The organism is uncultured Sulfitobacter sp. (genome assembly GCF_947502895.1).
Lineage (GTDB): Bacteria > Pseudomonadota > Alphaproteobacteria > Rhodobacterales > Rhodobacteraceae > Sulfitobacter.
Genome location: NZ_CANNBM010000011.1, coordinates 1 through 52,579, shown reverse-complemented (window position 1 = coordinate 52,579; position 52,579 = coordinate 1). Strand labels below are relative to the sequence as shown.

The 52,579-nt window shown below is 55.3% G+C and carries 51 protein-coding genes; 18 read left to right on the top strand and 33 right to left on the bottom strand.

Annotated features, from left to right (window positions below):
- A partial coding sequence (locus tag Q0903_RS19625; protein ID WP_299418030.1) for a hypothetical protein occupies nt 1-582 on the bottom strand: 582 nt, incomplete at its 3' end.
- Between the two features lie 444 nt (nt 583-1,026).
- On the opposite strand from Q0903_RS19625, the gene Q0903_RS19620 reads away from it, so the two are divergent.
- Together Q0903_RS19620 and Q0903_RS19615 are read left to right on the top strand one after the other, a co-directional pair.
- Complete coding sequence (locus Q0903_RS19620; RefSeq protein ID WP_299418028.1) at nt 1,027-2,325, top strand: AAA family ATPase; 1,299 nt, start codon at nt 1,027-1,029, stop codon at nt 2,323-2,325.
- A complete protein-coding gene (locus Q0903_RS19615) occupies nt 2,326-3,432 on the top strand; it encodes a ParB N-terminal domain-containing protein (RefSeq protein WP_299418026.1) in 1,107 nt (368 codons plus the stop codon).
- On the opposite strand, the gene Q0903_RS19610 is transcribed toward Q0903_RS19615, so the two are convergent.
- Genes Q0903_RS19610 through Q0903_RS19585 form a run of 6 tightly spaced genes read right to left on the bottom strand, consistent with a single transcriptional unit; the run spans nt 3,429 to nt 10,553 of the window.
- On the bottom strand, nt 3,429-4,796 hold the full coding sequence (locus tag Q0903_RS19610; RefSeq protein ID WP_299418024.1) for an FAD-dependent oxidoreductase: 1,368 nt from the start codon (nt 4,794-4,796) through the stop codon (nt 3,429-3,431). The genes Q0903_RS19615 and Q0903_RS19610 overlap by 4 nt on opposite strands.
- Complete coding sequence (locus Q0903_RS19605) at nt 4,783-5,643, bottom strand: isocitrate lyase/phosphoenolpyruvate mutase family protein (protein ID WP_299418022.1); 861 nt, start codon at nt 5,641-5,643, stop codon at nt 4,783-4,785. The genes Q0903_RS19610 and Q0903_RS19605 overlap by 14 nt, the downstream gene beginning before the upstream one ends.
- Nucleotides 5,640-6,242, bottom strand: a complete 603-nt coding sequence (locus Q0903_RS19600; RefSeq protein WP_299418020.1) for an isochorismatase family cysteine hydrolase — start codon at nt 6,240-6,242, stop codon at nt 5,640-5,642. The genes Q0903_RS19605 and Q0903_RS19600 overlap by 4 nt, the downstream gene beginning before the upstream one ends.
- Complete coding sequence (locus tag Q0903_RS19595; RefSeq protein WP_299032053.1) at nt 6,239-8,296, bottom strand: hydantoinase/oxoprolinase family protein; 2,058 nt, start codon at nt 8,294-8,296, stop codon at nt 6,239-6,241. The genes Q0903_RS19600 and Q0903_RS19595 overlap by 4 nt, the downstream gene beginning before the upstream one ends.
- The gene (locus Q0903_RS19590; RefSeq protein ID WP_299032056.1) at nt 8,293-9,990 is read right to left on the bottom strand and encodes a hydantoinase B/oxoprolinase family protein; all 1,698 of its coding nucleotides are present in this window, start codon (nt 9,988-9,990) and stop codon (nt 8,293-8,295) included. Before Q0903_RS19590 ends, Q0903_RS19595 begins: the two co-directional genes overlap by 4 nt.
- Nucleotides 9,987-10,553: a tautomerase family protein gene (locus Q0903_RS19585; protein ID WP_299032059.1), complete on the bottom strand. Its 567-nt coding sequence runs from the start codon at nt 10,551-10,553 to the stop codon at nt 9,987-9,989. The genes Q0903_RS19590 and Q0903_RS19585 overlap by 4 nt, the downstream gene beginning before the upstream one ends.
- A gap of 145 nt (nt 10,554-10,698) precedes the next feature.
- Here Q0903_RS19585 and Q0903_RS19580 point away from each other — a divergent pair, with 145 nt between their 5' ends.
- The 5 genes from Q0903_RS19580 (at nt 10,699) to Q0903_RS19560 (ending at nt 15,146) form a co-directional block, all read left to right on the top strand.
- Nucleotides 10,699-11,514 carry a GntR family transcriptional regulator gene (locus Q0903_RS19580; RefSeq protein ID WP_299418018.1) on the top strand — a complete coding sequence of 272 codons (816 nt, stop codon included), beginning with the start codon at nt 10,699-10,701 and terminating at the stop codon, nt 11,512-11,514.
- Nucleotides 11,511-12,905, top strand: a complete 1,395-nt coding sequence (leuC, locus tag Q0903_RS19575) for a 3-isopropylmalate dehydratase large subunit (RefSeq protein WP_299418016.1) — start codon at nt 11,511-11,513, stop codon at nt 12,903-12,905. The genes Q0903_RS19580 and leuC overlap by 4 nt, the downstream gene beginning before the upstream one ends.
- Nucleotides 12,902-13,492, top strand: coding sequence for a 3-isopropylmalate dehydratase small subunit (gene leuD, locus Q0903_RS19570; protein ID WP_299418014.1), 591 nt, complete (start codon nt 12,902-12,904; stop codon nt 13,490-13,492). The genes leuC and leuD overlap by 4 nt, the downstream gene beginning before the upstream one ends.
- Before the next feature lie 199 nt (nt 13,493-13,691).
- Nucleotides 13,692-14,453, top strand: coding sequence for a MipA/OmpV family protein (locus Q0903_RS19565; RefSeq protein ID WP_299418012.1), 762 nt, complete (start codon nt 13,692-13,694; stop codon nt 14,451-14,453).
- A 15-nt stretch (nt 14,454-14,468) separates the two neighbouring features.
- Nucleotides 14,469-15,146, top strand: coding sequence for a nitroreductase (locus Q0903_RS19560; protein ID WP_299032073.1), 678 nt, complete (start codon nt 14,469-14,471; stop codon nt 15,144-15,146).
- Between the two features lie 6 nt (nt 15,147-15,152).
- Here Q0903_RS19560 and Q0903_RS19555 read toward each other — a convergent pair whose 3' ends face one another.
- Nucleotides 15,153-16,163 carry an SDR family NAD(P)-dependent oxidoreductase gene (locus Q0903_RS19555; protein ID WP_299418010.1) on the bottom strand — a complete coding sequence of 337 codons (1,011 nt, stop codon included), beginning with the start codon at nt 16,161-16,163 and terminating at the stop codon, nt 15,153-15,155.
- Between the two features lie 397 nt (nt 16,164-16,560).
- On the opposite strand from Q0903_RS19555, the gene Q0903_RS19550 reads away from it, so the two are divergent.
- The 7 genes from Q0903_RS19550 to Q0903_RS19520 all read left to right on the top strand — a co-directional run bounded on the left by Q0903_RS19550 (nt 16,561) and on the right by Q0903_RS19520 (nt 23,635).
- Nucleotides 16,561-18,252, top strand: a complete 1,692-nt coding sequence (locus Q0903_RS19550) for an AMP-binding protein (protein WP_299418008.1) — start codon at nt 16,561-16,563, stop codon at nt 18,250-18,252.
- Nucleotides 18,253-18,287: 35 nt separating this feature from the next.
- Nucleotides 18,288-19,577, top strand: a complete 1,290-nt coding sequence (locus Q0903_RS19545; protein WP_299418006.1) for a 3-hydroxyacyl-CoA dehydrogenase — start codon at nt 18,288-18,290, stop codon at nt 19,575-19,577.
- Entirely contained in the window at nt 19,574-20,353 is a 780-nt protein-coding gene (locus Q0903_RS19540; RefSeq protein ID WP_299418004.1) for an enoyl-CoA hydratase-related protein, read from the top strand. The genes Q0903_RS19545 and Q0903_RS19540 overlap by 4 nt, the downstream gene beginning before the upstream one ends.
- A 70-nt stretch (nt 20,354-20,423) precedes the next feature.
- The gene (locus tag Q0903_RS19535; RefSeq protein WP_299032149.1) at nt 20,424-21,710 is read left to right on the top strand and encodes an acyl-CoA dehydrogenase family protein; all 1,287 of its coding nucleotides are present in this window, start codon (nt 20,424-20,426) and stop codon (nt 21,708-21,710) included.
- Entirely contained in the window at nt 21,707-22,477 is a 771-nt protein-coding gene (locus tag Q0903_RS19530) for an SDR family oxidoreductase (protein WP_299418002.1), read from the top strand. The genes Q0903_RS19535 and Q0903_RS19530 overlap by 4 nt, the downstream gene beginning before the upstream one ends.
- 3 nt (nt 22,478-22,480) lie before the next feature.
- Nucleotides 22,481-23,254: an SDR family oxidoreductase gene (locus Q0903_RS19525; protein WP_299418000.1), complete on the top strand. Its 774-nt coding sequence runs from the start codon at nt 22,481-22,483 to the stop codon at nt 23,252-23,254.
- A 9-nt stretch (nt 23,255-23,263) separates the two neighbouring features.
- Nucleotides 23,264-23,635 carry a VOC family protein gene (locus Q0903_RS19520; protein ID WP_299032093.1) on the top strand — a complete coding sequence of 124 codons (372 nt, stop codon included), beginning with the start codon at nt 23,264-23,266 and terminating at the stop codon, nt 23,633-23,635.
- Nucleotides 23,636-23,716: 81 nt separating this feature from the next.
- On the opposite strand, the gene Q0903_RS19515 is transcribed toward Q0903_RS19520, so the two are convergent.
- The 17 genes from Q0903_RS19515 to Q0903_RS19435 form a co-directional block, all read right to left on the bottom strand.
- Nucleotides 23,717-24,583, bottom strand: a complete 867-nt coding sequence (locus tag Q0903_RS19515) for an acyl-CoA thioesterase II (RefSeq protein ID WP_299417998.1) — start codon at nt 24,581-24,583, stop codon at nt 23,717-23,719.
- Between the two features lie 10 nt (nt 24,584-24,593).
- Nucleotides 24,594-26,546, bottom strand: a complete 1,953-nt coding sequence (locus tag Q0903_RS19510) for an acetoacetate--CoA ligase (protein ID WP_299417996.1) — start codon at nt 26,544-26,546, stop codon at nt 24,594-24,596.
- Nucleotides 26,543-27,748 (bottom strand): serine hydrolase domain-containing protein, encoded by a 1,206-nt coding sequence (locus Q0903_RS19505; protein WP_299417994.1) that lies wholly within the window; start codon nt 27,746-27,748, stop codon nt 26,543-26,545. Before Q0903_RS19505 ends, Q0903_RS19510 begins: the two co-directional genes overlap by 4 nt.
- The gene (locus Q0903_RS19500; RefSeq protein WP_366141521.1) at nt 27,748-28,431 is read right to left on the bottom strand and encodes an ABC transporter ATP-binding protein; all 684 of its coding nucleotides are present in this window, start codon (nt 28,429-28,431) and stop codon (nt 27,748-27,750) included. Before Q0903_RS19500 ends, Q0903_RS19505 begins: the two co-directional genes overlap by 1 nt.
- A gap of 14 nt (nt 28,432-28,445) precedes the next feature.
- Nucleotides 28,446-29,207 (bottom strand): ABC transporter ATP-binding protein, encoded by a 762-nt coding sequence (locus tag Q0903_RS19495; RefSeq protein ID WP_299032109.1) that lies wholly within the window; start codon nt 29,205-29,207, stop codon nt 28,446-28,448.
- Nucleotides 29,204-30,499 (bottom strand): branched-chain amino acid ABC transporter permease, encoded by a 1,296-nt coding sequence (locus tag Q0903_RS19490; protein ID WP_299417990.1) that lies wholly within the window; start codon nt 30,497-30,499, stop codon nt 29,204-29,206. Before Q0903_RS19490 ends, Q0903_RS19495 begins: the two co-directional genes overlap by 4 nt.
- Entirely contained in the window at nt 30,496-31,452 is a 957-nt protein-coding gene (locus Q0903_RS19485; protein ID WP_299032115.1) for a branched-chain amino acid ABC transporter permease, read from the bottom strand. Before Q0903_RS19485 ends, Q0903_RS19490 begins: the two co-directional genes overlap by 4 nt.
- A 79-nt stretch (nt 31,453-31,531) precedes the next feature.
- On the bottom strand, nt 31,532-32,779 hold the full coding sequence (locus Q0903_RS19480; RefSeq protein ID WP_299032118.1) for a branched-chain amino acid ABC transporter substrate-binding protein: 1,248 nt from the start codon (nt 32,777-32,779) through the stop codon (nt 31,532-31,534).
- Nucleotides 32,780-33,185: 406 nt separating this feature from the next.
- A complete protein-coding gene (locus Q0903_RS19475; protein ID WP_299417988.1) occupies nt 33,186-33,977 on the bottom strand; it encodes an IclR family transcriptional regulator in 792 nt (263 codons plus the stop codon).
- A gap of 2 nt (nt 33,978-33,979) precedes the next feature.
- Complete coding sequence (locus Q0903_RS19470) at nt 33,980-35,008, bottom strand: phosphotransferase family protein (protein ID WP_299417986.1); 1,029 nt, start codon at nt 35,006-35,008, stop codon at nt 33,980-33,982.
- An 11-nt stretch (nt 35,009-35,019) separates the two neighbouring features.
- The gene (locus Q0903_RS19465) at nt 35,020-35,670 is read right to left on the bottom strand and encodes a histidine phosphatase family protein (protein WP_299417984.1); all 651 of its coding nucleotides are present in this window, start codon (nt 35,668-35,670) and stop codon (nt 35,020-35,022) included.
- A 96-nt stretch (nt 35,671-35,766) separates the two neighbouring features.
- On the bottom strand, nt 35,767-36,759 hold the full coding sequence (locus tag Q0903_RS19460) for a nitronate monooxygenase family protein (protein WP_299417982.1): 993 nt from the start codon (nt 36,757-36,759) through the stop codon (nt 35,767-35,769).
- 117 nt (nt 36,760-36,876) lie between these two features.
- Nucleotides 36,877-38,073: an acetyl-CoA C-acyltransferase gene (locus Q0903_RS19455; RefSeq protein WP_299032133.1), complete on the bottom strand. Its 1,197-nt coding sequence runs from the start codon at nt 38,071-38,073 to the stop codon at nt 36,877-36,879.
- 16 nt (nt 38,074-38,089) lie between these two features.
- The gene (locus tag Q0903_RS19450) at nt 38,090-39,016 is read right to left on the bottom strand and encodes an SDR family NAD(P)-dependent oxidoreductase (protein WP_299417980.1); all 927 of its coding nucleotides are present in this window, start codon (nt 39,014-39,016) and stop codon (nt 38,090-38,092) included.
- Nucleotides 39,016-39,837 carry an SDR family NAD(P)-dependent oxidoreductase gene (locus tag Q0903_RS19445; RefSeq protein ID WP_299417978.1) on the bottom strand — a complete coding sequence of 274 codons (822 nt, stop codon included), beginning with the start codon at nt 39,835-39,837 and terminating at the stop codon, nt 39,016-39,018. The genes Q0903_RS19450 and Q0903_RS19445 overlap by 1 nt, the downstream gene beginning before the upstream one ends.
- Nucleotides 39,838-39,839: 2 nt before the next feature.
- Nucleotides 39,840-40,955, bottom strand: a complete 1,116-nt coding sequence (locus Q0903_RS19440; RefSeq protein ID WP_299417976.1) for an acyl-CoA dehydrogenase — start codon at nt 40,953-40,955, stop codon at nt 39,840-39,842.
- Entirely contained in the window at nt 40,952-42,118 is a 1,167-nt protein-coding gene (locus tag Q0903_RS19435; RefSeq protein ID WP_299417974.1) for an acyl-CoA dehydrogenase family protein, read from the bottom strand. The genes Q0903_RS19440 and Q0903_RS19435 overlap by 4 nt, the downstream gene beginning before the upstream one ends.
- 138 nt (nt 42,119-42,256) lie before the next feature.
- Between Q0903_RS19435 and Q0903_RS19430 the strand changes: the two genes are divergently transcribed.
- Nucleotides 42,257-43,255 carry an NADPH:quinone oxidoreductase family protein gene (locus Q0903_RS19430; protein WP_299032005.1) on the top strand — a complete coding sequence of 333 codons (999 nt, stop codon included), beginning with the start codon at nt 42,257-42,259 and terminating at the stop codon, nt 43,253-43,255.
- 41 nt (nt 43,256-43,296) lie between these two features.
- Here the strand turns inward: Q0903_RS19430 and Q0903_RS19425 are convergent, their stop codons facing one another.
- Nucleotides 43,297-43,950, bottom strand: coding sequence for a histidine phosphatase family protein (locus tag Q0903_RS19425; RefSeq protein ID WP_299417972.1), 654 nt, complete (start codon nt 43,948-43,950; stop codon nt 43,297-43,299).
- A gap of 43 nt (nt 43,951-43,993) precedes the next feature.
- On the opposite strand from Q0903_RS19425, the gene Q0903_RS19420 reads away from it, so the two are divergent.
- On the top strand, nt 43,994-44,998 hold the full coding sequence (locus tag Q0903_RS19420; protein WP_299417970.1) for an NADP-dependent oxidoreductase: 1,005 nt from the start codon (nt 43,994-43,996) through the stop codon (nt 44,996-44,998).
- A gap of 21 nt (nt 44,999-45,019) precedes the next feature.
- The gene (locus tag Q0903_RS19415) at nt 45,020-45,490 is read left to right on the top strand and encodes a MaoC family dehydratase (RefSeq protein WP_299417968.1); all 471 of its coding nucleotides are present in this window, start codon (nt 45,020-45,022) and stop codon (nt 45,488-45,490) included.
- Nucleotides 45,491-45,743: 253 nt separating this feature from the next.
- Here Q0903_RS19415 and Q0903_RS19410 read toward each other — a convergent pair whose 3' ends face one another.
- From Q0903_RS19410 to Q0903_RS19380, 7 genes are all read right to left on the bottom strand, one after another.
- Nucleotides 45,744-46,547, bottom strand: a complete 804-nt coding sequence (locus Q0903_RS19410) for a substrate-binding domain-containing protein (RefSeq protein WP_299417966.1) — start codon at nt 46,545-46,547, stop codon at nt 45,744-45,746.
- Nucleotides 46,544-47,257 (bottom strand): ATP-binding cassette domain-containing protein, encoded by a 714-nt coding sequence (locus Q0903_RS19405; protein ID WP_299417964.1) that lies wholly within the window; start codon nt 47,255-47,257, stop codon nt 46,544-46,546. The genes Q0903_RS19410 and Q0903_RS19405 overlap by 4 nt, the downstream gene beginning before the upstream one ends.
- Entirely contained in the window at nt 47,251-47,955 is a 705-nt protein-coding gene (locus Q0903_RS19400) for an ABC transporter permease (protein ID WP_299418032.1), read from the bottom strand. The genes Q0903_RS19405 and Q0903_RS19400 overlap by 7 nt, the downstream gene beginning before the upstream one ends.
- Nucleotides 47,956-48,103: 148 nt before the next feature.
- A complete protein-coding gene (locus Q0903_RS19395) occupies nt 48,104-48,754 on the bottom strand; it encodes a GntR family transcriptional regulator (protein ID WP_299032021.1) in 651 nt (216 codons plus the stop codon).
- 3 nt (nt 48,755-48,757) lie between these two features.
- The gene (locus Q0903_RS19390; protein WP_299417962.1) at nt 48,758-49,072 is read right to left on the bottom strand and encodes a 2Fe-2S iron-sulfur cluster-binding protein; all 315 of its coding nucleotides are present in this window, start codon (nt 49,070-49,072) and stop codon (nt 48,758-48,760) included.
- 10 nt (nt 49,073-49,082) lie between these two features.
- On the bottom strand, nt 49,083-50,372 hold the full coding sequence (locus Q0903_RS19385; protein WP_299417960.1) for a glutamine synthetase family protein: 1,290 nt from the start codon (nt 50,370-50,372) through the stop codon (nt 49,083-49,085).
- 12 nt (nt 50,373-50,384) lie between these two features.
- Nucleotides 50,385-51,641, bottom strand: coding sequence for a cytochrome P450 (locus Q0903_RS19380; protein WP_299417958.1), 1,257 nt, complete (start codon nt 51,639-51,641; stop codon nt 50,385-50,387).
- 81 nt (nt 51,642-51,722) lie between these two features.
- Here Q0903_RS19380 and Q0903_RS19375 point away from each other — a divergent pair, with 81 nt between their 5' ends.
- Nucleotides 51,723-52,403, top strand: coding sequence for a type 1 glutamine amidotransferase (locus tag Q0903_RS19375; RefSeq protein WP_299417956.1), 681 nt, complete (start codon nt 51,723-51,725; stop codon nt 52,401-52,403).
- The last annotated feature ends 176 nt before the right edge of the window (nt 52,404-52,579 follow it).

The window sequence follows — 52,579 nt, the reverse complement described above, 5'->3', positions numbered from 1 at the left end:
GCGACTCGGTGCTCGGAGAGTCAAACGTCCTCCTACTCGGTTAACCCGCTCCAAGGCGCGCAGCCAACTCCCATAGAGCCCTTGATCTTCACGATGTAAAATGCCCTGCGCCAAAGTCCACTCCGTGCCGTTTGAAAGCTCTGGCGCGGGAACAAAGCCTTTGACCGGAAGTGGAACGACATCACTCGTCTCAGGCACACCATTCATGCGTAGGTCAAAATCGGGACCTACGTTATTCCAGCACGGTTGCGTCGTTTGCAATATTAGATCCATATCTAGACCATATTGGGTGACACGACCGCGCGCACCCTGTCTTTGAACAACCAACCAGCCCATCGCCCTCAACTTTGCCATTTCACGTTTGACTGTTCGCTCATCCACGGACCAAAGACGGGCGATTTCGCGCTGACCCACGGCAATTTCGTTGCGACCCCAATTGTAGCGTGCGGTGATAAGAGTCATCAGGCGGAGCACCAGTCTCTGCTGATGTTTGTGGCTGGAGAGCGCAAACGCACCTAAGGCTGTAAGAATGTCATACTTACGTGCGGCTGAACCGCGACCAATTATGGTTGCTGTCTGCATATCTGCTCCGAATGTTAGTAGGCCTGCTGTGATGTTAGGTCATCACTGGATGTACGCTTAGAACGCTTTTCCCATCCGTTGCCCAATTAGCGTCCGATTGAGAGCAGATGTCAAGTCGAGATGACTAGAGGCGAGTTTCACAAAGACAAAATTAAAAGTAATTAGGTATTAAAGGTATAGGGGGACATTCAAGACGTCCCTTAATGCGCTCGTTTTGTCCCCTATTAGATTCGATTGATCTAGAGGCTGTCCCGTATTCTGACGAGTCCTGTTGTCGCTTGGCGAATCGGGAAAGACTCTCGGTTGGTGCAAGTGGGTCGCAGTGCTCTATTGGTATAAAGCTCTTTTCAAAGAGTGCAAATTCAGCATAAATCAGAAGATATGAATAATTAGCGTTCTCGGGGCATTCAGTTCCCCGCGGGGAACCAAAAAAATGAGGCGCAGATGTTTACCCACACTGATCTTGCAAAGTTGCAGGCACAATCGTTGAAAATGCAGGGCTTCATTCGCCAGCAGACCTATTCACCTGAAATGGAGAAGACGCTCCGTCGGTTTTCGAGTTGGGAAGTGGCCGAGTTGATACTGAAGATGAATCCTTCAACGCTAAGGGGGAGGTTGGCGGCAGATCCGAGCCTGCCAGAAGGCATTGTGGAGGAAGATGGCCGGCAACGCTGGTATGCGCTTGAAGAAATCAACGAGTTGCGCCGTAAGTTGAAGGTCCGCGGTGCCCCGCTGCTACCACCAAGACCAGCAGGAAAGCGACCTATCCGAGCAGCAATTGCGAACTTTAAGGGAGGTGCGGGGAAATCGACCGTCGCACTTCACTTTGCGCATGCTGCTGCACTGGACGGGTATCGTGTCTTGGCTGTCGATTTTGACCCGCAAGCTACCTTGAGCCATTCCATGGGTCTATCAGATGTCTCTGAGGAGTTTACAGTCTGGGGCATTATGGCGCGTGATCTGATCCGTGAGACCGAACGTATGAATGCCGCAACAGGTGGGGCTGAAACGGGTACTGCCCTGCCCCATCGAAAACTGCCAGCGTCGGTGACTGGCATGGGTTTGTCTGATTTGCGCACCGCTGATTTCATTAAGCCAACCAGCTGGCCAACGATCGATTTGATCCCTAGCTGTGCAAACGCTGCATTTGTAGAGTTCGCGTCAGCGCAGTATCGCCACTTGAATCCGGAGTGGTCGTTCTTTGCAGCGGTCTCTCGTTATCTGGATCAAATTCCCAGCGACGCTTATGATATCATCATTTTCGACTGCCCTCCAGCCATTGGATATCAGTCCATGAACGCGGTGTTTGCAGCAGATGTGCTATATATTCCATCTGGGCCCGGCTACTGGGAATATGACAGCACCACCAGTTTCATCGGTCAGTTGTCCGAGGCGTTGGAGGATCTTGGACGCTTCAAGGGTGTGCTGCCTGCGGGGGGCGACCCAAGAAAGGCGTTTGCAGAAATTAAGTTCCTGTTGACACGCTTCGAGCCGAACAATGAACTTCATAGAGCGATGCAGACCGCTTTTGGTCAAGTCTTTAAGCCGCATGTTGCAGAGCACCCGATAGAAATGACCCGCGCTGTTGAGCAGTCTGGGCGCTTTTTGTCGTCAATATACGAGATGGATTATCGCCAGATGACACGAGAGACATGGCGCCGCGCGCGGACGTCATTTGATCGTGCTTATGACGAGTTCAGAGAAACTTTGATACACGCTTGGGATAAGGTGGAGGACGAGTAGATGGTAAAGAAGAGAAGTGTTTTCGACATTAATTTCGATCCGGATGCCGAAGAGTTCCCCGCGGGGAACCAGGAAACAGTACAGACGGATCCGCAAACCACCGGTGATAGTAAATCAGCTGAGGCAAAGCCCCGCCGTAGCCCGATGGCCAGTGCAATTTCCGAAACTGTTGAGGCTGTTGGATCGCGGGCACAGACCGAAGCTGCTATTCGCTCCGAAAACGATGCGCTGGCACAAGAGCATGTCCGACTAAAGAAGCTCGGCCTGATCACTGATCTAATCGAGACAACCAAGGTCAAGATGACCAAGCTAACAAGAGACCGTTCATCAGAGATTGACCTTGAGCTAAAAGAGCTGATGGTTTCCATACAGTCTGTAGGATTGTCGAACCCTATCCGTGTAGAGCAGACTGACAGTGGTTATGAGCTTATCCAGGGCTTCCGCCGTCTCACGGCGTTTCGTGCGCTAGAGGTCGAAACGGGTGATCCGCGGTATAAGCGTATTCCGGCCGCTTTGGTCCTCCGAGGGGAGCCGCTGGCAAACCTTTACAGAAAAATGGTAGATGAAAATTTAGTGCGGAAAGACCTTTCCTTTGGAGAGATGGCCAAGCTTGCCCAGTCTTATGCGGTTGAAGCACAGATTGACGTACACGAAGCTGTTAATGTTCTTTATGCATCAGCGCTGAAGCAAAAACGGACTTACATCCGGCAGTTTGCGCGTGTTCTTGAGGCCGTGGGTGATCAGGTTAGATTTCCGGAAGCGATTCCCCGATTATTAGGTTTGGAACTTTACCGCGTTATGGAAGCTGATGCCTCGGCTGGCGAGATGATCATACGGCGCCTTGCAAAGGCCGAGACGCGAGATTCTGATGATGAGTTACGTATTCTTCGGCATTGCGTAGCTGAACCTCGTAAACTGACTGGCGCTAAGCCTTCAATAAAATCAGTTTCGAAGACATCTCTTAAACTCCGGCGCGATGATGGAGATGCCAAAGTCACGGCTGAAAACGGTCGACTTGAGTTGCGCATGAACAAAGACTTCTCCGCCCTGAATAAGGAAAAGCTGCAAGCAAGCATAGAGGCGTTCCTCGCGACCCTTGATGATTAGATGTCTCCAACAAGAAAGCCCAGCACCGTAGCGGCCAATAGGCCGTTGCCAGATAAATATCCGCTATCGCCCGCCCCTGACACGCCACAGGCCGCGCCACCAATTGCATAGAGGTTGTGAAACAATCCGCCATCTCGCTTTCGAACACGCAGCGAAGTTGCTTCGATGTCTATTCCGCCTTGGGTGTGGAATAGCGCTCCGGTCACGCGCACGGCGCAATAGGGTGGTGAAAGGGGAGGGGCGTTGAATCGGCGCCCGAAAGTATCTGCTTCCCGATACGGAATATCATCAATTGTCTGCGCCAGGTTACCCGCGGGGAACCCGCATGTGTTTTCCAGTTCGTTAATGCTTTTGGCCCTAAGTACGGCGCCCTGTGCTTCAGCGGTTTTGAAATCCAAAAACTGCCGTGCGATTGCTGCAATACGCTCATCAAAGATCACCCAAGCAACACCATCGGGTTGCGCTAATACAGCACGCGCGGCTTCGGAGTAACCTTGCCCTTCGTCCCAAAAGCGTTGTCCGTGCACATTCACTTGAAAACCGCCTTCCGAAATCACGGCCCATGTAATCAGTATTCCATGCGGGTGCGCCACATTCCCATGGCCCTGATAGGCACTCAAATGCCGCGTCGCCGCACCCAGCAGTTCCGCCCACTGAACAGCCTCACCTTGGTTTCCATCATGTCCAAACCATAGACCACCATCGATCTGGGGAATATGATGTTTAACCATCCTGCGATTGCCGCCGAAACCATTACAGGCGAGGATCAGACGCCCCACCCCGATCGTTTCGGTTGATCCGTCGGGCGAAGCCACCCGAACCCCGAATATGTGGCCATCACGGGCAAACAGTTCCACGGCCCGTCTGTTGCAAACCAACGGTATGTCTAGTTCTTCAATGCGACCACGCAATGCGTCTACCAGCTCCGCGCCCGACCTTTCTGGCAAACCGTGCATGCGGCGCTGCGAGTGCCCAGGATAGTCAAAATCCGTTATGACTGAAAACGGAAAATTATGTGTATCAGACAACCACTCAATCGTGGGGCCGGAATGCTCTGCCAACAGGTCGACAAGTGCTTGCTCATTTTCGAACTTGGCTTTGTTTTGGATATCTTCGGCAAACTGTAGTGCGGAATCCGTTATTCCCGCTTGTTTTTGGAAACGGGTACCTGCAGCCGGAATTAGACCTGCGCTTAGCGCGGTAGATCCGGAGGGAAGGGGGTCTGCCTCGATCAAGAGCACGTCCTGACCTGCTTCATGTGCCCGCAAACCGGCGACCATTCCGGCTGCGCCGGCCCCGACGATGAGTGTTTCAACCTCGATATCGTACTGCGTCAGTGGTGAGCTGACATCAGGTTTTGCCATCGTACTTCCCCCCAAGTGCAAGCATATCGGGGGTTCCTATGGCTTGGTTGAGGCTGTCAAAATCATGCATTCTGTGTCTAAAATGCACGTTAGAGCCTGTATCGCGCAAGTTTTCATAATAATCCTGTGCTGTCTGGGCCAGCGCACGCACGATGCCACCAGGAAAGATCACGATATCAAATCCCAACTCTTCAAGTGACTTTGCAGATGAAATCGGGGTGGAGCCGCCTTCGACCATATTTGCGAGCAGGGGAACCTGTCCGCAGAAGGTATCAGGAATGCGAGCCAACTCCTGCTGGTCGCGCGGAGCCTCGATAAATAAGATGTCTGCACCTGCGTCAATGTAGGCTCCTGCGCGGTCTTCTGCTGCAGAAAACCCTTCGACAGCAATCGCGTCAGTGCGCGCAATAACAAGGGTATCGTGGCGCCGCGCATCAACCATAGCGGCAATCTTTCCAACCATTTCTTTCTTTGAAATCAGACCTTTGTCCGACAAATGCCCGCATTTTTTAGGGTAGGTCTGATCTTCGACCTGAAGTGCCGCAGCACCTGCGCGTTCATATGTGGTCATGGTGCGCCGCGCATTGAGGGCGTTTCCAAAACCGGTATCGGCATCCATAATAACAGGCCTGTCCGTTCGGTCCGCAATCAGTGCCATAGTATCAGCCATCTCACTTGCTGTGGTTAGTCCGATATCAGGCCGCCCCAATCGCGTATAGGCGACAGCGGCCCCAGAGAGGTATAGCGCCTCAAACCCGGCAGCATCTGCTAATGCAGCTGTGAGACCATCGTATACGCCAGGAGCCACAAGGATGTCCTGGTGCTTTAATCTTGCGCGTAAGGTCATGGCGCATATCCGATCTGGGCTGTCGCCTCATCACAGGTGAGCGTTTCTGTAACCGATCCGAGCGAGACAAGCGTTGCATCATGAACATCATCGTTAAATGCTGCACAACCATCCGACAGCAAGATGGTGTGGATGTTGCGCACATGCGCGTCGCGCACTGTACTGGCCACGCCGCCATTCGTGACGATTCCACCGATGATAAGCGTGCTGATACCCATAGCGCCCAACACATAGTCCAGACGCGTTTGATAAAAGGCTGAATATGCCACTTTTTCGATTGTGAAATCCGCTGGGCAAAGCTGGTCAACCAACGCATGACCAAATCCACCTGGCGTGAAATCACCTTTGGTCAGAAAAGGCCTGAGCTTTTTCAGATGGGGCGCGATCAGGGGATCACCGTTGCGGCTTGGAACTAGTGTGAATTGGGCTGAAATATATGTACCGCCTGCATCCAGAAGCGCTTTGCGCAAAGGAGCGATGCGGTCGGGCAGGGCGGCAATAGCGGGCGCTGATTGCCCTGCGCGGCCATATGCCCCGTCCGCATGTAAAAAATCGTTTTGTAAATCTATCGTCAGCAATGCAGTTTTTGTTGGGGTCATGTGGTGGCCCTCTCGATCAGTGTGTTTCCAAATGTATCGACGTGTCCGACCAGATCAGGCTCTATCAAAACGGTTGTGTCTGGCTGTTCCAGAATGGCGGGGCCTGTTACGCGGGCACCCACTGGTAGGGAAAGCCGTGCGTAGATGCGGGTTTCATGCCAGTCTCCGTTGAAATAAACCTGCCTGGTTCCCTTTTGCGCTGCCTCAATTGACCCGCCTTCGGGCGCAAGCGTTGCCAGATCAAAGCGGGGGCGTTTCCCCGTTACAGCGGATCGTAGATTAATCACACGACGCACACCCGATTGCAGCAGTCGGCCGTAGGTCGCCACATATGCGGCGTCAAAGGCTTCGGCGATCTGGGACTGTTCCGGTGGCACCACCACACCGTTTTCTACTTTCACTTCAAGCGGTACACTTACTGTGTGGGTTTGCCCCAGATATGCCATATCAAGCGTAAATGATGTCTCCCGTGCTTCAAAAACGGTGTTCGACGCTTTTAGGGTTGCCATGCCATCGTCTACGTGGCGCTGCATATGTGTAGCCAGTGCGGCGATATCTATTCCGTCCAGCATGGCGTTAACCGTTTGTACGAAATCTTGCCGCATGTCAGCGATCACGCATCCCATGGCAGAGGTCACGCCCGGATAGCGCGGCACTATGGCGCGCGCTAGTCCAACATCGGCCATCATGGCCCCAGCATGCAGCGCACCACCGCCACCAAACGGCATAAAGGCAAAGCGTTTCGGATCAAACCCGCGTTCGATCGAAACAAGCCGCAAGGCCCCAGCCATTTTACTGTTGGCAACGCGCAAAATCGCCTCCGCAGCTGCAAGCGCATCCAGACCCAGAGGCGCCCCAATATGCTCCAAGATAGCGTTTTGTGCCGCTGCTACATCGAGGCGGGTCAGTTTGCCGCCGATAGGGTGTTCAGGATCAATACGGCCCAAAACTACATTTGCGTCCGTTACAGTGGGACGGGTATTCCCAAGTCCGTAGGCCACAGGGCCAGGCGTTGAGCCTGCGCTTTCTGGCCCGATGTTAAGCAGGCCGCCTTTATCAACCCAGGCGATAGACCCACCGCCCGCGCCAATGGTCGTGATTTCGATCATCGGAGATCTCACAACCATCCCGAAATCAATGGAGGTCTGTGGGCTGAGCATGCTCTGACCTTTGGCAATCAACGAGACATCAAAAGAAGTGCCCCCCATGTCGCCCGTAATTACATCCTCAAACCCAGCAGCCTGTGCGATATATCCCGCCGCAATTACCCCTGCTGCGGGTCCGGACAGTGCTGTGCGGACTGGTAATTTAGCGGCTGTGTCTACGTCCATGACGCCGCCGTTCGACTGAACGATCATAAACTCGCCCACAAAACCGTTGGTCTTTAAGGCTGTTTCCAGTCTGCCCAGATACCCCGATACTTCGGGCTGCAAATAGGCGTTCAAAGCTGTTGTCGAGAACCGCTCGAATTCGCGGATTTCGGGCAAGATCTCGGACGAGCAGGAAACGTGGGCGTTGGGCCAGATCTCGCGTACAGCAGCCACGGCCAGCGCCTCGTTTGCGGGATTTGCATAAGCATTCGCAAACAGCACCGCCACCGCGAGACAATCGTTTTGAAGCAACTGATGCGCAGCTGCGCGCACTGCATCCAGATCTACGGGTGTGCGGATTGTACCACTGGCCAGTGTACGCTCCGGTACTTCGAGACGCTGCGCACGGTCCACGACGGGCGTAAAGTCACCGCGCAGGCCCCATGTGCGAGGTCGGTCGCGGCGGCGCATTTCCAGCACGTCGCGCAGACCTGCGGTGGTAATCACACCAATCTTGGCACCTTTGCGCTCCAGCAGGGCGTTTGTGCCTGCAGTGGTGCCATGTACGACGACAGATACATCAGACATATCGTCGACCCGTGCGCTTATTCCGCTGAGGAACCCGCCTGACTGGTCTGGCCGTGTGGTAGGTACTTTGGCAACCTCGGCCACGCCACTTGCCTCATCGAGCACAAAAATATCTGTAAACGTGCCGCCAACGTCGACACCGATCATCTTGCTCATGATGTGATCTCCTGCCATGCGGTGCCGTAAGTCTGGTTAGCCTTGTCCGCACTCAAAAATCCGGCTGCCACATCGCGCGCCACCGCCGCTGGCGCGCGGTTTTCAGTAGGGCCATATCCACCACCACCTGGTGTCTCTAATCTAACGCATTGGCCCTGCTCCAATGTAATACCTACCATTTTTGAGGCCATTGGTGGCTGATGCCACCCATCCGATTGCTCGTAGCTAAAGACATTGAGAGCAGCGTCGCTACCGCCCAGGATGCCCGTAGGGGCATACCGCCCGCGTTCTCCAAACAGGAATGCCTTTGCGCCGTTGCCTTCCAAAACTTCGATCTCATAGATCGCGCCCATACCGCCACGGTGCATTCCCGCACCTGCACTGTCAGGGCGCAGCGCCCATTGTTTGAACATTACTGGATAGGCGGCCTCCAGAATCTCCATCGGGGGGATCGTCGCCGTCGAGATTGGTGCATTGCCGTGGTTTAGGCCGTCGCCCTCGATACTGCCCCCGTGACCACCGCCATAAAAGCTGAACATCACCCATGGCTGGCCGTTGTCGCGTTTGCCTGAAATCGACAGGGCGTTGATGGTGCCATAGGCATTGGCGACGACCCTTTCAGGTGCCGCACCGGCTGCTGCGGCAAAAATAACATCTATCATGCGCAAAATGGTTTCTGTGTACCCACCAACGGGGGCAGGGAAGGGGGCCGAGAGCAAGGAGCCTTCGGGTATCTTTACTTCGATCGGACGCATTACACCTGCATTGGCAGGCAGGGCGGGAAAGATATGTTTGATCGCGACATAAGCGGTTGCGACAGCGGTTGGCAGCGCGATATTCACAGGCCCCGCACAACGCGGTGCAGTACCTTCGAAATCCAGCGTCATCGTGTCGCCCGAAATCTCTAACGCGACCGTAATCGGCAGCGCGATATCGGTAATCCCGTCGTTATCGAGATAGTCTGTTGCCTCCCAACGGCCATCGGGCAGTGTGGTTAACTCTGCGCGCATCAGGGCCTCGGCGCGGTCTTGAAGTGCGTCCAGCCCTGCGCGCACGGTATCAGGCCCGTATTCCGCCAGTAGCTCGTCCATGCGACGAACACCAAGATCCAGCGCGCCCAGCTGGCCGTTAAGATCGCCTTGGGCCGATTGGGGCAGGCGCGTGTTGCGCATCAGAATATCAACAATATCGGTTTGCATCACGCCTGCCTTGGCCAGTCGGACAGGAGGGAGCACAAATGCCTCTTGAAATGCATCGGTGGCGGCGGGGTTATAATTTCCTGGCACAGCACCGCCCACATCATGCCAGTGCCCGACCGAGGCGAGGTAGCAAAACAGCGTTCCATCGTGATAATAGGGTCTAACCAGGCGCATATCACTAAGATGGGTGCCGCCCAGATGCGCATCGTTAAAGATGTATATATCACCGTCCTTCAGATCACCGTTCTCGGCCGCTTTGTCGATCACAGCCTTCACAGCAAAACTCATCACGCCCACAAAGATTGGTAGGCCCGATTTACCTTGCACCAATGTATCGCCCGTCACTGCATGATAAAGCCCATGACTGGCATCATGGGCTTCGGCGATGATGGGGTTAAAGGCAGCGCGAAACAGGGTTGCGTCCATTTCGTCGGCGATTTGCTCCATACGGCCTGCCAGTACGGCCAGCGTGATGGGATCAATATCGGTTGTCATGTCGTCCCCTTGTGTTCGGCTATGTCGTTCCAGACATCCTGACGCGTGAGCAGCCCGGCAGTTATTTCAAATCTGTCGATAAATCTGATCCCGTCAAAGGGTGTGCCGTCTGGCCATTCGCCTGACAGGGTGCCACGGCAATAGACGATGGCATGATCACCAGCCGATTGCATTGCATCAAATCCCTCATAGGTTTTCGTCACAAAGCGGTAGCGCGGCGCGGCCCATTTGACCAATGCGTCAAGGCTGTGCATGGGCTGCGTTCCGGGAAAGGTCATGCTAAAGCCCGCGCCCAGCATGTCTTGGGCGGTGGGCAGATCCCGCGCCTCCATTGCGCCAAGAAAAGTGCGTATGATTTCTATCGGGTCTGGAAGGGCAGGGGCGGGGGAACGGTGCAGGCGCCCTCGCATATATTCTGCTGGTGCCATTTCATGCAGCATCACGGTTACAGCTTCGGGCGGAGCGGGGACCACGATGCGCACGGCGTCTGTCAACGCCTTGCACAGGCGTGTTTTGTCACTGTCCGTATAGCCGTCCAAGACATGAAGCTCGATCACTGGCATATATCATCCTCCAACAAAATTGTATCTTTTGTAAGACAGATATTTTGATCTGCATAGAACCAAAAATTCGATTTTTGGTGGATAGGTTTCTTGCAATCAATTCTGGGGGCGTTACCCTAGCGCGAAACGGGAAGGAATTTTTGTCATGTCCGGGCAACTAGTGGATCACATGCTTGCGGGTCTTCCAGAGGGTGGCAAGGCGCGGCGTGTTTATCTGCATTTGATGGACGCAATCACGCGGGGTGACTATGCCGTAGGCTGTGTATTACCTGCCGAGCAAAAACTGGCTGCGTCGTTGGGCGTCTCACGCGTAACCGTGCGCCGTGCCCTTGATACGATAGAAGCGGACGGGCTGATTGCGCGCCGTGCCGGGGCAGGGACAACAGTATGTGCGCGACCGGCGCGGCCCTCTATGGCTGCTGATTTTACTACTTTGATGCCGCAAGTTGTCCAGATGGGGCATGAAACGACAGCACGTTTGTTGGCTTTCAGCTATGGGTTGCCACCCGCGGCCGTTGCGAGTGCGATGCAGCTCGCGCCGGATGAAAGAGTGCAAACTGCGGTTCGGCTCAGGCTGGTTGAAGACCAGCCGTTTTCACATCTCACAACTTATGTGCCAGAACATATCGCGCAGAATTACACCGAGGCAGAGTTGGCGACCGCGCCCCTGTTCAGCCTGCTGGAACGCTCTGGTGTGCAGGTGGAAACGGCGGATCAAAGCGTCAGTGCGACGCTTGCCTCGCCAGAGGTCGCAGGCCATTTGGGGCTAAGTGTCGGCGCGCCGCTTTTGTCGCTGAACCGTGTTGTACGCGATGAGCAGGGCAGGGGGGTTGAATATCTGGCGGCACTGTATCGCCCCGATATGTTCAAGCTGGAGATGACGTTGAGCCGGGTCGGTGCAGGGGACGCGCGTCATTGGGAGCCTGTGGTGAATGCCGATCCTGAGAAGGTGGCAGAATGACTGCACCGCAGACACTGCTTGACAGACTCTGGGATGCTCATGAAATTCTTCAGCGCGAAGATGGCATGTCACTGCTCTGGGTGGATCGTCACTTGGTACACGAAGGGTCCCACCATGCCTTTGCTAAATTGGCGGCGCGGGGTATGCCTGTTGCGCACCCATCGCTAACCTTTGGAGTGGTTGATCATTACGCGCCCACGCGTGTCGGCAAGGTTGCTGATGATGTGGCGCGCATGATTGAGACGTTGGCACGTAACGCGGCAGCGACAGGAATTCGCTTGTTTGATTTACATGATCCTGCCCAAGGCATTGTGCATGTCATCGGGCCAGAGCAGGGGCTGACCCTTCCGGGGCTTTTGATAAATTGCGGTGACAGTCATACTTCGACCCATGGCGCATTTGGGGCGTTGGCATTCGGCGTAGGAGCAACAGAGGTCGCACATATTCTGGCGACCCAGACGATTTGGCAAAAGCGTCCCAAGACGGCGCGGATTACTTTTGACGGGGTTTTGCCCGCAGGGGTGACAGCCAAGGATATGGCCCTGCATTGGATATCTGCGCTAGGGGCTGATGGCCTACAAGGTCATGCGGTGGAATATGCGGGTGCAGCTGTGAGATCGCTGTCGATGGAGGGGCGGTTGACCCTTTGCAATCTTAGTATTGAAGGGGGCGCGCGCATGGGTCTGATCGCCCCCGACAAAGTAACATTTGACTATGTGCATGGGCGGCCCTTTGCGCCAAAAGGCGCAGCGTGGACAGCGGCGCTGGACACATGGCAGAGCCTGCAATCTGATGAAGGGGCTCTTTTCGACATGGAAGTGGTGTTTGACGCGTGCGACATTGCCCCGACCGTGACGTGGGGCACATCGCCAGAGGAAGCATTGCCAATCACGGCCAGAGTTCCATCGCCCGAAACACTGGGTGGCAAGGCAGCGCATGCCCGTGCATCGCTTGAATACATGGGGCTTGAGGCAGAAACACCGCTTGAAGAGATCGCCGTGGATCAGGTGTTTATCGGTTCATGCACCAACGGACGGATAGAAGATTTGCGTATGGCTGCTGCCGTTTTGCGGGGCCGCAAGGCCCGGGTGCCCGGTCTGGTTTCACCCGGATCGGCTTTTGTGCGACGGCAAGCCGAAAACGAAGGTCTGGCGCAAGTCTTTGTCGATGCGGGGTTAGAGTGGGGCGCATCGGGATGTTCAATGTGCGTTGGAATGAACGGTGATCTTGTAGGCGCTGGCAAGCGATGCGCATCGTCCACCAATCGCAACTTCAAGGGCAGGCAAGGACGCGGTGCGCGCACGCATCTGATGAGCCCTGCCATGGTGGCCGCTGCGGCAGTGACAGGTTACCTGACAGATGTACGCCCGCTGCTGGAGGGAAGGATGTGAGCGGCTGGACCCGATTTGACGGGCATGCTGCCGTATTGGCCGATGTGAACATCGACACCGACCAGTTGATTCCCGCGCGGTTCATGTCGCAGCCGCGCAAAGACGGATACGGCGACTTTCTGTTGCATGATGTACGCAGCGCGCATCCCAGACATCCGCTCAATTTCCATAGCCCGCAGGTCTTGGTTGCGCGTCGCAACTTTGGCAGTGGCAGTAGTCGCGAAGCAGCTGTTTACGCTTTGGTCGATTTTGGTGTTCGAGCTGTCTTTGCCCCTAGCTTTGGCGACATCTTTGCTGGCAATGCGGTGAATAACGGCCTGCTTGCAGCGCAGATTGGCGAGGGGCTGATTGAAGATCTGATCGCGTTGATCGGAGAGGGTACCGTTCCGACAGAAGTTGATCTTGGAACAAACCGTGCGGTAATCGCGGGCCGTGAGGTACCTTTTGCGCTTGACGATGTGCGGCGGCAAAAACTGATGCGCGGTTGGGACGATATTGATCTGACAGCGCAGCATGCAGACGCGATAAAGCGTTATCACGCCAAGCGGTCTGCAGCACAGCCATGGATATTCCCACAGACACTCTAGCAACAGTGCGGTTGGTTGCAGGTCTTTCTTGAAGGCAAATGCGCGCTAGGTTGGCGGATAGGCAAAAATGTGACTGGGTTTCTGGCGGCGTCGTCATGCGACAGTTTCCCCATATACTTAGGCAAGTTACTGCACTAAATTTGGTGAGAATCTGATGAGGCTGGTGGATCCTGTTCTCGCGGTTATTGGAGCATTTGTAATGCGCGCTTTTTCGGTTGGTTGTATCTCTGCGTTTCTGTTGGCCTCGGCACTGCCCGTATTCGCGCAGGAGCGGTCGTTTAATTTCGCATTGCGGGGCGGGGTTGCCGCAGCGCCAGAGTATTTCGGTTCTGATCAGACGGAAGCGGGCGTTGATCTGGGTTTCACCTTTGGGTCGTTGACTTTGGGGGGATTGGACGTGGGCAACGGTGTGCGTGGTATCCCCGACAATGGTGTTTCCTTACGTGGTGCGTTTCGCGTTATCGGTGACCGCACGGCAGAAGACAGCCCCGAGTTGGCAGGCCTTGAAGACATTGATGTCGCCGTTGAGCTTGGGTTCGGCCTGACCTACCAGCAGACAAACTGGATGGCGTTCGGAGAAGTCCGCAAAGGCGTCACTGGTCATAGCGGGATAACTGGTACGCTGGGTGCCGACTATATCTACCGCCCCAATGACCGCTGGTTGATCACGGCAGGACCGCGTGTGAACTTTGGTGATGATGAATTCGCGAGCACGTATTTTGGCGTGCCAACTGGCAGTACGTCCGGCTTTGGCTCGTATGACGCTACGGGTGGTGCCTTGGGCGCAGGGATTGAAGTGTCTGGCACTTACTTTCTGGATGATAAATGGGCGCTTGAAGGCGGGCTGAGTTACGAGAAGCTGTTGGGCGATGCAGCCGACAGCCCCATCACACTTAATGGCTCCGAGGACCAATGGCGCGTGCGTCTGGGTCTGAGCCGTGTGTTTACCTTAAATTTCTAGGTCAGGACGGATTTAATGCAACTTGATGAGGCGATGCAGGGTCGGCGGAGCATCCGCGGCTTTCAAGACAAACCTGTGCCACGTGCGCTGATCGAGGAAGTGATTGCACTGGCCAATCGCGCGCCTTCGTCCATGAACACACAGCCGTGGCATTTACATGTTTTGACGGGTGCGCCGCTTGAGCGGGTACGTGAAGGTAATTCTACCCGTATGCTAAATGGCGTGCCACCGGTGCGCGAAATTGTTGACCACGGCGCCTACGAAGGCCCGCACCGTGACCGCCAGGTCGGGATTGCAAAGCAGCTGTTTGCTGCAATGGGTATCGCACGCGAAGACAAGGAGATGCGCCAGGATTGGGTCATGCGCGGATTTCGCCAGTTCGATGCGCCAGTATCTATCGTTGTCACCTTTGACAAAAGTCTTGAGGGCGGCACGATCGCGCATTTTGATCTAGGCGCAGTCACCTATGGCCTTACGTTGGCCGCATGGTCGCGCGGCTTGGGCTGTGTGATCAACGGGCAGGGCATCATGCAATCGCCTGTTGTACGCGAACATGCTCAGATTCCCGAAGACGAAGTCATCATGACGTGCGTCGCTATGGGCTGGCCGGATGAAGCGTTCTCCGCCAACGATGTTGTCTCAACCCGCCGCGAGGTGGATGAGGTTGCGCGGTTCGTGGGGTTTGACGACTAGACGCAATCAGATTTTGTAATAGTCTCGATACCATGCGACGAACTGTCCGACACCGTCGCGCACAGTTGTACGTGGAACATACCCTGTCAGGGATTTCAGTAGGCTTGCATCAGCCCAGGTGGCAGGCACATCCCCAGGTTGCATGGGCATCATGTTTTTAGTTGCTTCAATGCCGGTGGCTTCTTCAATCGCTTTGATGAAATCCAGCAGCGGCACGGTTTCGGAATTGCCGATATTGACAACACGGTATGGGGCCACTGGTGACAGGCTGTCGCCTTCATGCTGTCCCTGACCCGTCAGGCAATCGGGAACTGCATCAATCAAGAGCATGATCGCCTGTACCAGATCGGTGACATAGGTAAAATCGCGGCGCATCTGACCATGGTTATAAACGTCAATCGGCCGCCCTTCGAGGATTGCGGAGGTAAATTTGTGCGGCGCCATATCAGGCCGCCCCCATGGGCCGTAGACGGTGAAGAACCGAAACATTGTAATCGGCAAGGCAAACAGATGTGCGTAGCTATGGGCGATGTTCTCGGACGACTTTTTGGTCGCTGCATACAGCGACATCTGATGATCGGCCTGCATATTCTCATGGTAGGGCATCTGTGTGTTGGCCCCGTATGCAGATGAGCTTGACGCCATGAGCATATGTTTGGGCGGATGGGCGCGGGCGGCTTCCAACAGCTGTAATGTGCCACCAAGGTTGGTCTGGAAATACGACATCGGGTTTTCCAGTGAATAGCGCACACCGGCCTGTGCGGCGAGGTGGATCACGATTTCGGGCATGTGCTCTGCAAAGAGTTTGGTCAGCAGCCCTTCTTCTTCGACGTGACCGCGCACATTTGTAAATGCTTTGTGGGCCTGCAGGAGGTTCAGCCGCGATTGCTTGAGAGTGACATCATAATAGTCGCTCATACTATCGACACCAATGACCCGCCAACCTTGCTGCAACAGGGTGTCAGCGACGAAGTAGCCGATAAAGCCGGATGATCCGGTAACAAGAGCGGTTTTCATGGGACGATCCTTTGGCGGGGTAGAGCCTGCCTGCGCGCTTACACCTGCATGGGGCTGCGCCTCAACCTCGAAACAAATATTTTGCGGCTACGGTGGTCACATTGGCGCTATGCTGCCGTGAGTGTTGTTTCATGGGGTTCGGGAATGACGCAAAGCAGATATATAATGTTCATTATGTAATTTATATAGGTCTTCCTGACCCAGTCAACTTTAGCTCAACCGTAAATTGTGAATTTTGCGAAACGAAGTTCCGTACTGCGGTATTGGCAGCCCCGACATTTCCCCCTAGTCTCTACTGTGAAAGAGAGTCGTGCGCGCCTGGCGGAGGGGTGTTCGGTGCTTGGAGACTTGGGAGGGTCACCATGGGACAGTCGAAAACTATTGACGGTGCAGCAAGATGAGCGCCATGACGGTTGAAGCCGCAGTCGCCCACGTGTTGGCGACAAACCCGACATTTGCAGTGGCACCCACCGAAGTACGAGGTGTCACCTATAAGGCGTTTCAAAACATTCCGCCGACGATACCTGCTCTCATGGCGGCGGGGATGGCGCAGCATGATGACGGCGCCTCTCATTATCTGCTCTATGAGGGTGAGCGGTGGACGTATGGCGAGTTTTGTGCGGAAGTGCACCGCGTCTCACATGTGTTGGTTGACACATTCGGCATAGGAAAAGGTGACCGTGTTGCGATTGCGATGCGGAACTATCCCGAACTTATGACGCTGGTTCTGGCGATCTCTGCAACAGGTGCGACCGTTGTTTTTGTAAACGCATGGTGGACTACGCAAGAGCTTGAATATGCGCTAAGCGATAGTGCTGCAAAACTCGTTTTTGCGGATGGTCCGCGTACCGAACGGCTGTTGCCGCTCGTGGATGATTTGGGTCTGACGCTGGTGGGTGTACGCGACGCTGATGACGGGACGGGGCATGACTACACTGCTTTGCAGACTGCCGCCTCTGATGCGCCGCTGGGTATTGCGATTGATACCGATGATGATTTTGCTGTCATGTACTCCTCTGGCACGACAGGGCACCCCAAAGGTGTTGTGCAGACGCACCGAAGCGCGGTGAACGCTGTATTCAGTTGGCTGTTGCAGGCCGTGATCGCGCCTCTGGTGACACCACCGGAACAAGATGCACCACCCGCGCCGCGCCCCTCTGCTCTGGTGGTGACGCCGCTGTTTCACGTTACGGCCACGCATCCGCTGTTTTTGCTTAGTTTGATTGCAGGCGCTCGCGTTACGTTGCTGCGAAAATGGGATGCGGAAGAAGCCGTGCGTCTGATTCAGACCGAAAAGATAACACGTTTTCTGGGTGTCCCTACACAATCAGCCGAGTTGATGATGGCCGCGCGCAAGGCGGGTGCGTCGCTTGAAACGCTGGACTATGTCGGCTCCGGCGGGGCCAAGCGGCCCGGTGCCCAAGTGGCACAACTGGCCAAAGCATTTCCAAATGCCGGCATTGCCACGGGATGGGGTATGACAGAGACGAACGCATTGGGCATCGGTATGATCGGCGATGATTATCTGAACCGCCCTGAAAGCGCAGGCAAATTACACCCGCCAGTGCAGGAATTGCGGCTGCTGGATGATAACGGCAATGATGTACCGTTGGGGGAGTTGGGCGAGATCACAGTCAAAAGCCCCGCCAACATGCGTTGCTATCTTAACAAACCCGAAGCGACGGCCGAGACGATGCAGGATGGCTGGCTGCGTACTGGTGACTTGGCGGTGATGGATGCCGAAGGTTATGTCACCATACTGGACCGCAAGAAAAATATCATCATCCGCGGTGGTGAGAATATTGCATGTCTGGATGTGGAAGGTGCCCTACACCGCTTACCAGATGTGATAGAGGCCTGTGCTTTTTCCGTTCCCGACGGGCGTTTGGGCGAAGTGGTCGGCGCCTGCGTGCAGCTGCACGAAGGCGCTACGCTGGACCATGAACAGATGACACGCGCGCTGAAAGGTCATCTGGCCCCTTTCAAAATGCCCCAGCATCTTTGGACACAATCGGAACCGTTGATGCGTGGCGCAACGGACAAGCTGGACCGCCGCGGCCTGCGGGCCGCATGTCTGGATGACACATAATTGATACCTCCCAAGGGAAACGAGAAGGCAAAAACATGACAGCAAGTGTAGAAGAAATCGGTGACTATATCGCTCGGGCGGGCAAGGCTGCTTGGGAAGTGCCCGGTCTGGATGACAGCACGCCCCAACGTGAAATCAAAACGGTCGGGATCATCGGCGCAGGGACCATGGGCGGCGGTATCGCCATGAATTTTGCGACTGCGGGCTATGACGTCAAAATCGTCGAGACTACACAAGAGGCGCTTGACCGTGGTCTGGCTGTGGTGCGCGGAAACTATCAGCGGTCATCTGATAAAGGCCGTTTTCCGCAGGACGAGGTCGAGGCGCGTATGGGCCGTTTTGACGGGCGGCTGGAGCTGGCCGACCTGGCGGATTGCGATCTGGTTATTGAAGCCGTGTTTGAGGATATGGACCTCAAGCGCAAGATTTTCACAGAGTTGGACCGCGTGTGCAAAGAAGGTGCAATCCTTGCCACGAATACGTCGGCACTGGACATCAACGAGATTGCCGCGATGACGCGTCGTCCGCAGGACGTGATTGGTCTGCACTTTTTCTCGCCTGCCAATGTGATGAAGCTGTTGGAAATCGTGCGCGCGGCGCATACTGCGGATGATGTTGTTGCAACCTCGATGGCGCTGGCAGCTAAAATCAACAAGATCGCGGCACTGGTTGGCGTGTGTCCCGGATTTGTGGGCAATCGCATCTTGTTTGCACGCCAGATTCAAGCAAATAAATTGTTGGCCAAAGGGTTGATGCCGTGGGACGTGGACGCAGCACTGAACACGTTCGGGTTCAAAATGGGGCCCTTCCAGATGAGTGATTTGGCGGGCCTTGATATCGGCTGGTCCAAAGGTGCAACCACCGACAATCCGATCCGCGATATGTTGTGTGAGATGGATCGTCGTGGCCAGAAAACCCAAGCGGGGTTCTATGACTATGATGAAAACCGCCGTCCGATCCCGTCTGATGTAACGGCAGGGATCATCAAGAACGTGACGGGTGCAGAGGCCACGACGATGAGTGCGGACGAGATCACCGAGATCTGCATTTATCCGATGATCAATGAAGCCGTAAAAATTCTAGAAGAGAACAAAGCACAACGCCCCTCTGACATCGATGTTGTCTGGCTCAACGGTTACGGCTGGCCAGCGGACAAGGGTGGCCCGATGTTTTATGGCGATATGGTTGGCGCGCAAGCGGTGCTGGACCGGATGGAAAAGCTCGGTGCCGAAGATGCCGCATTTGCACCTGAAGAGACTTTGCGCAAGCTGGCAGCAACGGGTGGCAAATTTACCGAAATCGATACTGGAGGGCTAAAAGTATGAGCTATGAATTCATAAAGGTTGAGAAAAAGGGCCATATTCTGGTCGTGACGATGAACCGCCCCGATGTCTACAACGCGGTGCACGTTGATATGCACAACGAAATGGCAAAGTGTTGGGACGAATTTGCCGCCGATCAGGATCTATGGGTCGCTGTTTTGACAGGTGCCGGAGACAAAGCATTCTGTGCAGGTAACGATCTCAAAGCAACTGCTGCGGGTGGCGCGCGCGCCACAATGACGCCGATGGGATTTGCTGGCCTTTCATCGCGGTTCACTTTGGAAAAGCCGATTATTGCTGCCGTAAACGGCTTTGCGATGGGTGGCGGATTTGAAACTGCACTGTCGTGCGACATCATCCTTGCTTCCGAAAACGCCAAGTTTGCGCTGCCCGAAGTCAAGGTCGGCTTTTTTGCTGCGGCATCAGGTGTACAGCGCCTGTCGCGCTATATCGGCCGTCTCGCTGCTCAAGAGATGATGTATACGGGCCGTACAATTCTGGCGGATGAAGCGCTGGCAATGGGGTGTGTGAACGAGGTGCATCCACATGACGAGCTGATGGTCCGCGCTATGGAGAAGGCCGAGCAGCTTTGCACCGTTTCGCCGTCAGCGATCAAAGCCACCAAGCGCGTTCTGAACGATATGTACGTTCGCGACGGAATGGAGGCGAGCATTGCCTATTCGCGCGAAGTCATTGCCGATCTGGCCAAGACAGAAGATTTCAAAGAAGGCGTGAATGCCTTTGTCGAGAAACGTAAACCCGATTGGGTCAACAAATAGCGCCCGAAACGGCACCCTCATTATCTGATCAAGGGAGATCAAAATGTTAGACGATTCAACACCAATGGAAATGAACAACCTCGGCATGTCGGAAAAAGCAAAGCCGCTGCTGGCTGCTGTAATCAAGCACATCCGTGAAAACGTAGACCCGATTACAGAAGAGTATTTCCGCCTCGGCGAAGGCCGCGCAGACCGCTGGTCGCATGCACCGGGCCAGCTGGAGCTGTTGGAAACTGCCAAGCAAAAAGCACGTGACAACGGGCTATGGAACTTTTTCTTGCCCAATGCCGAAACAGGCGAAGGTCTGAGCAATCTTGACTATGCCTATATCGCAGCCGAGCTGGGAAAAAGCCCGTTGGCGTCAGAGACATTGAACTGTTCAGCACCGGATACGGGCAATATGGAAGTGCTCGAGCGTATCGGAACGCCCGAGCAGAAAGAACAATGGCTCAAGCCGCTACTTGCGGGTAAAATCCGCTCTGCCTTTGCGATGACAGAACCTGATATGGCGTCATCGGATGCAAAAAACATCTCGACCTCTGCCAAGCTGGAGAATGGTGAATGGGTCATCAATGGTGAGAAATACTATATTTCTGGCGCCGGTGATCCGCGGTGTAAAATCATGATCACGATGGTGAAAACATCCCCCGATGCAGAGCCTTTCCGCCAGCAGAGCCAAATCCTCGTGCCGATCGACACCCCCGGTGTCGAGATCGTTGGCCCGATGCATGTCTTTGGCCATGATGATGCCCCCCACGGGCACATGCATATCAAATTTACCAATGTGCGGGTCCCCGAGAGCAATATCTTGTGGGGTGAGGGCCGTGGCTTTGAAATCAGCCAAGTGCGTCTTGGGCCTGGCCGTATCCACCACTGCATGCGATCCATCGGCGCTGCGGAGAAGGCACTTGACCTGATGATCGAGCGCGGTTTGTCGCGTGAGGCTTTTGGCAAGAAGATCATTGATCTTGGCAAGAACATGGAAACCATCTCTCGGGCTAAAATCGAGATTGAGGCCATGCGCCTGATGGTGCTGAAGGCGGCAAAAGCGATGGATACTCTTGGTAACAAAGAGGCGCGTATCTGGGTCAGCATGATCAAAGCGATGGTGCCGGAAAAGGTCTGCAACATCATTGATGATGCGATGCAGGTACATGGTGCGACGGGGATTTCCCAGTGGTCGCCCCTGTCAGGGATGTACACAGCGCAGCGCACCCTGCGCTATGCGGACGGCCCTGATGAGGTGCATCACCACGTGATCGCACGTGCCGAAGTGCGCGATTACCAATCGTCAAATTCCCGCACTGACCGCGCGCGCAGTGAGATTGCGACAGGCCGCACACGGAGTGGTGTATGAGCACGCTTTTTGACCTGACTGGAAAGGTGGCGCTGCTTACTGGCGCGTCCAAGGGTATGGGGCTTGCCATGGCATCAGCCCTTGCGGAGCACGGTGCAACTGTCGTGATATCTGCGCGCAAACAAGAACAGTTGGACGCTGCTGCCGAGAGCATTAATGCTCTCGGCAATGGCCGTGTTCATGCGGTGGCATGCAATGTGGGCTACAAGGAACAGCTACAGGCCTTGGTTGACAAGACCCACGAGCTGGCAGGACCTATCGATTGTGTGATCGGCAATGCAGGGGTGAACCCGTACTATGGGAAGACGTCGGCAATTCCCGACGATGCCTATGATAAAACCATGAATGCTAACGTGAAATCCAATCTGTGGCTCGCACAAATGGTTGCCCCAGATATGGTGGCCAAGGGCAGCGGCTCGATGGCCTTCACCTCTTCTATCGGAGCATTCAAACCCTCGGTCATGCTGGGCACCTACGGGATGTCCAAACTGGCGCTGATCGGTCTGTGTCGCAATCTGGCCGAAGAGTTTGGCCCTAAAGGCCTGCGGTTTAATGCGATCTGCCCCGGTTTGGTAAAGACCGAGTTTGCACGTGAGTTGTGGGACAACCCCGAAGTTGCCAAACGGATCGAGAACGAAATACCGCTGCGCCGTCTCGGTGAGCCTGAGGATTTTGCAGGGCTTGCGGTCTTCCTCGCTTCCGATGCTTCCAAATACATGACGGGACAGGCGCTGACCGTCTGTGGCGGCTCGAATATGTGGACGTAGATCATGGAATTGAAAGACAAGATTATCGTTGTGACAGGGGCTGCGTCCGGTATCGGGCGCGCCATGTGCCTGCGGTATGCTGAAGAAGGGGCCAAACACATTGCCTGTGTGGACCGTGATTTGGCAGGCGCGGAAGAGACGGCAAAAATGATGGGTGGCAAAGCCTATCAAGTGGACGTTGCAGTCAAAGATCAGATTACCGGTATGATTGATGCAGTAGAAGCAGACGCAGGGCCGATTGATTTATTCTGCTCGAACGCGGGCATTTCTGTCCCCGGCGGTGTCGAGGTTGAGGATGAAGACTGGCAGCGGATTTGGGAGATCAACGTCATGTCCCATGTCTGGGCAGCGCGTCATCTGGTGCCGCGAATGTCAGCGCGTGGAGGTGGGTATTTGCTGAACACGTCTTCGGCCGCAGGTCTTTTGAACCAGATCGGTTCAGCACCATACGGTGTCACCAAACATGCAGCGATCGGCTTGGCCGAGTGGTTGGCACTTACCTATGGCGATCAGGGGATAAAGGTTTCGGTCCTTTGCCCTCAGGCCGTACGAACTGAAATGACGCGCGGTCATGAAGAGCATGTGGCGGCAATTGACGGGATGATGGAGCCTGGCCCCGTTGCCGAGGCCTGCGTGCAGACCATCCGCGAGGAGAAGTTCCTTGTCCTGCCGCATAAAGAGGTCGAGACCTACATGCGCAACAAGACCGATAATTATGACCGCTGGATCGGGGGAATGCGCAAGCTAAACCGCAGGTTCGGCGGCTTTGACAGTTAGGAAAATCCAATGATCGGCTATACCACCATCGGCGTGCGCGATATGGAGCGTGCCAAAAAATTTTATTGCGATCTGTTCGCGGATAAAGGCGCAAAGGTCGTGATAGACGCGGGACGGATCGCATTTATCGGCACCAAGCGGGGTGAGCCAATGCTTGCCGTCTGTGAACCATATGACAAGGGTGACCCAACGCCTGGAAATGGTGTGATGTTGGCCTTTCCCGTTGAGGAAAAGCCGCAGGCCGACGCCATGTATGCGCGGGCGCTGGAACTTGGAGCCACCTGTGATGGCCCTCCGGGTCAACGGGTGCCAGACAGGTTTTATGGTGCTTATGTGCATGACCCAGACGGGAATAAACTGTGTTTCTATTTGTTCGGCTAAACGCAAAACGAATCCCTCAGCGGATTCTGCGGGATTGAGTTTATTGGAAAAATAAAGAAGTGGGGCGACTGAGAGGTCGGCTCACTTTTTCTTTAAGGGACGCATGAGGCCTTCTTGGGCAACCGACGCGACAAGCGTGCCATCGGCGCTGAAAATCGAACCGCGGTTGAACCCGCGTGCCTTGCCCGTCCATGGTGCATCCATATCGTAAAGATGCCAGTCGCTAAACTGGATCGGCCCGTGAAACCACATGGCATGATCGAGGCTGGCACTCATCACATTGCCCTGAAACCATGTCAGGCCATGGGGGCGCAGGGATGAGCCGAGCAGATTCATATCAGAAGCATAAGCGAGCAAACAGTGCTGCATCTGTGGCCCCTGCCCTTTGGCGGCCTCCATGCGAAACCAAAGATGATTTTCGTCGCTTGCTGTTTCCGGAGTAAAGAAATCCCGCGGGGCGACTTCGCGTAGCTCAATGGGGCGTTCGCGAAGAAAATCCTCGTGATACTTTTCCGGGACCTTTGAAACATGAGCCTCTCGCAACTGATTACGGTTTGGCCAATCCTGAGGTGAACCTACCTGTGGCATTGAGTGCTGATAGTCCCATCCTTCTTCGTCTACATGAAACGAAGCCGAAAGATTGAAAATCTGTTTACCGTGCTGGATCGCAACGACACGGCGGGTTGTAAAACTGCCCCCATCGCGAGCGCGGTCTACTTGGTAGATCACAGGGATTTTGGGATCACCCGGGCGAATAAAATAGGCGTGAAGCGAATGGCAAAGGCGGTCCGGTACGGTGCGGTAAGCTGCCATGAGTGCTTGTGCAATAACGTGTCCGCCAAAGATACGGGTCGTCGTCTCGCCCCCTGATCCGATACCGCGAAACAGGTCAACTTCGAGTTGTTCAATATCCAGCAGCTCTAACAGTTGATCGGCGACATTGCTCATGCAGGGCCCCTTAGGTTTTGGCCCGTGCATCAGCATAGGCGATGAAGAAATCAAAGCTCGCCGGGTTTGCCATGCTGTCACGGTTTACCACGCGGGCGGGATCACCCCCCAACAACAGCTTTTTCACAGGAACCTCAAGCTTTTTGCCAGATAGTGTGCGGGGGATCTCAGTGACTTCTACAATTTCGTTAGGAATGAAACGTGCCGAGACACCGCTGCGGATGGCGTCATTGATCTTGGTTTTGAGTGCATCGTCGAAGGTTACGCCTGCGGCCGGCACGATAAAAAGGGGCATAAAGCTTTCACGACCCAAAAACTCCAGATCAACGACGAGGCTATCAAGGACATCGTCCAGACCCTCCACGGCTTGATAGATCTCGGCGGAACCTAGCCTTAGCCCTTTGCGGTTAATCGTTGCATCCGAGCGGCCAAAGATCACGCTGGCGCCGGTTTCGTCTATGCTGATCCAGTCGCCGTGGCGCCAAACACCTGGGTAAGTGTCGTAATAGCTATCGTGCAGGCGGCTGCCGTCATCGTCACCCCAAAAGAACAGTGGCATGGAGGGCAGCGGTTCGGTGCAGACGAGCTCACCTACTTCGCCAATCAACTCGTTGCCGTCGGGATCATAGGCGCGCACAGCATTACCGAGCGCGCGGCATTGCATTTCACCGGCCCGCACAGGCAAGGCGGGGTGACCCAGCACAAACGCCCCCGCAAGGTCGGTTCCGCCAGAAATCGGTGCAAGCCAGACGTCTTGCTTCACTTCGCGGTAAATCCAGTCATAGGCATCTGCGCTGAGCGGTGAACCGGTAGAGCCGAGCGAACGTAGGTTTGTGAAGTCCAGCGTTGCGTGCGGGGTGACACCAGCCTTCAGGCAGCCCGCAAAGAACGCAGCGCCTGCGCCGAAATACGTTAACTTTTCTTGAGCAACAAAGCGCCAGACGGTCAACATATCAGGGTAGTTTGGTGCGCCGTCATACATACACACTGTGGCCCCCTGCCCCAACGCCATCCACTGGGCATTCCACATGATCCAGCCAGATGATGTGAGCCAGCAAAAGCGATCATTGCTGGTCAGGTCGTGGTGAAGGGATTGTTTGGCTGCTTCGAGGATAATGCCGCCATGGCCGTGCACGATGGGTTTCGGATTGCCCGTGGTGCCAGAGGAGTAAACAATCCACAGCGGTTGGTCGAAGGGCACCTGTGCAGGTGCGAATGCTACGTCATCGTGCAGTAGACTGTCCCAAGCAACATGCCCTTTCGGCATATCACCCATTATGGGGAGGGTCACAAATTGCACGACGCTGTCTAACTCGGCAGTGATCAGGGCAAGCACATCGCGTCTATCGACCTGTTTGCCACCGTGAACATAACCATCTTGTGCGATAAACACTTTGGGCGCAATTTGCTTGAAACGGTCAAGGATTGCGACGTGGCCCATATCAGGCGCGCAAAGTGACCATGCCGCACCGATGCTCGCTGTTGCGAGAAATGCGATCAACGCTGCTTCGGTATTGGGCAACACAGCGACCACTCGGTCGCCCTGCCCAACGCCCATCTTCCGCAGGTTCGCCGCGACCGAGGCGACTTGACTGCGCAAAGCGCCCCACGACAGCTCTTTCCGGCCAGAAGTTTCGGAAAAGCTAACGATGGCGGGATGGTCTGACCGCCCCTCTGCGTGGCGCAAAATATTCTCGGCATAGTTGAGCATTGCGCCTTCGCACCATTTGGTGCCGGGCATTTTGCGATCAGCCAGAATACAGTCATATGGGGTACTTGCATGGACTTCAAAAAAGTCCCAGATGGCCGACCAGAACCCCTCAAGGTCCGTGACGCTCCACTCCCACATCGCGTTGTAGTCATCGAATGTCTGGCCCCGTGTTTCTGCCACAAAACGCTCGAACGCAGCCATCGTCGAGGCATCTGCCCGCTCTTGGCTCGGCTCCCACAAGACATGGCTCATGTCATCGCGCCCTGAACCAATGCCTTGAGTTGGGGGCGGGCAGGATAAGAGCTGCTCGGGATGAGCTGGGTGAAGAAGATCACCGACAGCTCGGTCGCGGGATCAATCCAGAAAAAGGTAGAGGCCATGCCACCCCAGCTAAAATCACCTATGCTGCCCGGCGCACGTGCGCGACCCGGATCCAGCAGAACAGCGCCGCCAAGGCCAAAGCCCATACCCTCCATCGGCTGTTCTGCAAAGCTGCTTGGCCCCATCGACGCGATATCGCCGCCCAGATGATTGCGCATCATAAATGAAAGCGTTTTGGGGCCGATCAACCCAGCGCCCCCCGTGCGCATCATTTCACAAAACTTCAGATAATCGTCGATTGTACCGACCAGCCCACCGCCGCCAGATTGAATCTGTGGCCCCAAGTAGGGGGAGCGGGTCGCGCCATCTAACAGGCGCAACGTATCCTCACCAACATCAACTTTTCCGACTGAAAAAGCACTGCCTGCCTGTGGGGTGTAGCATGCAGCAAAACGATCTTTGGCTGTGCTGGGCACGACAAATCTGGTCTCATTCATGCCGAGGGGGTCAAATATCTCATCGATAAAAAACTGTTCAAGTGTTTTGCCGGAGACGATTTCGACCACCCGTCCCAATACGTCAATCGATACCGAGTATTCCCACCGCTGGCCAGGCGCGAAGGCCAATGGCAGGGCTGCCACCTTATCACACATCTCAGCCAGACTAAGCCTATCCCCGCGAAATTCGATACGTTGTTCCGTCATGGCAGCGCCGAGCACACCGGGGTTAAAACCGTAGCTCAGGCCCGATGTGTGGGTTAGCAACTGATGCAAAGTCGGCGTGGCACAAGGCACCGTCTCGGTGATGCTGGTCGCACCTGTTTGCAGACAATGCATATCGCTGAATGCTGGAATGAAATCAGACACAGGTGCATCCAGATGGAACAACCCACGTTCGGCGAGCATCATGATGGCCACCGAGGTGACAGGTTTGGTCATCGAATAGATGCGCGCAACGGTATCACGCTGCCATGGCGCGCCTGCATCGGTATCGCGCAAACCACAGTCGTGATAATATACTTCACGTCCCCCTTGGGCCACCAATACGGAGGCACCCGCAAAGCGGCGCGTGTCGATATAGGATTGCATCCAGGTACTGATGCGGCTCAGGCGGGTTTCGTCAAAGCCGGCCATCAGACCTCCAGCCACTCCTTGCGTACGTCTTCGCGGGCTTTCAGCTCGGCAGGGGTGCCTTCGAACACGACCTGTCCGTGCCCCATGACATAGACGCGATCAGCAATGTCCATCGCGATGGAGAGCTTCTGCTCGACCAACAGGGTCGAAATGCCTTTTTGGGCAATCGCTTGCAGGACTTCGGCGACCTTCTGAACCATCTGCGGCGACAGCCCCTCCGTCGGCTCGTCAATCATCACGAAATCGGGGTCACCCATCAGCGTCCGGCACATGGTCAGCATTTGCTGCTCGCCGCCTGACAGAACCGATGCCTCAACATCTGCGCGACGATCAAGGTTTTCAAACATCTCGAACATCATCTGCATAGACCAACGGCCTGCGCCATCTTTTTGGCCAGGCTTCAAGCCCAGCGTCAGGTTCTGGCGTGTTGTGAGGCCCGGAAAGATGTCGCGGTTCTCGGGGACGTATCCCAGCCCCATATTGGCAATCTCATAAGCCTTCTTTCCAGCGATCTCCTTGCCACGGAATTTGACCGAGCCATGCGGGGCGACTTCGCCCATAATGGCCTTGCAAGTAGTCGAGCGGCCCACACCATTGCGGCCCAGAAGGGCGACAATTTCACCCTCTTGTACGTTCAGGGTTACACCCTGAAGAATGTGGGATTTGCCGTAATAGGCATGCATGTCGGTAACTTCGATCAATGTTCTTCCTCCAGTGCGGCACCCAGATAGGCTTCTTGTACTTTCGCATCACCGCGCACGTCTTCTGGCGCACCCGTTGCGATGATTTCACCATAAACCAGAACGCTGATCCGGTCCGCCAGACCGAATACAACACCCATGTCATGCTCTACCATGATCAGGGTTTTGCCCTCGGTTACTTTCATAATCAGGTCGGTGATATAGTCGGTCTCTGAATGGCTCATGCCCGCTGTCGGCTCGTCGAGCATGATAACATCAGCGCCCCCCGCTATGGTGATCCCGATCTCCAGCGCGCGCTGCTCGGCATAGCTGAGCGTGCCTGCGGGCAGATCACGACGGCCGAGCAGGTTGATCTGGTCAAGGATCGCATCAGCACCCTCGGTCAGTTCCCGCTGGCGGTTCACGATATTCCAAAAGCTGTATTTATAGCCATTGGACCACAGCAGGGCGCAGCGGATATTCTCGAACACGCTCATCTTTGGGAAGATGTTGGTGATCTGGAATGACCGGCTGAGGCCTTTACGGTTGATCTGGAAAGGCTCCAGTCCTGCAAGGTTTTCGCCGTGCAGCTTGACTGTGCCCGCAGTCGGGGCAAAGCGCGCTGTGATCAGATTGAACAGCGTGGACTTACCTGCACCGTTCGGCCCGATAATCGCATGCCGCTCGGCCTTGCCGATGCTCAGGTCAATCCCGCGAATAATCTCGGCTTTACCGAAGCTCTTCTTGAGGCCCGTTAGTTCAAGTGCTGGTGTGCTCATGATGCGCCCCCTGCTGTGTTTGCTTCGTTCCATGCGTCCTTGAGAGACGGCGCCGTAACTCTTGCGATCCCGATGCCAATTGCTGCAATCGCGCCCGCAATGATCCAAGGCATGAGGGTATGGCTGTCAAAAGTTGTCCAGAACAGCGTCATTTCATTGTCGCCCGTTGCGCCGTGACGATAATGGAACGTCATCTCGACCAAAGCACAGAGTCCAAGGATACCAATGGCCGCAGGCAGCAGTGTTTTAAAGTACGGCACAATCAGCAACTTCCATTTGCCCAGTCTGACTGCAGGCACATGCATCATGATAAGCCCTGCCAAACCACCGGGGAAGAACATGACCGTCGCGACAAAAAGTGAACCTGCGTAAAAGGCCCACAGCTCGGTCTCAAGGCTCAGAACTGTCTGCACCAGCGTAAAGACGACTGCGCCGATGATCGGGCCGAAGAAGAACCCGACACCACCAAGGAAAGTCACCAGCAGGATGATCCCGGAGGATGCCGCATTCAGGTTTTCCTCTGTCAGGATCTCATAGTTGATTGCAAAGAGGCCACCCGAGACACCTGCGAAAAAGCCCGAGGCCACGAAGCTGTAATAGCGAACCCAGCGCGCGGAATATCCCAAGAACTCGGCGCGCTCGGGGTTGTCGCGTACCGCATTTGCCATCCGGCCCACGGGTGTACGGCTCCAGAGATACATCAGACCAGCGGAGATGATCACCCAGGCAGCTGTCAGATAATAGACTTCCTGCTGCTGCAAAAACTCGACGCCAAAGAAGGGTTGGGCATAAGTCCGGTCGCCGCTGATGCCCTCTTCACCACCAAAGAAGGCCACGACGATAACGGAACTTGCTGCAATCAGTTCACCCACACCGAGCGAGATCATCGCAAAGACTGTACCCGCAGATCGGGTAGAAAACGCGCCGACAATCAGTGCCAGCCCCATCCCGAACAGTCCGCCAAACAGCGGCAAAATTGGTAGCGGAATAGAGGCGAAGAAGTCAGACATGTTCATCAAGTGCATGCAAAAGAACCCGCCAACACCCGCATAGACCGCATGGCCAAACGAGAGCATGCCCCCCTGCCCCAACAGCATGTTATAGGCCAGCGCAAAGATGATCGTGATCGACATCTGGTTCATAATCGTCAGCGCGGAGTTGTTGGTGAACACCATCGGTAGAACCAACAGAGCAATAATCGCGATGATCCAAGGACCAAGAGTAAGTGTCATTGAGCCTGCGCGCATACGCTGCGCGGGCTTTGTCGGATCGGTTTTAAGCTGATCGTTCATTGTGTACGCTTTCCGAAAAGACCTGCTGGGCGGAAGATCAGGATCAACACCATCAGGATATAGGGGAGAATATCGGCGATTTGCGGACTGGTCAGCGCCCAGAAATCGCGAAAGATGTTATCGTCCATGTTCTCAGGCGTGGCGATACCGATCGCGTTCAGGATATTTTCCATTTCGATGTTGTAGGATTTGGCAAAAGTCGTGATCCATCCGATCAACAAGGACGCGACAAGCGCGCCCCATAGCGATCCGAGACCACCAATAACGATCGTCACAAACACGATAGAGCCAAGCACAAAAGCCATACCAGGGAAGGTGCCCAACACAGGCCCCGCAATGACACCGGCAACGCCCGCCAACGCCGTACCAACACCGAATACGCCCATGAAGATCAGCGGCACATTGTGGCCCAATGCCTCCACCGTGCGTGGATAGCTGAGGGCTGCCTGAATAATCATGCCGACCCGCGTCTTGGTGAGGATATAAAGCAGTCCAAGAAAGATACTGACCGAGATGAAGATCATGAAAATCTTGTAAGCTGGAATGGAGTTGCCAGAGATGGCGAATGCAGTGAAGTTCAATATATCCGGCACATCATATGGCATCTGGTTTTTGCCCCAGATGAACTGCACCAGCTCTTCAATAAGCAGCGCGAGGCCAAAAGTGAAAATCAACTCGGGCACATGCCCGTATTGGTGGACGCGGCGCAGTCCGTACCTCTCGACAGCGGCACCTGCGACGCCGACAATCAAGGGTGCTATCAGCAGCCCCATCCAAAACCCCAGCGCGATACTGATTTGGTACGCAAAATACGCACCAAGCATGTAAAAGCTGGCGTGGGCAAAGTTCAGAACGCCCATCATCGAGAAAATAAGGGTCAGGCCGGCGGACAGCATAAACAACAGCAGTCCTGTCACCAGCCCGTCGATCAAATTGACGAGAATGAGGTCCATTTGGCCCCTCCGGTACGATAGATGTGAAAAGATAAAAACGCCCGCCCCTCACGCAGAGGGGCGGGCAGGATACAAGCCCTTAAGAAGGAACTTTCATCTTACAGGTGGTCTCGATATCGGCAGATGCCATCGGGATCGTCTTGATCACGCGCACACCGTACTCGGAACCATCATAAGGGAAGTCGATACCCTCGTTTGTGTGCTCGAAGATGTGCAGATCCTGAATGGCCTGGTGATCGCTTTCACGCATCATGATCTTGCCACCAAACATTGTCTCGTACTCCATACCCGACAGGGCATTTGCAACTGCAACAACGTCATCTGCTGTACCTGCTTCTGTGATCGCAGCAGCAAGCATGCCGATGGTATTGGAAATACGTGTCTGGTCTACGTTACCGTCAGGATACTTCGCTTTGAATGCGTTGACATAAGCAGCAGCTTCCGGTGTCGGGGGGGGGTTCAGCTGGCCTTCGCCAACCAGACGCACGATGCCTTTACCAGTTTCACCAAAGGCTGCCGTGATGCCCGAACCCGCAGCATAGTAGGTATAGATCGGGCCGGAATATCCGTTCTCGATGATGGATTTACCAAGACCGAGCATGTCCGCGCCCCAGTTACCGGTAATCACCGCATCTGTTTTCGCATTCACGATTTTACGCGAGTATGGCGTAAAGTCCTTAACCTTGCCGATCGGGTGAAGCTCGTCGCCAACGATTGTGATGTCTGGACGTTTCTCACCAATGTACTTGTTCGCAGCAGCGGCAACAGCCTTACCAAAGGAGTAGTCCTGACCGATCAGGTACACGTTCTTGATGGAGTCGTCTGCCGCGATGCTGTCTGTCACAGCGTCCATCTTCATGTCGGCATGTGCATCAAAACGGAAGTGCCAGAAGTTACACTTGTCGTTGGTCAGTGCCGGATCTACCGCGGCATAGTTCAGAAACAACACGCGGCTGTCTGGGTTACGACGGTTGTGCTTGTCCACCGCTTCGGTCAGTGCGTTTGCAACGCCCGAAGAGTTACCCTGCACAATGTAGCGTACGCCTTGGTCGATCGCGACCTGCAACTGAATCAGCGACTCTTTCGGGCTGATTTTGTTGTCGAAACCGATAACTTCGAATTCCGTGCCGCCTAGAACACCACCGTTCTGATTGACCATGTAGTCTGCGGCGAATTCAAACTGGTGCAGACCATTTGTGCCAGTGCTGGCAAAAGGGCCAGACAGCGGATCAATGAAAGCAATCTTGATGTTTTCTGCAAATGCAGCGCTTGCACCGATGATAAGTGACAGTGCAGATACCGCACCGAGTTTTGTGATCTTCTTCATTTGTGTTCCTCCCTAGGAAAGCCCGTCGCTAGTTGCGATCTTTATGTCTGGGCAACAAGCCGAGAGTTACACACCCCCCCAGTAAGTCAAGCGTTCACATGCCTTGATTTGCACTCTATGACGCTGCGGAACCTTGACCATCGCGCAGAAGACAATGAACAATAGCTGCGGGGCGACAAACTAACCCATTGTTATAAATCATATAATTTAAAGTGTGGCTACGTTTTGAGCACGTGACAATAACATAGTTCGCAAACATGCAGGCGTGAAAAATTTAGCCGGATTTCTTGATGAAAGCGTAGAATATCGGTGTTTGACGCATCGCAAAATGGATGCAATCGCAGCAATTTATTCCGCTAGGCGGAACGGCTGCCCGTTAAAATAATGAGTTGTGACTGCGATTCCGCTACTGCTGAAGGCTTAGCGCATGAGCGACTTTTAGCAGACGGTCCGCGTAGACGCCTTCAAGCTGTTTGCGTTTCACCCGATAGGACGGACCACCAACATTCAAACCATACACGCGGCCATCGCTAAGTGAGTGAACAGGAACCGCAATACCGTTCACATCAGACCGCCAAGTGCCGTAGCCGGTACAATACCCGTTCGCTGCATATTCTTCCAACGCAAGCTTGTACTGCGCGCGGGCTTCACGCTCGGCTTCGAGACTGTCTGCGCGTGCAAACCCGAATATCTGCTCGCATCGTTCTTCCGGCGTACCAGCTATAATTGCCTTGCCTATAGCAGACGTAAACAATGGCATCCGCGTGCCAACACGCACCAGAAGTGTCACCTCTTCTGTAGAAGAATCTGTCGCCAGATAAATTACCTCGGTGCGGTGTTGCTCGCCCAAGGCGACTGTGATGAAAGGGTTGGGCCCATCGCTGCGCAGCGCGTGCATTTCGTGTTTCGCACGGTCGCGCATGTCCATTGCAGCAAGGCGGCTAAAACCCAAACGCAAAACACCCGCGCTGAGGCGATACGTACCGACGCGGCTGTCGGCAACAAGATAGTCAAGCTCGCATAGGGTATGCGTCAGGCGTGAAATGGTCGCTTTCGGCAACCCCGTACGTTCGGAAAAATCACTATTTGTCAGCGTCATGTCGCCACGGCGAAAGCAGCGCAAAATCTCAAGTCCACGCGCCAGCGCGGTGACAAAGTTACGGTCCTTGCCGTCAAGCTCAGGGTCAAAATGATCCATGCTTACCCCCTCTTGAGGGCATCAAGCCCATGCTGCGCAAAAACCGGTACAAATGCCCCAACCTTCATCGCCCGTTCGGGGTTGGATGCGTTCCCGTCCAGCGCACGTTTTAAAACACCCTGAATAATCGCAGCCATACGGAAAAAGGTGAAACCAAGGTAATAGCCAAAATTATCAATCCCGTTCAGGCCGCGTCGCTCACAGTAGTTCACGATAAACTCTTCATCACTGGGAAGCCCGAGAGCCGCACGATCAAGCCCTCCCATGCCGCGCCCTTCTGACCCTGCTGGCAGTTGCCATTGCATAATTACAGCTGCGAGGTCGGCAAAGGGATGACCAATGGTCGACAGCTCCCAATCGAGCACGGCACGGCACTGTGTGCCTGTTGCGTCAAAAATCATATTGTCGATCCGGTAATCGCCATGCACCAGTGTGCGCTGACCATCATCTTCCGGCCGCTCGCCTACCAACGCATCCATCAATTTATCCATCGCAGGGATTTTGTCTGTCTCGGACGCGCGGTATTGCTTGGACCAACGCCCCACTTGACGCTCAAAGTAGTTGCCCTCAGGGCCGTAATCACCAAGCCCTACCGCATTGATGTCAACGCTGTGCAAAGCGGCAAGAACCCTGTTCATCTCGGAAATGATCGCTGTGCGATCAGCCATCGCGACATCTGGCATAGCAGGTTCATTGAAATTACGGCCCTGCACATGGTCCATAATGTAGAACATCGATCCAATTACGCTGTCGTCTTCGCACAGCAAATGCATTTTCGATACAGGTACATCCGATCCTGCCAGCGCGCTCTGCACGCGAAATTCGCGGTCGACCGCGTGGGCTGATTTTAGCAATACACCCGGAGGTTTGCGGCGCAGGACATACGAATGCGAGGGCGTTTCAAGCATGAATGTCGGGTTGGATTGCCCCCCTTGAAACTTCGTCACTACCATCGGGCCCTCGAAACCTGACAGGTTTTCGGTCAGATAGGCATGTACTGCGGCTTCATCCAACGTCTGTGTATCTGTCATAAATTACGTCCCTAACTGTAACTCATCAATGCCGCACCTTGCGGTGTGGCGTAGTGCGGTGTGGCATTAAACTCGTTCAACGAAAAAAGGCTACCCGAAAACATGAAGCGCGTCATTGCTGCATTTTTGATTTGTAGATTGAGGTTCATCATATGCGGCGCAGGCGCGCCCAGAGATGCAGCAACAAGCTGGCCAATCACGCCGCCAGAGCTGATAACAAGAACCTTCTTTGCATCTGTATCGACACTAAAAGCACGGGCCGCCTCAACCCGCTCAACAAAAGTTGTCCATGTCTCGTACGGGTCGTCAATCTCATCACGCTGCCATGCGAAAACAGTCTCCCGCAGAGTGCGGAAATGGACCTTGCGATCCCCTTTTACCAAATTGGGAATGTCGCCTTTGAAACGTGCCTCCAACAAATTGCTAAAGTCATATTCATTCAGCCCTGCATGCTCTTCCGGCACTGGCGCAAAGCCCATCTCGACAGCGGTATCAATCTGGCGGTTCAACGTCCCCGTCACGACGCGGTCAGGGGTCCAATCCATTGAGCGCAACCATTCCCCCGCCGCGCGGGCCTGTGCGCGGCCAAGATCAGACAGCACATCATAGTTTTCAGCGCCAAAAGACGCCTGCCCATGCCGGATAACGAGAAGTTCAGCCACCTAAGTCCCAAACCCGTCTTTTGTTCTGCAAGGCTTGCGCTTGGGGGACATGCAGGATTGAGTTTACAGGAAAAATAAAGAAGCGGGGACCGGCTTTCATGAGAATTCTGCCGCGAGCTTTTTACCAGCGGCAAAGTATTCGCGCGCCATACGGTCAACGATATCGCCAGCAGGGCCAACAGATTTGATCGCTCCGATCCCTTGACCAGAGCCCCAGATTGTCTTCCATGCCTTTGGTTTTTCACGGTCCGTACCAAAGTTCATAGATGAGGCGTCTGCGGTGGGTAGATTGTCAGGGTCCATTCCTGCGGCCTCAACCGATCCTTTCAGATAGTTGCCCCATACGCCTGTGAACAAAGAGGAGTAAACGATGTCTTCGGCACCTGAATCTACGATCATGTCTTTGTAGCCTTGATCGGCGTTTGCTTCATCGGTCGCGATGAAAGGTGATCCTGTATACCCCAGATCTGCCCCCATAGCCCGCGCCCCCAGAAGGCTTTGACCTGTGGCAATCGAGCCGGAAAGTGCGATCGGCCCGTCATACCATTCGCGAATTTCACTCACTAATGCAAAGGGTGACTGCTGGCCTGCGTGGCCCCCCGCCCCGGCAGCAACCGCGACAAGGCCATCGGCCCCTTTCTCGACTGCTTTCTTGGCAAATTTATTGTTGATGATGTCATGCAATACGATCCCGCCACAGCTATGCGCAGCTTCGTTGACCTCTACACGCGCACCCAGCGAGGTAATCCAGACAGGTACCTCGTGCTTGACGCAGATTTCCAGATCACGGTCCAGACGGCTGTTTGAGCGGTGCACGATCTGGTTGACTGCATATGGCGCTGCCGGAGAGTCGGGATTGGCTTGGTTGTAACGGTCCAGTTCTTCCTTGATCTCGGTCAGCCAGGTGTCAAGCAAGGGAGGCTCGCCCTCGGCCTCTCGTGCATTCAGTGCGGGGAACGATCCGATAATGCCTGCCTTGCACTGTGCAATCACCAGTTTTGGTACAGAGATGATAAACAAGGGGGACGCAATCAGCGGGATGCGCAGGCCTTGCAGCGCTTTTGGCAGGTGGGAATCGTCGCGGGCCATGGGGCCTCCTATCGTCATGTTTACAGTGAGGGGGCGGCTGAAACCGCCCCGCTTGTTTGCAAATAGCATCGCTAACCCGCAAGCGAAGAGCGCTCGGAAAGCAGCGACGAGAACAGCCTAGAGAACCTCAAAGAGGCCTGCCGCACCCATGCCACCGCCCACACACATGGTGCAGACAACATATTTTGCACCGCGGCGTTTGCCCTCGATCAGCGCATGACCAACCATGCGTGCGCCAGACATACCGTAGGGGTGACCTATAGAAATTGCGCCACCGTTCACGTTCAGCAATTCATCCGGGATACCCAGCACATCACGCGACTGGATTACCTGCACGGCGAAAGCCTCGTTCAGCTCCCACAGGCCGATATCATCCATCGTTAGACCGTGCGCCTTGAGCAGTGGTGGCACGGCGTAGATCGGGCCGATGCCCATCTCGTCTGGCTCACAACCTGCGGCCATAACGCCGACATAGCGACCCAGTGGTTGCAGGCCCATTTGTTCTGCTTTTTTGGCTTCCATGACAACAGTTGCGGACGCACCATCGCTTAGCTGCGAAGCGTTCCCTGCGGTGATGAACTTGCCTTCCTTGATGTGGATGCCGTCTTTGTGCACTGGCTGTAAGCCCGCGAGGCTTTCGGCGGACGTACCGGGGCGGTTGCCCTCGTCCTTCTCGAGCGTCACTTCGTGTTCTGAAATCTCTTTTGTTTCTTTGTTCATGACCATCATCTTACTGGTCATCGGTACGATTTCGTCGTCGAATTTGCCTGCTTGCTGGGCCAGATGTGTATTTTCCTGAGAGCGGGCAGCGTATTCGTCCTGACGCTCGCGGCTGACGTTATAGCGTTCTGCCACTGTCTCGGCTGTCTCCAGCATCGACATATAGATTTCAGGCTTGTGCTCTTTGAGCCAGCTGTCAGCTTTCACACGCATTTCAGGTGTTTGCACCATAGAGATACTTTCAACACCACCACCGATAACCACGTCCATGCCATCTGTGATGACCTGTTTGGCCGCCGTTGCAATCGCCATCATCCCTGAGGCGCACTGACGGTCCAGCGACATACCCGCAACTGTCACGGGCAGACCCGCGCGCACCGCCGCTTGCCGGGCAATGTTGCCACCCGAATGGCCCTGCTGGAGCGCAGCACCAATGATGCAATCCTGAATTTCCGAAACATCAACGCCCGCGCGTTTGACGGCATGCTCGATCGCATGAGCAGCAAGGGCTTGGGGGGTCGTGTTGTTGAAAGCACCCCGGTAGGCTTTGCCAATCGGGGTACGGGCCGTGGATACAATTACTGCGTCACGCATGGGGTAGTCTCCTATATTACCAGTCGAGCTTCAGGCCTTTGGCCTTGGCTGCATTGAGGGCGTATTTCTTGGTCTGGCCGAAAGCGTCGCCCAGCTGTTGTTGGTTTTCGGGATCACGGATTTGGTCAAACTTGGCGGCCACTGCTTCGGGCGAATTGTCCTCCCCCATCAGCGTAATGCCTTGGGTCTCATAGACACGCGTCTCGGCATAGCTGCCTGCACCCGCACCAAGGATCACTTGGCTCGGACCATCCTCGCTCACCAGATAAAGCAATCCCGGCGTGATGGTTTCTGGCGCAAGCAATTCCTGCGCCTCCTCAGGCAATAGATCAGCCGTCATGCGCGTTGCTGCGGTCGGGGCCAGTGTGTTGACGCGGATATTGTCACGCGCGCCCTCCATATGAAGGACATTCATCAGCCCCAACATTGCAGCTTTTGCCGCACCATAATTGGATTGGCCAAAATTGCCGTACAAGCCAGACGCTGAAGACGTCAGCACAATCCGCCCGTATTTCTGTTCGCGCATGATTGGCCAGCAGGCGTGGGCCACGTTAGCGGAACCAATCAAATGCACATCGACGACCTTGCGAAAAGCGGCCATGTCCATCTTGGCAAATGTCTTGTCCATCAGGATGCCAGCGTTATTGACGCAAATATCAATACGGCCCCATGCATCCATCGCCTGTGCGACCATATCTTTGACGGCGACCTCGTCCGAGACATCAGCACCGTGGGTTATCGCATCGCCACCCATGGCCTTGATCTCGGCGACAACCGCTTCGGCTGCATCAGAGGACCGGCCAGTGCCATCGCGTGACACGCCCAAATCGTTTACAACAACCCTGGCACCGCGTGATGCCAGCCCCAGTGCATGAGAACGACCAAGACCAACCCCCGCACCAGTGACGATCGCCACGCGTCCATCAAACCGTATATCAGCCATCAGTGCAGCGCCTGCTCAAAGATGTTAGGACCGGACATCACATTGATACCGCCCGAGACAGGAACAATCGCCCCCGTCACATAAGCGCCACCGCGCCCGCACAAAAACAGCATGCAGCCGGCGATATCTTCATCACGCCCTACGCGCTTGAGCGGTACATCATCGCCAACCTTACTTCGCATCTCTTCGTCGTGGGTAGCAAAGGCGGTCATCCGGCTCACGAACGGCCCCGGGGCCAGTGCATTGACAGTGATCGCATGGCCCGCCAGCTCTTTGCCCAGAATTTTCGTCATATGGTGCACGGCGGCCTTGGACATAGAATAGGAATAGGCCCCATCACCCATCTCACGCTCGCCCATAACAGAACCTACGTTGATGACCCGCGCAGGATCATCGACCGTGCCACTGGCGCTCAGCATCGGAAGCAGCTTTTGCGTCAGATCGAACATGCCCGCCACGTTGACGTCCATTACCTTTGACCACGCTTTAAACGGGAACTGTCCCATCGGCGCACCCCAAGTGATTCCAGCGTTGTTCATCAGAATGTCGAGGCGGTCTGTACGCTCTTTTACAGCAGCGACCAGCGCATCGACACCTTCCTCGGTGCCGACATCACCCGAAAAGCCAATGACTTTTCCCGACGCGCCCAAGGCGTTCAGCTCTTTCGCCACCGCTTCGCAAGCATCACCCTTACGGCTGGCGATCAGCACAGTTGCCCCCGCACGCATGAGCGCTTCGGCGGCCATTCGGCCAATCCCGGTCGCGCCACCCGTGACCAAAGCCACTTTTCCGTTCAATCCGAACAGCGTTTCAATATCCATGCTCAGAACCCTCTCAATGCCGCAACTTTTTCCGCGTGATAGCTGTAGTCGCCCAGCCATTCCGCACCGACACGTGCGCGTTTCATATAAAAGCCCATGTCATATGCATCAGTCATGCCGATCCCGCCATGCATCTGCACACCTTCCTGCACTGCCAGTGTGGCAGTCGAGGTCGCCTTGGCCTTGGCAAGCGACACGGCCATTTCAGCATTTTCTGGATCACTGTCCAACATCCGCCCCGCATTCAAAATAGCAGAGGCAGTTACTTCGGTTTCGCACCACAGATGCGCCGCACGGTGCTGCAACGCTTGGAAACGGCCAATTTCGATACCGAATTGCTTGCGCTCTTTCAGATACCCCACGGTCATATCGAACGCACCAGCCGCAAGCCCTGCCATTTCGGCGGCAAGAGCCGCTTGACCCGCGCGCAAGGCAGGCCGCAGCACGGACATGGCATTGTCCACCTGCCCCAACACGTCCTCGCCCGTTGCCTCGACATTATCAAAGTCGATTTTCGCGGCGTCACGCGCATCAATCATGTTTGATTTGTCACGGATAATCCCTGCGCGGTCAGCGGGAATATCAAACAGGGTAAGCCCATCAGAGGTTTTAGCCAGCACCAACAAGCGGTCTGCCATCGCACCATCGACAACAAACGTCTTTTTCCCCGTCAGGCGGAACCCGTTTCCGTCCGCTTTTGCCTCCATCGCGCTGGCATCAGGATCATGCTTGATCCCTTCATCAATAGCCAAAGCATATGTCACGTCACCCGTTGCGATCTTTGCCAGTGCCGCTTTGGCGCGGTCATCGCTGACCTGACGCAACGCTGTTGCCGCCATGACTGCCGTGCTGAGAAACGGGGATACCGCAAGTGTCTTGCCCATTTCCTGTGCGATCACATTTGCCGCAGCAAACCCCATATCAGAGCCGCCCGCCGCCTCGGGCACCAACACGCCAGCCCAACCCATGTCAGCCATTTCTTTCCACAACTTGGGATCATGTGTTTCACCCGCATCGCGCATCTTGCGAAAGGTGCTGACAGGTGCCGCGCCATCCAGAAAACCGCGCGCCATATCGGCCAGCATCGTTTCTTCTTCGGTCAATACAAGTTTGCTCATGCTGGCAGCCCCAATACACGCCGCGACACAATAGAAAGCATCACCTCGGATGTGCCACCTTCGATGCTGTTGGCCTTGGTGCGCAACCAATCGCCTGCGCGGTTGCCCACATCGCCGTCCCATTCCAGCGCTGCGGAACCACCCGCCGTCATCATCAACTCGTGGCGTTGCTTGTTGAGCTCAGTACCCATGTATTTTAGCATCGCCGAGGCGTCACCTGCACCTTGCCCTGCTTCGGCCTGATCTTTGTACCGCTCAAGCGTCAGCCCCATAGAGAGCGCATCAATCTCGCAGCGCATGGCATCGGCGCGCAAGGTTGCGTCCAGCTCATCCTGCGTGTCACGCAGAACCGCACCCAATGCACGGCCCCCGCTTTCCAGCGCACCACTGCCCGAGATCATCTCGCGTTCGTGAGTCAGCAGATATTTCGCAACATCCCAGCCGCGGTTCTCGGTTCCCACGATACGGTCTTTCGGGACCTTCACATCGGTAAAGAATGTCTCGCAGAACGGCGAAATGCCCGAAATCATCTTGATCGGACGCGTCTCGACGCCTGCATCCTCCATATCAATTAAGAGAAACGAGATGCCCAAGTGCTTTTTCGCATCGCGATCCGTGCGCACAAGCGCAAAAATCTGGTCTGCTTTGTCTGCATATGACGTCCATATTTTCTGACCGTTCACCAGCCAATGATCGCCTCTGTCTTCCCCGTAGGTCTGCACATTGGCAAGGTCAGACCCCGCACCCGGCTCACTGTATCCTTGACACCATCGCACTTCACCACGCGCAATCGGAGGCAGGTAGTGCAGCTTTTGCTCGTGGCTGCCAAAGTGCAGCAGCGCAGGGCCAAGCATCCAGATGCCAAAGCTCTGCAGTGGGATGCGCGCGTTGATACGGCCCATTTCTGCATTGAATATTTTTTCCTCGTCACGGGTCAGGCCTGCGCCGCCATACTCGGTGGGCCATGTGGGCACGGTGTACCCTTTGGCTGCACACCGCTCAAGCCACAGTTTCTGAGCTTCAGATGTGAAAACCCAATCTTTGCCGCCCCAGCAAATGCCATCCTCGGTCACTGCGCCATCGCGCATTTCCTGCGGGCAATTTGCCTCCAGCCAGTCGCGCAATTCTGCGCGAAATTCTTCAGCCGTTTGTGCGTCAGACATCCCGTTTCCTCCCGTTACACGTGTGCGGCCTCTTGCGGGCCACCATTCCGCACAGCAGAATTGCATTTCGAAATTCGATTGACAAGCAAGAGTTGCACTGGCCCATTACGGATAAAATAATACAGAGGAGACACCCCGATGAAAGCGATGCTAAGCCATGAGCCAGGCGGCCCGGAGACACTGAAGCTCACCGAAGTCGAGACGCCAGAACCAAGCAAAAAGCAGGTCCGCATCCGTGTGCGCGCAGCGGGCCTCAACTTTCCCGATACGCTGATTATCAAGGACATGTACCAGATGAAGCCGCCGCGTCCCTTTGCGCCAGGTGGTGAAATCGCGGGCGAGGTTGAGGCGCTGGGTGAAGGGGTGACGGGGTTGGCAGTGGGCGACCGTGTACTGGCGATGTCGGGCTTTGGTGGCTTCGCGACTCACATCTGTATTGATGCTGCACGGGTGATGAAAATACCTGATGCGATGCCTTATGACGAAGCGTCATGCTTGGTGCTCACCTATGGTACCTCGCACCATGCCCTGAAAAACCGCGCGGAAATCAAGGCAGGCGAATCGCTGTTGGTGCTTGGCGCGGCAGGCGGTGTAGGTGCTGCCGCGATCGAATTGGGCAAAGCCGCTGGTGCGCGCGTTATTGCCGCTGTTAGCTCTGAAGAGAAGGCCCAGTTTTGTCGTGATCTCGGCGCGGATGAGACGATAATCTACACCCGTGAGATGGATGATCGTGATGCACAAAAGGCGTTCAGCGCCAAGATCAAGGAACTGGCGGGCGGCGATGGTGTAGACGTGGTCTATGATGCAGTCGGTGGAGCATATGCCGAGCCCGCAGTGCGTGCGCTGGCGTGGAAGGGACGTTTTCTCGTGGTCGGATTCCCCGCGGGCATCCCGAAAATTCCGTTGAACCTCACACTATTGAAGGGCTGCCAGATCGTCGGCGTCTTCTGGGGTGCACATACCCTGCGCGAGCCTGACGCCCATGCCGAAAACATGGCAGACCTGTTTCGCATGTACAAAGACGGCCAGATCAAACCGCGCATCTCGGCACGCTTCCCGCTGGAGAAAGCCGCCGATGCGTTGAACCTGATGATGGACCGCAAGGTGCAGGGCAAAGTCGTGCTGGACGTTGACTAGAAACCATGTGTGGCTCTAACCCGCATAAAACGTGGCGCGCCCTAAAGGTGCGCCACGTCGTTAAAGCCCCGCAGGATGTTGCCTTCGGGTCCCATCACGATGCGACTGATGGAGCCGTTATCCGCCCCGTTAAATCCGAAATTGCGCGACCCAGTGACATAGGACAGCGCCGCACCGACCACACCGCCATGCACAACCACGGCGACACTTTCTCCAAGATGGGCATTTGCGATCCGCGTAAGGCCCCGAACAACACGCGCTTGCAACGCAGCAAACGTCTCCGCTCCCGGCAGCTCGCCCCAACATTCCTTTTTACGCGCGCGCAAGAATGCGGGGTCATTCTCAGCGGCACGAAATCGGAACTCACCGCCATCCCACTCACCCAGAAACACTTCGCGCAGATCGGCCTCCACCTTTGGCGTCATCCCAAGCGCCTGCGCCAGCGGCGCCGCCGTCTGATGCGTGCGCTGCATCGTTGTCACATAAATTGCCTTGATCGCCTCATGGCGCAACCGCGCGGCAACAGCGGCCGCTTGTGCCTCACCCTCTGGCCGCAAGGCAGGGTCGCCCTGCCCGTTAATCATCGGGAACATCTCGCCGCGCTTGGCCGCCTGCGTCTCGCCGTGGCGGATCAACACCAACTCACAAGCGTTTGGTCGCAGAACGAATTTATGCTGCCGTGCTTCATTGCTCATATCTCACCCTTTCCAATCAATCCTCCCAAGTAAGGACCAAAACATGACAAACCGCCAGATCGTCGTCGCAGAATTGCCAAAAGGCGCGCTAACCCCTGACAATTTCAAACTGACCGAAACCGACATGCCGACACCCGCCGAGGGTGAGGTACTGCTGCGTGTGATCCTGATGTCTATTGATGCGGCAAACCGCAGCTGGATGCAGGGCGCCACGTACCGCGCGGCCGTAGACGCCGGCGATCCGATGCCCACATATGCGATTTGCGAAGTCGTCCAGTCCAACTCTCCCCGCCTTGCAGTAGGGGATGTGGTCGCGGCAGAGGCAACATGGTCCGACTACATCGCCATGCCTGCCCACAAGGTACAAAAGCTACCCAAAGTGCACACGCTGTCGAACCTCATGTCGGTCTTTGGTATTGCTGGCAAAACGGCCTACCACGGATTGATGTCTGTAGGGCAGCCACAACCGGGGGAAACCGTGCTTGTCTCTGCCGCTGCTGGTTCTGTTGGCGGCTATGTCGGCCAGATTGCCAAATCTCTTGGCTGCCGCGTTGTTGGCATCGCAGGCGGTAAGGAGAAATGCGATTGGGTCATGGAGCAGTTCGGCTTTGACGCTTGTATCGACTACCGCGCCGATGGATTGTTCAAAGCCTTGCGCGCTGCATGCCCTGAAGGTGTGGACGTATATTTTGACAACGTCGGCGGCACCATTCTCGAAACCGCGCTCAACCTGATGAACGAGCGTGGCCGCGTGGTGTGCTGTGGCGCGATCAGCCAATATGAAAGCACCGCCCCGACAGGCCCGCGCAACCTGCCCGGAGCAATTGTGGTCAAACGCCTGCGGATGGAAGGTTTCATCGTCATGGACTGGGCGCACAACGACGCAAAAGCGATCCGCGCTATGCAGGGTATGATGGAGCGTGGACAGTTGAAAGTTACAGAAGACATCGTCGAGGGGCTTGAGAACGCGCCAAGCGCACTGATCGGTTTGCTCAACGGAGACAATAAGGGCAAGCGTATGGTGCGCGTGTCTGCTGACCCCACATAATCCAAAATGAGGAGAGCGCGTATGTCCGCCCTACAAGATGCCCTGACTGCCAGCGAAAAACTCATCGGGACAGAAGTCGGTGTGTCTAACTGGATTACCGTCGATCAAAAGATGATCGACGATTTTGCCAAGACGACCCATGACGAGCAATGGATTCACGTCGATCCTGAACGCGCCGCTGCCGAGACACCCTTCGGTGGGGCAATCGCCCATGGTTTCCTGACGCTGTCGCTTGCCAGCCGCTTTGCCTATGATTGTTTTGACATGCTGCCGGGTCAGGCGATGGGCATCAACTATGGCATGAACAAGCTGCGGTTTTTGAAACCTGTTGTTGCAGGCAGCCGACTGCGCGGGCGTTTCACATTGCAAAAAGTGACGGCCAAAGGCCCGACAAACATGCTGCGAGAGAACCTTCTCACAATCGAGATCGAGGGCGAGGCAACACCTGCTCTTATCGCAGAATGGTTGGGTTTGGCCGTATTTGAAGACTGAAGAAGCTGTCCTGACCTATTGCATGGGTCAGGACCATCACGGATTAAACGACCATGCAAAAATCGGCGCATTCGGGCCCACTGACTTGGCCTATGATGTTGCGGTCCGCCGCCTGTTGCTGTTCAGCCTCTCGCGCGCAGATCCGAGTGAGCGTTGCACACAAGATTGATCAAATGCTGACCCTTCATCATCCGCCCGACCCGTTAGAGCCATCACAGCGATACTGCCCGACGCAAACCGCATGGATCAAAACCTAGTTGGTCGCGTTGAACGTAAACAGCTGTTGATCATCCAATTTATACCCGTCAATCAAACGCGCCGCGCGCGGACCGCTCAGCCATGCCTCCAGCTTGGCTGCAAGCGCTGCTTTCACATGTGGGTGGCGCATCGCACTGACCGGCAGATAGGCGTATTGGTTGAACAACGCGGCATCGCCCTCAAACACAATAGCCAGGTCGCCCTTGTTCTTGAAATTAAGCCAGCTTGCTCGGTCCGTCAGAATATAAGCCCGCAACGCAGAAGCAGTATTGAGCGCCGCGCCCATGCCAGCACCAACAGCTTTGTACCAGTCACCATTTTGTGCAGGGTCCAGATCTGCTGCGCGCCACAATCCAAGCTCGGTTTTATGTGTGCCACTGTCATCACCTCGGCTGACAAACAATGCTTGATCAGATGCAATACGTTCCAAGGCAACAGATGCAGAAGACGCCTCGGCCAATTGTGCCGGATCATCCGCGGGACCAACAATCACAAAATCATTATACATAATCTCGCGTCGATGCGGCGCGTAGCCTTGGGCAACAAACGCTTCCTCGGCTGTACGGCTGTGGACCAGAATTGCGTCCACATCGCCAGCCTGCCCAAGCTTGATCGCCTGCCCCGTGCCTACCACCAAAAGCTGTACTTCAAGTCCAAGGTCATCTGCGATGGCAGGCAGCAACACCTCTGCTAAACCAGAATTATGAAAAGAGGTTGTGACAGCCATCCGCATCACTTCTTCCGCCGCAACTGCCGAAGTCCAGACTGCGCAAACCATTGCAAAAATGAGGTGCTTCATTCCACGATATCTCCTCTTAGGAACGCTTGGGCCTGCACGCTGGCAGGGGTGTCAAAAAATTGGGCAGCACTGGCCTGTTCGTGAATTTTGCCATGCATCATGAACAGCACTTCATCCGCAAGTCTGCGTGCCTGCCCCAAATCGTGAGTGGACAAGATCAGCCGAGTGCCAGCCATGCGGGCCTGCTGCAAAACGCTCTCAACTTCACGCGTTGCGCGCCCATCCAGCGCCGCAGTCGGCTCATCCAAAAACAACAATTCAGGCTCTGAAATCATAGCACGCGCAAGTGCAAGTTTTTGCTGCTCGCCTCCTGATAGGCTTGTTGCGCTTTGCTCCAGCATCGCTTCCAGCCCCACGCGCACAGCCCAATCTTCAGCCCTTTTGCATGCTGTCGCTTTCTCAACTCCTCTGGTCCGCAAAGGATAAATCAAATTCTCCAGAACGCTTCGGCGCAACATAACCGGACGCTGGAAAACAAAGCCTTGGGCGCGTTGCGCTTGGGCGGCATCACATGCCCAAGCGATACTCCCTTCCGTCAGACGGGCCGAACCGTGCAGCAGACGCAACAGACTGGTTTTACCAGAGCCATTTGGCCCCATCACGACCGTGGCCCCTGCCCCGCCCAACTCCAGATCGACAGGGCCAACCAAACGCCTGCCGCGCCGCACAGTTGCCGCACCCCGTACCTTAAGCGGAAACAAACTCACCACCTGCCCTCCCGTTCGGTCCGGCTTAGCCAGTGGATCGAGAGATTAACCATAATCGCAAGCCCCACCAGAATGATCCCGAGCCCCAGAGCCAGAGCAAAATCACCCTTACCTGTCTCCAAGGCGATTGCGGTGGTGAGAACGCGTGTCGCATTGTCGATATTTCCACCCACAATCATGATTGCGCCGACCTCGCCAATGGCGCGGCCAAATCCTGCCAATGCTGCCGTCAGCAAAGCGCGCCGCGCATCCCACAAAAGGGTCCGCATTTTTTGGCCCTGCGTGACATTCATTGAAATGAGCAAATCGTGATATTCGCTCCAAAGATCGCGCAGCGACTGGTGAGCGATGCTGGCGATAAGCGGGACAATAATAATTACTTGGGCGATAATCATTGCAGTAGGGGTAAACAACAGCCCCAACACCCCGAAAGGGCCAGAGCGCGAGAGCAGGACATAAACAACAAGCCCTACAACCACGGGCGGCAAACCCATCAGGGCATTCAGTACCGCTATCACGCCACGGCGCCAGCGAAACCGCCGCACTGCCAGGAACGCCGCCAAAGGCAACGCGATCGCAGACCCTATGACCAGCGCACTGAGCGTTACTTGCAGCGAGCGCAATGTGATCTGCACCAGATCACTGTCCAGCGTGACAAGCAGCCGAACCGCCTCTGATAAACCTGCCCATAAATCGCCCACTGCGCGCACCACTTCTGTGACGTGATCGTCCACCGCAGACCCTAACGGCAGTGCGCAACCGCCGCAGCCGAAAAAGCGGCGTAGCAGCGCGCAATACCGCCAGCAGAGCCACAGTCATTACTGGGCCTCTGGCGGATGATTGCTGCGGCTAATCGAAAGAGGCGAGCAAATCCATCGCAGTGACGTGATCAAATTGAACGTGGGAAATCATCAATGCTTCGGCCTCATCACTGCGTCTGTCGAGAATCGCCTCGGCTATCTCGGCGTGTTCTGTGGCCGAAGCACCAATGGCCCCGACCGTGCGATAGCGGGCGCGGTAATAAGCCATCAATTTGCGGGCATTGGATTTGATCATCTCCAGCAAAAACGGATTGCCTGACGCCTCACCCACCAACCGGTGAAAATCAAGGTTCAGCTGGTAATAGTCGTTAGGCTGACCATCAACATGCGTGCGGTGGTGAAGCGCACATGCATCCACCACTTCGCGCAATGCTGCTCCGCGCGCGGGCGACAACCGCCTTGCTGCAAGGCCCGCCGCCTGCCCTTCCAGCCGTGCATGCACTTCAAGGATCGCCAGAAACTCCTCCAGCGTGGGCTTGAACACGACCACCCCTTTGCGCGGCTGGCGGATCACCAGCCCCTGCGCCTCCAACTGCAACAAAGCCTCACGCAAGGGAGTGCGCGAAATAGCCAGTTCCGCGATCAGCGCGTCTTCTGCGATTATATCACCGGGATGCAGAAACCCCGCGTCGATTTTTGCCAGAATAGTCTCGACCACCATCTGGCTTTGGACGCCCAAGCTCTACGCCGCCGGAACAGTAAGTAAAATACCGTCAAGCTCGGCTGTCATCTTGACCTGACAGGACAGGCGGCTGGCATCGGTCCGCTCGACATCAGTGGCATCCAGCATTGCATCCTCGAAAGTACCAATTTCTCCCAGCTTGGCCGCCCATGCAGCATCAACAAAGACGTGGCAGGTGGCACAAGATAAGCACCCCCCACAGGCCCCTTCGATATCGGGAATATCGTTTTCTACGGCTGCTTCCATCAGATTAAGGCCCTCAGCCACATCAGCTGTTTTGATGCTGCCATCTGGCAGGGTCCATGTGGCTTTCATTTCGGTATCCTCACAAAAATGGAATATAGAAATCACGCAGGGCAGTGTGATCAAGGTTGGCAGTCTTCTCGACCTCGGCTTCGCGCATAAACAGTTGGTTGTCGACCAGCATTCGCCCCACAGCATCACCAAGGGCAGCATCAGCCGACAGATCAGCGATTGCGCCTGTCAGATCAGCGGCAACACCTTCGGTTGCGTCTGTCAATTCAAACCCGTCACCAGTCTCGGCGGCGGGCAGAGCGTAGCCATTTTCAACACCCAGCAGCGCTGCGTGCAAAACTGCCGCAACCGCGATGTATGGATTGGCAGAGGCATCTGCCATCCGGTGCTCTAGCCGCGATTTGGTACCGCCTTCGGCACTGACACGGGTGGTCACATTGCGGTGGTCCCCGCCCCAGTTGCGCCAATATCCGGACAGGCTGGCAGGTTGTAATCGTTTGTAGCTGAGAGCTGTTGGTGCGACCAGTGCGGCTAACCCGCGGTGGTGGTGCACCAACCCCGCCACGCAGCCACGCGCCAGATCATTCATGTGATCAGGACCACTCTTGCCATCCATACTCAGCGCGTTGTTTCCATTTGCGTCGATAAAGGAGAAATTGATGTGCATCCCCGACCCGCCCGCCTCTTCTATCGGTTTGGGCAGAAAGCTGAGGATGATCCCGTGTTCTAGCGCGACTTCGCGGGCCAGCAGACGGAATAAAATGATGTCGTCGACCGCTTTGAGCGCGTCATCAAAACTTAGGGTGTATTCGAATTGAGGCGCGTCATACTCGGCAGTGATCATGTCGAGGTTGAAGCCCAAAGCGCTCGCCCGATCCCATATAGCATCGTTGAATCCGCGTGGATCTGTTGTTGGCCCCGTACCATACACAACAGCACCCGGCGCATCGTAGGGCACCAGCGTTCCGTCATCTGCACGCTGAAAAGCAAAAGCTTCAAGCTCGATGCCAATTTTCGGGGTCAGCCCTTTGTCAGCCCACGCTGCAATCGCACGTTTCAACGCACCACGCGGGCAGACCTGCAAGGCAGACCCGCTTTGATCATAGAGATCGCCCAACACAATTTTGGTACCAGCATGCCAGCTGTCGCGGATATCGGCCGCATGCCAGCGCAGCTCCATATCTGGCAAACCCTCCAGCATCATTGATCCGGGGGACGGCAACAAATCACGATCAAAATGCACCCCAAAAGTAGAGCGACAAAACCGCGTGTCATCATCGCCAATTTTGGACGCAGGCAAATATTTGCCTCGAATAAGACTGAGGTGATCACAAAAAATAGCACGCAGGCGGTCAGTCATGGGCAGGCTCCTTCAGGACAGATGAACAGTGACAGGCAAGGATTTTATCCCCCCCACAAAATTTGATCGCAAAAACTGGTGCGGGCCAGAAGCCTCGATTCCCGTAATGCGCTTGGCCAGTTCTTCAAACAACACGCGCACTTCGAGACGGGCAAGCCACATCCCCAAGCAGATATGCGGCCCCCCCTGCCCGAACGACAGATGCTTGTTGGGGCTGCGCGCCAGATCAACGTGGAACGGACGATCAAATGCCGCATCATCACGGTTACCCGAAGCGAACCAGTAAACAACCTTGTCACCTTGCTTGACAGTCTTGCCGTGCATCTCGAAGTCGCGCATCGCCGTGCGACGGAAATAAAGGGCAGGTGTCGCCCAGCGTATTATCTCGTCAGGCGCAGTTCCCCAGATATCGCCCTGCTGCATCTGCCGCAGCAATTCGGGCTGATGGCACATGGCCTGCAGACCCGCAGCGATGGAGTAACGTGTGGTATCATTGCCCGCCGCGACCAGCAGACAAAAAAAGTTCCGAAACTCGGTATCCGAAATAACGCTGCCGTCAGGGCCGGGCTGCAAGATAAGATGCAATATCCCGTCCGTATCTCCCGCCGCGTTTTTACGTGCCATCAGGTCTTTTGCATAGGCATACAGTTCTGCTCCTGCCGGTGAATTGAAAGGCATCAAGCGGAATTCGTCGGTGGTCATCTTATCAAGCACATGATCGGTAAAATCAGGGTCTGTGTTGGCAATCAGCGCGTCCCCTTTTTCCACCAGCCATGGCAGATCTTCCTCCGGGGTACCCAGAATGCGGCCCAGCATGCGCATGGGTAATTCGCGGGCAATCCGTTTGGTCGCATCGAAAGTGCCGAGCGGCAAAACATCATCCAGTATTTCAACGCAGATAGTCCGTATCTGCTCCTCGAACCCTGCGATCACTCCTTTGGAAAAGGCTCGTGCCACCTTGATACGGGCATTCATATGATCGCGCCCATCAGTTTCCTGAAAGGTACGCCGTGCGATTACTTCTTCGGGTGATTGATCCTCGATCCTGATACCGTGGGCTGACGACAGCAGCTCTGTTTGGCGATTGAGCGCAAGGATGTCTTCGTGCCGCGTAACAGACCAGAAACCGGCCCCCTGTGCATAGGGTGTCCAGCTAATTGGATCATCTCTGCGCAGGCGTGCAAATGTGTTGTGCGGAGCGCCATTGGCAAAGCTGTCATGGGAAGACAGATCGGCCTGCCCGTCATCAACCGGGTTCCAGATGGTCATCCTCGCCTACCCTTTCAAAAATTATATTTATGTCTCCCAAAAATATACTATGGTCGATTATTAACATGTAAAGGAAAAACTATGCATCTGGCTATTTTGATGGCGAACACGGATGAAAGCGCCTTTGCACAGGCGCATCCGGATGACGGTGAAAAATTCACGGCACTACTGCACAGTGTTCGACCAGATTGGCAGATCGATGTCTTTTCGGTGAAAGACAATATCTTCCCGTCGTCGCTAGATTTTGACGGGCTGCTTGTAACAGGCAGTCCTGCCTCAGTGCACGACGACAGGCCATGGATCGCTCCATTAGAAGCACTCGTGCGCGACGCGGTCAGGCGGAAAATCCCCATGTTTGGTGCGTGTTTTGGCCACCAGATTATCGCAAAAGCACTTGGTGCGACCGTAGAGGACAATCCTGATGGATGGGTATTGGGCCGTATAGAGACTACTTTTCTAGCAAGCGGAAAGCGGGTACCCATCTATGCCGCGCATACAGAACAGGTCACGTCCCTACCGATCGGTGCGCGGCCCATGGCCCATTCGGTTGGGTGCCCCATCGCGGGCTTTGCAATCGAAGATCATGTGCTGACCACACAATATCATCCCGAAATGTCGCAAGCGTTTGTAGCGGCTTTGCTGCTAGCGTTTTCCGACGACATTGGGCAAGAGGTTACTGCCAAGGCTGCAACAACCCTTACACAAGAAACAGATCGCTATGCGCTCGCTGAGTGGATTGCGACATTCTTTGAACGCACATAGCTATAGGGTTATGATGACTTCGGAAATTTCGGCATCTACCGCCTGACAAGCGAACAGGACCCGCCCGATCAAATGGGTTTGTACATAAGCACCGTGAAAGCGACTCGGTGCTCGGAGAGTCAAACGTCCTCCTACTCGGTTAACCCGCTCCAAGGCGCGCAGCCAACTCCCATAGA

Excerpts from the sequence above, each read along its gene's own strand:
- Q0903_RS19620 (WP_299418028.1), top strand. The coding sequence starts at position 1,027 with ATGTTTACCCACACTGATCTTGCAAAGTTGCAGGCACAATCGTTGAAA.
- Q0903_RS19615 (WP_299418026.1), top strand. The coding sequence starts at position 2,326 with ATGGTAAAGAAGAGAAGTGTTTTCGACATTAATTTCGATCCGGATGCC.
- Q0903_RS19610 (WP_299418024.1), bottom strand. The coding sequence starts at position 4,796 with ATGGCAAAACCTGATGTCAGCTCACCACTGACGCAGTACGATATCGAG.
- Q0903_RS19605 (WP_299418022.1), bottom strand. The coding sequence starts at position 5,643 with ATGACCTTACGCGCAAGATTAAAGCACCAGGACATCCTTGTGGCTCCT.
- Q0903_RS19600 (WP_299418020.1), bottom strand. The coding sequence starts at position 6,242 with ATGACCCCAACAAAAACTGCATTGCTGACGATAGATTTACAAAACGAT.
- Q0903_RS19595 (WP_299032053.1), bottom strand. The coding sequence starts at position 8,296 with ATGAGCAAGATGATCGGTGTCGACGTTGGCGGCACGTTTACAGATATT.
- Q0903_RS19590 (WP_299032056.1), bottom strand. The coding sequence starts at position 9,990 with ATGACAACCGATATTGATCCCATCACGCTGGCCGTACTGGCAGGCCGT.
- Q0903_RS19585 (WP_299032059.1), bottom strand. The coding sequence starts at position 10,553 with ATGCCAGTGATCGAGCTTCATGTCTTGGACGGCTATACGGACAGTGAC.
- Q0903_RS19580 (WP_299418018.1), top strand. The coding sequence starts at position 10,699 with ATGTCCGGGCAACTAGTGGATCACATGCTTGCGGGTCTTCCAGAGGGT.
- leuC (WP_299418016.1), top strand. The coding sequence starts at position 11,511 with ATGACTGCACCGCAGACACTGCTTGACAGACTCTGGGATGCTCATGAA.
- Q0903_RS19565 (WP_299418012.1), top strand. The coding sequence starts at position 13,692 with ATGCGCGCTTTTTCGGTTGGTTGTATCTCTGCGTTTCTGTTGGCCTCG.
- Q0903_RS19560 (WP_299032073.1), top strand. The coding sequence starts at position 14,469 with ATGCAACTTGATGAGGCGATGCAGGGTCGGCGGAGCATCCGCGGCTTT.
- Q0903_RS19555 (WP_299418010.1), bottom strand. The coding sequence starts at position 16,163 with ATGAAAACCGCTCTTGTTACCGGATCATCCGGCTTTATCGGCTACTTC.
- Q0903_RS19550 (WP_299418008.1), top strand. The coding sequence starts at position 16,561 with ATGAGCGCCATGACGGTTGAAGCCGCAGTCGCCCACGTGTTGGCGACA.
- Q0903_RS19545 (WP_299418006.1), top strand. The coding sequence starts at position 18,288 with ATGACAGCAAGTGTAGAAGAAATCGGTGACTATATCGCTCGGGCGGGC.
- Q0903_RS19540 (WP_299418004.1), top strand. The coding sequence starts at position 19,574 with ATGAGCTATGAATTCATAAAGGTTGAGAAAAAGGGCCATATTCTGGTC.
- Q0903_RS19535 (WP_299032149.1), top strand. The coding sequence starts at position 20,424 with ATGAACAACCTCGGCATGTCGGAAAAAGCAAAGCCGCTGCTGGCTGCT.
- Q0903_RS19530 (WP_299418002.1), top strand. The coding sequence starts at position 21,707 with ATGAGCACGCTTTTTGACCTGACTGGAAAGGTGGCGCTGCTTACTGGC.
- Q0903_RS19525 (WP_299418000.1), top strand. The coding sequence starts at position 22,481 with ATGGAATTGAAAGACAAGATTATCGTTGTGACAGGGGCTGCGTCCGGT.
- Q0903_RS19520 (WP_299032093.1), top strand. The coding sequence starts at position 23,264 with ATGATCGGCTATACCACCATCGGCGTGCGCGATATGGAGCGTGCCAAA.
- Q0903_RS19515 (WP_299417998.1), bottom strand. The coding sequence starts at position 24,583 with ATGAGCAATGTCGCCGATCAACTGTTAGAGCTGCTGGATATTGAACAA.
- Q0903_RS19510 (WP_299417996.1), bottom strand. The coding sequence starts at position 26,546 with ATGAGCCATGTCTTGTGGGAGCCGAGCCAAGAGCGGGCAGATGCCTCG.
- Q0903_RS19505 (WP_299417994.1), bottom strand. The coding sequence starts at position 27,748 with ATGGCCGGCTTTGACGAAACCCGCCTGAGCCGCATCAGTACCTGGATG.
- Q0903_RS19500 (WP_366141521.1), bottom strand. The coding sequence starts at position 28,431 with ATGCATGCCTATTACGGCAAATCCCACATTCTTCAGGGTGTAACCCTG.
- Q0903_RS19495 (WP_299032109.1), bottom strand. The coding sequence starts at position 29,207 with ATGAGCACACCAGCACTTGAACTAACGGGCCTCAAGAAGAGCTTCGGT.
- Q0903_RS19490 (WP_299417990.1), bottom strand. The coding sequence starts at position 30,499 with ATGAACGATCAGCTTAAAACCGATCCGACAAAGCCCGCGCAGCGTATG.
- Q0903_RS19485 (WP_299032115.1), bottom strand. The coding sequence starts at position 31,452 with ATGGACCTCATTCTCGTCAATTTGATCGACGGGCTGGTGACAGGACTG.
- Q0903_RS19480 (WP_299032118.1), bottom strand. The coding sequence starts at position 32,779 with ATGAAGAAGATCACAAAACTCGGTGCGGTATCTGCACTGTCACTTATC.
- Q0903_RS19475 (WP_299417988.1), bottom strand. The coding sequence starts at position 33,977 with ATGGATCATTTTGACCCTGAGCTTGACGGCAAGGACCGTAACTTTGTC.
- Q0903_RS19470 (WP_299417986.1), bottom strand. The coding sequence starts at position 35,008 with ATGACAGATACACAGACGTTGGATGAAGCCGCAGTACATGCCTATCTG.
- Q0903_RS19460 (WP_299417982.1), bottom strand. The coding sequence starts at position 36,759 with ATGGCCCGCGACGATTCCCACCTGCCAAAAGCGCTGCAAGGCCTGCGC.
- Q0903_RS19455 (WP_299032133.1), bottom strand. The coding sequence starts at position 38,073 with ATGCGTGACGCAGTAATTGTATCCACGGCCCGTACCCCGATTGGCAAA.
- Q0903_RS19450 (WP_299417980.1), bottom strand. The coding sequence starts at position 39,016 with ATGGCTGATATACGGTTTGATGGACGCGTGGCGATCGTCACTGGTGCG.
- Q0903_RS19445 (WP_299417978.1), bottom strand. The coding sequence starts at position 39,837 with ATGGATATTGAAACGCTGTTCGGATTGAACGGAAAAGTGGCTTTGGTC.
- Q0903_RS19440 (WP_299417976.1), bottom strand. The coding sequence starts at position 40,955 with ATGAGCAAACTTGTATTGACCGAAGAAGAAACGATGCTGGCCGATATG.
- Q0903_RS19435 (WP_299417974.1), bottom strand. The coding sequence starts at position 42,118 with ATGTCTGACGCACAAACGGCTGAAGAATTTCGCGCAGAATTGCGCGAC.
- Q0903_RS19430 (WP_299032005.1), top strand. The coding sequence starts at position 42,257 with ATGAAAGCGATGCTAAGCCATGAGCCAGGCGGCCCGGAGACACTGAAG.
- Q0903_RS19425 (WP_299417972.1), bottom strand. The coding sequence starts at position 43,950 with ATGAGCAATGAAGCACGGCAGCATAAATTCGTTCTGCGACCAAACGCT.
- Q0903_RS19420 (WP_299417970.1), top strand. The coding sequence starts at position 43,994 with ATGACAAACCGCCAGATCGTCGTCGCAGAATTGCCAAAAGGCGCGCTA.
- Q0903_RS19415 (WP_299417968.1), top strand. The coding sequence starts at position 45,020 with ATGTCCGCCCTACAAGATGCCCTGACTGCCAGCGAAAAACTCATCGGG.
- Q0903_RS19410 (WP_299417966.1), bottom strand. The coding sequence starts at position 46,547 with ATGAAGCACCTCATTTTTGCAATGGTTTGCGCAGTCTGGACTTCGGCA.
- Q0903_RS19390 (WP_299417962.1), bottom strand. The coding sequence starts at position 49,072 with ATGAAAGCCACATGGACCCTGCCAGATGGCAGCATCAAAACAGCTGAT.
- Q0903_RS19385 (WP_299417960.1), bottom strand. The coding sequence starts at position 50,372 with ATGACTGACCGCCTGCGTGCTATTTTTTGTGATCACCTCAGTCTTATT.
- Q0903_RS19380 (WP_299417958.1), bottom strand. The coding sequence starts at position 51,641 with ATGACCATCTGGAACCCGGTTGATGACGGGCAGGCCGATCTGTCTTCC.
- Q0903_RS19375 (WP_299417956.1), top strand. The coding sequence starts at position 51,723 with ATGCATCTGGCTATTTTGATGGCGAACACGGATGAAAGCGCCTTTGCA.